Raw genomic sequence first — 57,671 nt, 5'->3', positions numbered from 1 at the left:
GCAGTACCGATTTCCTGCTTGATGCGCTCAGCGGTGGACTCACCGATCAGGCTGCCGTAGTTGCGACGCACGTAAGTGATGATGGCCTCGTCGAAACGGTCGCCGCCAACACGTACGGATTCGGCGTAAACCACACCGTTCAGGGAGATCAGGGCGATTTCAGTGGTACCACCACCGATGTCCACGACCATCGAACCACGGGCCTCTTCAACCGGCAGGCCGGCACCGATCGCAGCGGCCATTGGCTCTTCGATCAGGAACACTTCACGGGCACCGGCGCCAAGGGCCGATTCACGGATCGCACGACGTTCAACCTGGGTGGACTTGCATGGAACGCAGATCAGCACACGAGGGCTGGGCTGCAGAAAGCTGTTTTCATGAACCTTGTTGATGAAGTACTGCAGCATCTTTTCGCAGACGCTGAAGTCGGCGATCACGCCGTCCTTCATCGGACGAATGGCGGCAATGTTGCCCGGAGTACGACCGAGCATGCGCTTGGCCTCAGTACCAACCGCAACAACACTTTTCTGATTACCGTGGGTCCGAATGGCCACAACCGATGGTTCATTCAGGACAATACCGCGCTCGCGCACGTAAATAAGGGTGTTGGCAGTGCCCAGGTCAATGGAAAGATCGCTGGAAAACATGCCACGCAGTTTCTTGAACATGGGAAAGGGACCCTAGGCAACGCGTGGGTAAAAAAGTGCGGCAAACTCTAACAACGACAGGGATTTTGGGCAAGGCGCCAATATGTTAAATTGGCCGCTTTTCTGTGCACCAAACCCCACAATCGCGGCCATAAGACCGTAGAAATGCGGTAGTGTTCCGACAATCTAACACGCGGACGAAATCCGTTTTTGTTTTCCACTGGAGAATCCCATGGCGCTTGAACGCTCCGACGTGGAAAAAATCGCTCATTTGGCCAGCATCAAGCTCAATGAAGGCGATCTTCCACACATCACCTCCGCCCTTAACAGCATTCTCGGGCTGGTGGATGAAATGCAGGCAGTCGATACCGATGGTATCGAGCCCCTGGCCCACCCTCTGGAAGCCAGCCAGCGCCTGCGCGCAGACGTTGTGACCGAGTCCAATCATCGCGAGGCCTATCAGTCCATCGCACCAGCGGTCGAAAGCGGCCTGTATCTGGTTCCGAAAGTCATCGACTAAAGGGAAAGAGCCTGCAATGCACCACATGACTCTGGCCGAGATCGCCCGCGGCCTCGCCGACAAGAAGTTTTCCTCTGTAGAACTGACCCAGACCCTGCTGGCGCGCATCGCTCAGCTGGATCCGCAGATCAACAGTTTCATCAGCCTCACCCAAGACCTGGCCCTGGGCCAGGCCAAAGCCGCCGACGAACGTCGCGCCAACGGTGAGAGCGGAGCCCTGCTGGGCGCACCGATCGCCCACAAAGACCTGTTCTGCACCCAAGGCATCCGCACCAGCTGCGGTTCGAAGATGCTCGACAACTTCAAGGCGCCCTATGACGCCACCGTGGTCGCCAAGCTGGCCGCTGCCGGGGCCGTGACCCTGGGCAAGACCAACATGGACGAATTCGCCATGGGCTCGGCCAACGAGTCGAGCTGGTACGGCGCAGTGAAAAACCCGTGGAACCTGGAGCACGTGCCCGGCGGTTCGTCCGGTGGTTCAGCCGCCGCCGTAGCCGCGCGCCTGCTGCCTGCGGCCACCGCCACCGACACCGGCGGTTCGATCCGCCAGCCCGCCGCCTTCACCAACCTCACCGGCCTGAAGCCGACCTACGGTCGCGTTTCCCGCTGGGGCATGATCGCCTACGCTTCCAGCCTCGATCAGGGCGGCCCGCTGGCACGCACCGCCGAAGACTGCGCGATCCTGCTGCAAGGCATGGCCGGCTTCGACCCGAACGACTCCACCAGCATCGATGAACCGGTGCCGGACTACAGCGCCAGCCTCAGCGGCTCGCTGCAGGGCCTGCGCATCGGCGTGCCGAAGGAGTACTTCAGCGCCGGCCTCGACCCGCGCATCGCCGAACTGATCCACAACAGCATCAAGGAGCTGGAAAAGCTCGGTGCGGTGATCAAGGAAATCAGCCTGCCGAACATGCAGCACGCGATTCCCGCGTACTACGTGATCGCCCCGGCGGAAGCCTCCTCCAACCTGTCGCGTTTCGACGGCGTGCGCTTCGGCTACCGTTGCGAGAACCCGGCCAACCTTGAAGACCTGTACAAGCGCTCCCGTGGCGAAGGCTTCGGCAGCGAAGTGCAGCGCCGGATCATGGTCGGCGCCTACGCGCTGTCCGCCGGCTACTACGACGCCTACTACCTCAAGGCACAGAAAATCCGTCGCCTGGTGAAGAACGACTTCATGACCGCTTTCAACGAAGTCGACATCATCCTCGGCCCGACCACGCCCAACCCGGCCTGGAAGCTCGGCGCCAAGAGCAGCGATCCGGTCGCCGCGTACCTGGAAGACGTCTACACCATCACCGCCAACCTCGCGGGCCTGCCGGGCCTGTCGATGCCGGCCGGTTTCGTCGACGGCTTGCCGGTCGGCGTGCAACTGCTCGCCCCGTATTTCCAGGAAGGCCGCTTGCTCAACGTTGCGCACCAGTATCAGTTGAACACTGACTGGCACACCCGCACCCCAACCGGCTTCTGAGGAGACACACATGCAATGGGAAGTCGTGATCGGGCTGGAGATTCATACCCAGCTCACCACTCAATCGAAGATTTTCTCCGGTAGCTCCACCGCCTTCGGTGCCGAGCCCAACACCCAGGCCAGCCTGATCGACCTGGGCATGCCCGGCGTACTGCCAGTGCTGAACCAGGAAGCGGTGCGCATGGCGGTGATGTTCGGCCTGGCGGTAGACGCCGAGATCGGCCAGCACAACGTGTTCGCCCGCAAGAACTACTTCTACCCTGACCTGCCCAAGGGCTACCAGATCAGCCAGATGGAACTGCCAATCGTCGGCAAGGGCCACCTGGACATCCCTCTGGAAGACGGCACCATGAAACGCGTCGGCATCACCCGCGCGCACCTGGAAGAAGACGCCGGCAAGAGCCTGCACGAAGAGTTCAACGGTGCCACCGGCATCGACCTGAACCGCGCCGGCACGCCGCTGCTGGAAATCGTGTCCGAGCCGGACATGCGCAGCGCCAAGGAAGCCGTGGCCTACGTCAAGTCGATCCACGCGCTGGTTCGCTACCTGGGCATCTGCGACGGCAACATGGCCGAAGGCTCGCTGCGTTGCGACTGCAACGTCTCGGTCCGCCCCAAGGGCCAGGTCGAGTTCGGCACCCGCTGCGAGATCAAGAACGTCAACTCGTTCCGTTTCATCGAGAAGGCGATCAACAGCGAGATCCGTCGCCAGATCGATCTGATCGAAGACGGCGGCAAAGTGATCCAGCAGACCCGCCTGTACGACCCGAACAAGGACGAAACCCGTCCGATGCGCAGCAAGGAAGAAGCCAACGACTACCGTTACTTCCCCGATCCGGACCTGCTGCCCGTGGTTATCGAGGATTCCTTCCTCGACCAGGTACGCGCCACCCTGCCAGAACTGCCACCGCAGAAACGCGAGCGCTTCCAGGAGCAGTTCGGCCTGTCGGTCTACGACGCCAGCGTCCTGGCCACCAGCCGCGAGCAGGCGGACTACTTCGAGAAGGTCGCCAGCATTGCCGGTGACGCCAAGCTCGCCGCCAACTGGGTCATGGTCGAACTGGGCAGCCTGCTCAACAAGCAGGGCCTGGAAATCGACGAAGCCCCGGTCTCGGCCGAACAACTGGGCGGCATGCTGCTGCGGATCAAGGACAACACCATCTCCGGCAAGATCGCCAAGACCGTGTTCGAAGCCATGGCCAATGGCGAGGGCAGCGCCGACGAGATCATCGACAAGCGCGGCCTCAAGCAAGTCACCGACAGCGGCGCGATCTCCGCGGTGCTGGATGAAATGCTCGCGGCCAACGCCGAACAGGTCGAACAGTACCGCGCCGCCGACGAGGCCAAGCGCGGCAAGATGTTCGGCTTCTTCGTCGGTCAAGCGATGAAGGCTTCCAAGGGCAAGGCCAACCCGCAACAGGTCAACGAGCTGCTGAAAAGCAAGCTCGAAGGCTGATCGAGAAATGCAGCCTTGGCTTGTCAGTCGAAATCGCGGGGATGCAAGCCCGTCTTCGCTGGCAAGCCAGCTCCTGCGAATAATGACTCCCCGTCCCTGGTTCGTGGGCTGTGCCCTGCTCGCTCTGCTCACGGGCTGCGCCAGCAGCCATATCATCGACCCTCGAGGTTATGACCAGACCGGGACAGCCTCCTATTACGGCGCCCGCCATCATGGCAAACGCACCGCCAGCGGCGAGCCCTTCGATCAGAACGGCCTCACTGCGGCCCATCGCGAACTGCCGTTCGGCACCCGAGTGCAAGTCACCAACCAGGGCAACGGCAAAAGCGTCGTAGTCCGTATCAACGATCGTGGCCCGCACACCCGCGGCCGCCTGATCGACTTATCCCGCGCTGCCGCGCAACAGCTGGGCATGCTGCGCAGCGGCACCGCCAAAGTACGCATCCAAGCCCTCAGCGACTGACCGACGGAGCCCGAGCCATTACCGCCTTTGCCGAACTGCCCCTGCTCAGCCTGATCCAACTCATCAGCGGCCTGGTGATGCTGATCGCCGGCGCCGAGTTGCTGGTGCGTGCCGCCGTACGTTTGTCCGCGCGCCTGCATGTACGTCCGCTGATCATGGGCTTGAGCATCGTCGCCTTCGGCAGCAGCGCGCCGCAGATGGCCATCAGCCTGCAGGCGACCCTGGCCGACAACACCGATATCGCCGTGGGCAGCGTGATCGGCAGCAGCATCTTCAACATCCTGGTGACCCTGGGTCTATCGGCCCTGATCATTCCGCTGCGGGTATCGCGACAGCTGGTGCGCCTGGACATCCCGTTGATGATCGGTGCCAGCCTGCTGGTATTCATCCTGGCCTATAACGAGCGTCTCACCCCCTCCGACGGCGTCATCCTGCTGGCGGCCCTGGTGCTGTACCTGCTCCTGCTGTTGCGCCAGTCGCGGCACTCGGCACGCCATCACCTGCCCGCTCCAGCCGGCCTGCGCGGTTTCGCGCCCAGGTTCAGCAGCATGCTGATGGTGCTTATCGGCCTGGGGCTGCTGGTCTTCGCCGGACACTTGCTGCTAGGCGCCGCCGTCACCGTGGCCGACGACCTGGGCTTGTCGGAGCGGGTCATGGGACTGACGGTGATTGCCGTCAGCACCTCCCTGCCCCAGCTCGCCACTTCCCTGCTCGCGGCCCTGCGGGGCCAGCGGGATATCGCCGTGGGCAATGTCATCGGCAGCAATCTCTTCAACTTGCTGGGGGTCCTGGGGTTTACCGCCCTGGTGGCACCGACGCCGCTCTCGGTTTCGCCCAACGCCCTGGATTTCGACTTGCCGGTGATGCTCGGCGTCGCGGTGCTGTGCCTGCCGGTGTTCTATTCGGGGTATCGCGTGACCCGGGCCGAAGGCTTGCTGTTTCTCGGCCTGTACCTGGCCTATGGACTGCACGTGGTGTCCTTCACCACGGGCATGCCCCTGGCGGGCAAGCTGGAACACTTGATGCTGTTTTTCGTCCTGCCAGCGCTGGTGGCGTTTCTGCTGTTCAGTTCGCTACGGGCCTGGCGCCGCCAACACAAGAGAGAAGCGCCATGAGCGAAAACAAGAAAAGCGGACTGCAAATGCGTCGCCAAGTGATGGGCGACGCCTTCGTCGACCGAGCTCTGGGCAACGCCACCGAATTCACCCAGCCACTGCAGGAGTTCGTCAACGAACACGCTTGGGGCGGCGTGTGGAACCGTAATGGCCTGCCGTTGAAAACCCGTAGCCTGATCACCCTGGCAACGCTGACCGCGCTGAAGTGTCCCCAGGAGTTGAAGGGCCACGTGCGTGGCGCCCTGAACAACGGCTGCACCGTGGAAGAGATACGTGAAGCGCTGCTGCATTGCGCGGTGTATGCCGGAGTGCCGGCCGCCATCGATGCGTTTCGCGCAGCCCAGGAAGTGATTGACGCTTATCAGCAGCCGCAGTGAACCCGTTGTTCGCCGACAAGCCGCCTCCTAGCGCCGCCTTATAAGAGCCGGCTTGACGGTGAACAGCTTCAGATCCACCCACCCCACTGCAACACAAAGATCCCAATGTTGGTGGTCACTGCCGCCATCACGGTGGTGATGACGATAATGGCCGCCGCCAGCTCATGATTGCCATTGGCCGCCCGGGCCATGACATAGCTCGCTGCAGCAGTCGGACTGCCGAAATACAGAAACAGAATCCCCAGTTCCGCCCCGCGAAAACCGCATAACCAAGCGCCAAAGGTTGCCAGCGTCGGCAGGCTGACCATCTTCAGCAGGCTGGAGCTCATGGCCATCCGCCCACTGTTGCGCAAGGCCGCCATGGACAACGTGCCGCCGATGCAGATCAGCGCCAGAGGCAGACTCATCTGTGCCAGGTATTTTCCCGAAGTCTCCAGCCAGCCGGGAAGGCTGATCTGCCAGTAGGCAAACGGCGCAGCCACCAGCACGCTAACAATCAACGGATTGCTGAACACACTTTTGCAGATGCTCCAAGGGTCGGACTTGATCGCCGGGCTGTAGACCGCCAGGACCACCGTCGACAGGGTGTTGTAGTAAAGAATCACCAACGCGGCGAGCAGCGCCCCCAGGGAAATCCCGTAATCCCCATACATGCTGGCCGCCAGGGCCAGGCCGATGATCGCGTTATTGCCGCGAAACGCCCCCTGGGTATAGATCCCCCGATCCACCTTCGGGCAACGCCAGATGGCCCAGCCCCAGGCCAAGGCAAAACAGACCAGGGTGGCCACCGAAAAGTAGATCAGCACGCCAGGCTTCAGCGAGGCATGCAGGTCGGCATGGACAATGCCGAGAAACAGCAAGGCCGGCATGGTGACGTTGAACACCAGGGCCGACGCCGTATGGATGAAGTTGTCGTTGATCCACCCCACCCGCTTGAGTAGCAGCCCCAGAAACAGCATCGCAAACACCGGCGCAGTGATCGCCAGGGTTTCGAAAAAAATAGCCAGCATGCGCGGGGGGACCTTGAGCCTGTCGTTAGGGCGCTAATGATAATCCAATCAACCCGCCCTCACGTAACCGTCTTCTTGACGGCGTGTCATTTTCAATTATGCTCACGATAACTGTATATGCATACAGTTAAACCAAGCATAACCATGACATATCAAGGAGCTAGAAATGTCAGGACTCTCTGCACAGATGCAGCAACAGCCACAACAGGCCGGCAAGATCATTGCCGATCTGGACCGTTTGTTCACTGAACAAGGCATCGCCATTTCCGGCGATGGCGACACCCTGGTGCTGGTCGCCGACGGCCACCACACCATCAAGTACCACCGCCCGGAAGACCTGCCCCGCACCCCGCAAAAGTCCGCCAGGGGCTTGCCTCAATTGCGTTTCGAGGGCGGCGAACATACCGCCATCGGCGACAGCACCCTGCTGCGCTTCGTCAAGGATGCGCCGCCCATTCCCGCGTGGCAGGTCGAACTGCACCTGCCCAACGGCCTGGCCCTGACTTACGGCCAGGTGGTTGCGCTCGGAGGCGATTTCTACGGCATTCCCGAGCAGCCGATCTGCGAAGGCGCAACGCCGGCTGATCGAGTGCAACGCTTTACCGCGGCCTTCAACTCCCTGGCAGTACTGCCGGCGGCGAAAGACGAAGCCCGACAGATCCTCGCGGTGATGCAGAAGGAAATCGTTGCCGCCAACCAGGCGATCCGCGACGGCAAACAGCCCCACGAAGCCTATGACGCCCTGGGCGATACCCTGTCTGAAGAGTGGAACCGGATCACCGGTGGCGGCAGCGCGGTCTCCGCCCTGTTCCCTCTGGGGCGCTACCTGAAGCTGGCGGCCAACAATGCCGACCACTTTGGCGAATGGGCCCTGGCGGCTTATATCGCCGGGCACACGGCCGCACTGCAACAAGCGGTCCTGGCGGGTAAGACTGCCGACGACAAGCAACTGGAACTGGCCTATGCGATGAACGCCTTCGCCGACCACTTCCTCACCGACCTGTTTTCTGCCGGCCATGTACGAGTGCCACGCAAACAGGTGGCGGCGGTGGTCACCCCCAGCGACCTGGGCTCGCTGATTACCCGTTTCATGCACGACGAGGACAGCAAGTTCGGCCTCAATGTCAGTAACGCCCAGGGCGACCGCTGGCACGCCTACGGCGACAAGCGTTATTTCGACAGCGTCGATCATCGCAATCGCCAGCAGGTGAAACAGGCGGTGCAGCGTTCCGCAGACGAGATCTTTACCTGCTACCTCAGCGGTAACCTGCCGGCGCCCGCCAGTTACGCGGCTCTCAAGGCCTTACCGGATCTGAATGCCGCCAAGAGCGGCAATTTCTCGCCACTGTTCGTGATGAGCGGTGACAAAGTGCTGCGCCGCAGCGACGTCAACAATCTCAATGACAGCAAGACCATCGACAACTGGTGGGGCTGGAGCACCTACCTGCTGCTGAAGAACTACAGCCCGAACAAGCCGACGGGCTACCTGGAAACCCCAAGCGCGGTCCCGACAATCCTGGCCGATGGCTGGCAAAGCCACACCCCCAGCGAGCCCAACTGGCTCCCTGGCCAGGCGGTGCGCTATGCCCTCAGCGAAACCAACGGCTTGAACGAGTCATACATCGGTCCCTGGTCGGCCTACATGGAACTGAGCGACAGCTTCCAGCCGACCTTGAGCATCCCGGCCGGCACCAGCAACAGCAGCGCCACCGGACGCAATGTGTTCCGTCAGTTCCGCGGTGGCTCGCCGGAGCTGATCGGCTCCATCGACAAGAACGCCAGCCGCTTCATCGACCGTAACGCCTGATAAGGAAATCACCATGGCTATCAACCTAAAACTGCAACTGGCCTCCGGGCAATCCCTCAAGGACGCACCTCTGGAACTGCTGCTCAACGGCGCTCCCATTGCCCGCGCCTGCGTGGATGAACACGGCAACGTGGCCTTCAACGCCAAGCCGGGAACTGGCCAACTGGCCGTACGAGTTGACCGTTCGATCCTGCACAAAGCCTAACCGCGCGCTGTAGGAGCGGGCTCACCCGCGAGCAGGCCTCCTGCTCCGCTGCGCCAGCGCCGGTTCATGGCCCTGGCGCAGCCGGCGTCATTGCCCTCAATGATCGCCAACCCCTGATTTCACCGAGACGTCCTCCCGAACCTCGCACTCAAGCCAAGCGGCAAGGCTTACCTGGCCAGCGTCATACGGTCACCGTCTGTTCCAGCAAATGCCCCTGCTCAATGCGTACATGGCGGGGATGGAAGCGCTTGAGGCTGCTGCGATGGCCGACGCTGACAATGCTCAACCCCGGCAACTGATCGATCAACGCCTGGTACAGATTGGCTTCATCTTCTTCATCCATGGCCGAAGTCGCCTCATCCATGTACAGCCATTGCGGCGCATAGAGCAGCGCCCGGGCAAACGCCAGCCGCTGCTGCTCCCCCGGCGACAACATGCGCTGCCAGTGATTGCTCTCGTCCAGACGCGCCACCAGATGGGGCAGGCGGCAAGTTTCCAGGACCTGTGCATAACGCTCCTGGGGATAGCTGTCGCCCGACTGTGGATAACTCAAGGCTTCCCGCAGGCTGCCAATGGGCAGGTAGGGCTTCTGCGGCAGGAACAGGTAGCGCTGGTTCGGCAGCAAGATGCTCCCGTGCCCCGCCGGCCACAAGCGTCCCATGGCTCGCAACAGGGTGCTCTTGCCACTGCCGGAGCGACCACTGAGCATCAGTCGCTCGCCAGGATTCACGGTCATCTGGGCACCGGCCAGCAAATGACGGCCATCCGCCAGATCCAGACCCAGATCACGCACCTGCAATTGTTCGCCCTGGTGCTGCACGTCAATCGCCGGAGGACGCTCCTCGTTTTCACTCATGGCCTGGCGGAAGCTCAACAGACGGTCACAGGTGGCGCGCCAGGCAGCGAGGTCCGAATAAGCGCTGATAAACCAACTGAAGTTCTCCTGGACATTGCCGAACGCCGAGTTGATCTGCATCAGCTCTCCCAGCTCGATCTTGCCGGCGAAGTAACGCGGCGCGGCGACAATAAACGGGAAGATGATCGCGATCTGGCCATAACCGGCGGTGAAGAAGGTCAGGCGCTTGGAGACCTTCATGATGTCCCAGAAGTTGTGCCAGACCTTGCTGAAACGGCTGCTCAGACGCTGGTTCTCATTCTTCTCGCCGTCGTAAAGGGCAATGCTCTCGGCGTTCTCCCGGACTCGCACCATGGAGAAACGCAGGTCGGCTTCAAAACGTTGCTGTTGATTGTTCAGGCCGATCAAGCGACGCCCGATCAGGTGGGTCAGCCAACTGCCGACCACCGCATACACCAGGGCGCACCAGAACATATAGCCGGGAATGGTATAGCCCATGACCTCGATACTGCCGGATACACCCCAGAGGATGATGGAGAAGGACACCAGACTGACCACGTTGCGGATCAATCCCAGGCCCAGGGACAAGGTGTTGGTGGTGAAGCCGTTGAGGTCTTCGGAAATCCGCTGGTCGGGGTTGTCGGTGTAGCCGCCCTGCTCCAGCTGGTAGTAGTTCTTGTTGCCCAGCCAACGGGCAAAGTGTCTTTCGGTCAGCCAGGCGCGCCAACGGATGGTCAGCATCTGGGTCAGGTACAAGCGATACACCGCACCGAGAATGGCCACCGCGGCGATCCCGCAGAAATACAGGATCAGGCTCCAGAAAGCCGCCTCGTCCTTCTTCTGCAAGGCGTTGTAGAAGTCCTTGTACCAACTGTTGATCCATACCGAAATGGCGACACTGAACAGCGACAGGCCAATCACCGCGATCAGCAGCAGCCAGGCCTTGCCCTTCTCTTCACTACGCCAGTAAGGGGTAATCATGGCCCATACCCGGCGAAAGAATTGACCGCGCACAGCATCGTTGACCGCGGAGTACTCAGCGTTCTGATTCATCGTTGTGGCTCGATAGGGAGAAGGACAAGCGTTGAGCCGATCTTAGTAGATCGGCTCGCTTTTTCACGGTGTCCAGCGACATTCATTCAGTCGCGGTTCAGCGACGCACGGGACGCTTCTGCAATTTGCGCTGCAAGGTACGGCGATGCATGCCCAGGGCCCGGGCAGTGGCGGAGATATTACCTTCGTGCTCGGTCAGCACACGCTGGATGTGCTCCCATTGCAGACGGTCCACGGACATCGGGTTTTCCGGCACCAGGGTGTCCAGGTCCGCATGTTCGGAGAGCAGAGCGGCCAGCACATCATCGGCATCCGCGGGTTTGCACAGGTAGTTGCAGGCACCGCGCTTGATGGCTTCCACCGCCGTGGCGATGCTCGAATAACCGGTGAGGATCAGGACGCGCATTTCCGGGTCCAGCTCCAGCAGCTTGGGCAGCAGCACCAGCCCGGAGTCGCCATCCATCTTCAGGTCCAGCGCGGCGTAGTCCGGCAAATCCTGCTGGGCGATGGTCAGGCCCTCTTCCGCGGAACCTGCGGTACTGACGCGAAAGCCCCGGCGGCTCATGGCGCGTGCCATTACCCGGGTAAAGGTGGCGTCATCATCCACCAGCAACAGATGCGGCAGTTCTTCGCCTTCGACTTGGATCTCTTCACTCATGGTCGTCTCCTCGGGCGGCACGGGGCAGGCGCAGCTCGGTGAGCGTTCCGCCTTCCTCATGACTGTAGAGTTTCACTGAGCCACCGGCGCGGGTCACGCTGGCCTTGCTCAAAAACAGGCCCAGGCCGAAGCCTTTGCCCTTGGTGGTAAAAAACGGTTTGCCGATCTGCTCGGCGATGGCCAAGGGTACTCCGGCGCCGTGGTCACGAATACTGATGGTGAGGTTTTCCGCATCCCAGTCCAGGCGCACCTCCAGACCTTCGGCACAGGCATCGGCTGCATTGTTCAACAGATTGAGCAAGGCCTGGGTCAAGTCCGGCGGCGGCGCCAGGCGCGGCACTGGTCCCTCTCCCAGCAGATGAAAGCGGTAGCTGGCCTCGGGACGCATCAGGTGCCAGCGATTCAAGGCTTCGTCCAGCCACTGGGTGACGTCCTGCATCTCCACCGCCATACGGCGATTGGCCTCGGCGGCGCGCACCAGTTGCTGCAGGGTTTCCTTGCACAACTTGACCTGGTCCTGGAGCACGCTGAGGTCGTCCTGCAACAGCGGATCGGGATGGTCCTGGCGCATCTCCTTGAGCAATACGCTCATGGTCGCCAGCGGCGTGCCCAACTCATGGGCGGCACCGGCGGCCTGGGTCGCCACGGCCAGCAATTGCTGATCGCGCAGGCCTTCTTCACGGCGGATCGCCCGCAATTCTTCCTGACGGCGCAACTCTTCGGCCATGCGTGCAGCGAAGAAGGTGATCACCGCCGCCGCCAGGGCAAAACTCAGCCACATGCCATAGACCTGCAGGTTTTCCCGGGCGATGGGGAAAGTCTGCAAGGGATAGAACCGCGCCAGCAACAAGGTGTAGAGGGTCAGGGCAATACCCGACAGCACCACCGAATAGCGCCAGGGCAAGGTCACGGCGGCGATCGTCAGGGGCACCAGATAATAGGAGACGAAGGGGTTGGTAGAGCCGCCGGAGAAATACAGCAGCACACTGTGGATAAACAGGTCACAAGCCAGTTGCAGGGCATATTCCAGCTCCGTCACCGGCCACGAGGTTCGCAAGCGGATGGCGGTGAAGGCACAGAGCACCATGGAAAACATCAAGGTGACGCCCAGTTGCAACCAGGGCAGTGGCAACAGTTCCAACCAATAGGCGAGCCCCACCGAGCCGGCCTGAGCAGCCAGAACCAGGGTACGAATAAAGGTCAGGCGCCAGAGGTTCTGACGAGTGGCAGACAATAATTTTAAGGGGGCGAGCATGAGCTCTCCTGATGAGCGCTCCAGGGCAATCGGCGGGAGTATAACCAAGCAGCCCCCGCCACAGGCAAAACTGCGGCAAAGCGTCACAGAAAAACAGTGGCAAGCTGCACGCTTTGAGCTACAAGCGTATTGGCTCTCAACATGCAGCTTGCGGCTTGAAACTTGCCGCAGCCCCACACTGTCTGAATGTTTCACGCAGGCTCTGAGCTGATCCTGCGGACCGCACTCAAGGAGTTTCCATGCAGCATTTCAGTCGCAGCCTCGCCCTTCTGGCCCTCAGCGCCGGCACCCTCACCAGTCTGCCCGCCCTGGCCGCCGATGAACTGCACTACAACCAGATTTCCCTGCGGGCCGAAGTCAGCCAGGAAGTGGCACGGGACCTGATGATCGTGACCCTCTACAGCGAGTCGCAGAACAGCGACCCAGCCAAGCTTGCTGCAGAAATCACCAGCATCATGAACAAGGCCCTGGGTCAGGCCCGCCAGGTCAAGGATGTGACGCTGCGCCAGGGCAGCCGCAACAGCTACCCGATCTACGACGATAAAGGCCAGAAGATCACCGGCTGGCGTGAGCGCGCCGAACTGCGCCTGGAAAGCTCCGACTTCGCCGCCTTGTCCAAGCTCACCGGCGAACTGCTGGGCGACCTGAAAATGGCTGGCATGGACTTCGCCATCGCCGACCCGACCCGCAAGGCCAGCGAAGATGCCCTGCTCAAGGACGCGGTCAAGGCGTTCAAGGCCCGTGCTCAACTGGCCACCGAAGCCCTGGGTGGCAAGGGCTACAAAATCGTCAACCTGAACCTCAACAGCAACGGTTATCCACAGCCCTACCTGCGTGCGCCAATGATGATGAAGGCCGCCAGCATGGATTCGGCGCCCGTGACTCCGGAAGTCGAGGCTGGCACCAGCCAGGTCAGCATGACCGCCGACGGCGCCATCGAAGTGCTGATGCCGTAAACCTCTCCCAGCGTCCCCCAACGGCGGTAACCTCCAGCGCAAACCGAGGTCACCGCCGTTTTTCGTGACCAGGCATTTCAACCGGCACCCGACGAACTCGGCTCAGGGTAGGTGCGTTCGGCCACCAGGGTGATGCTAAAGTTATGCACCTCGGTACTGCGCCTGCCAGGCGTCATGGGTGTCTGCCGGGTATACTGCTTCTTTCCTATAAGAGTCTCTCTAATGACCGCAGATCGCATCGGCGAACGCCTGCGCCGCTATCGCCGCGCCGCCAAGAAAACCCTGCGCCAAATTGCCAGTGAATCCGGCCTGACCGCCAGTTTCCTCTCCCAAGCGGAACGCAATCTCACCGGTGTATCGATCTCGTCTCTGGTCAACATTGCCAAGTCGCTGAACGTTCCGCTGAACGCTCTGTTCGACCAGCCAACCCAGGCGCAACCCGACTCCCACGACGGCAAGCGCGTGCGCTACACCATCGAAGGTCAGCCACTGGCCTACGAACGGCTGTCCAGCTCCTTTCCCGGCAACCTGATCAACGCGGTGAAAATGAACATCCCGGTGGGCTATCAGTCGGAACTGATCTCCCACGATGGCTCTGAGTTTTCCTACGTTCTTTCAGGACAGATCGTCTACACCATCGAAGGTCAGCAATATCCACTTGGTGCCGGTGACTCGGTGCACTTCGACTCGACCAAGACCCACTGCCTGGCCAATGTCGGCAACGGCCCGGCGGAAGTCCTGACGGTCACGACCATGGGCCTGTTCGACGACCATTCGGCGGCGTAAGCCCCACCCGCAGTCGCCTGCCGAACCTTACAGAGGTACCTGTGCGCAAGAGAAATGTTAGTCAGGCTTAATTTTCGTTGACCACGATTTCAGCATGACTTAATTTCGGCATCGGCGAATCGACAAACAACAACACAACAAGTGATCGCCATCGCCGCACAGGGTCCATGGGGCTGCATCCACGCCCCATAGAAAGGCGAGTTACCGCGGCCCACAAGGCCAATCCTCAGATATGCCCTAGAAAAAGAAAAAATGAGGTTTGCATGCGTAAGACCTTTCCGCTCCGGGTTTGGCAGACAGCGGGGCTGATCCTCGACACGCCACTGTCACGCGCCACCAGCAACCTCCACAGTGACAACTTCACTGCGAGCCGCGACTTCAGCACCGCCGACGATGCGCTGTCCATTCGCCATCGCCTGCAAGGTCCCGGGCAACCGTCTCCAACGGCCTCCCCCACACCGTCGTTCTACGCCATCCGGTCAACCGGATGCGTCGAAGATTTGCGCCTGCCTGAAAAGGTCTGGCGGCTCAAGCACAAGCCAGTCGGCGCCCGCTCCATTGATGCACCAAGCGGGGGCGCGAACAGCCCTGTTTGCCCAATAGAAAAGCAATGCATGCACCAGAAAAGACCTGCGCAAACGGTCAAATGCGTCAACATTTATACAAATGCGTCATTCGTGTACGTTCGTTCCACTCTTTGAGACTTGTGTCGGCCCTGCATCTTGCAATGGGTATGAGGGCTGCATAAGTATCGGCGGGTCGACTCACAAGGTCGCCCTCTACTCCAAAAATGACAACAAATCATGAGGCCACCATGTTCAAAAAAGCAGTCCTTCCGTTTTTAGTCAGTGCCGGCTTGCTGGCCAGCACCCCCTTCGCCCACGCGGCGACTAACCTGGTGTTCTGCTCTGAAGGGAGCCCGGCCGGTTTCGACCCTGGCCAGTACACCACCGGAACCGACTTCGACGCCTCAGCCGAAACCCTCTACAACCGCCTCAGCCAGTTCGAACGTGGCGGCACCGCAGTCATTCCGGGCCTGGCCACCAGTTGGGACATCTCGGACGACGGTCTGACCTACACCTTCCACCTGCGCGAAGGGGTCAAGTTCCACACCACGCCGTACTTCACCCCGACCCGTACCTTCAACGCCGACGACGTGCTGTTCACCTTCAACCGCATGATCGACAAAGACATGCCGTTCCGTAAGGCATACCCGACCGAATTCCCGTATTTCACCGACATGGGGATGGACACCAACATCACCAAGGTCGAGAAAGTCGACGACAAGACCGTCAAGTTCACCCTGAAAACCGTTGATGCCGCATTCATCCAGAACCTGGCCATGAGCTTTGCCTCCATCCAGTCCGCCGAGTACGCCGACAAGCTGCTCAAGGAAGGCAAGACCAGCGATATCAACCAGAAGCCGATCGGCACAGGTCCCTTCGTTTTCAAGAGCTACCAGAAAGACTCCAACATCCGCTACACCGGCAACAAGGACTACTGGAAACCTGAAGACGTGAAGATCGACAACCTGATCTTCGCCATCACCACCGACCCATCGGTGCGCATCCAGAAGCTGAAGAAGAACGAATGCCAGATCACCCTCTTCCCGCGCCCGGCCGACCTCAAGGCGCTCAAGGAAGACAAGACCCTGAAGATGCCTGAACAGGCAGGCTTCAACCTGGGCTACATCGCCTACAACGTGATGCCGGTGCTCAAGGGCCGCACCGACGCCAACCCGCTGGCTGACCTCAAGGTTCGCCAGGCACTGGACATGGCCGTCAACAAGCCGCAGATCATCGACTCGGTCTACCAGGGCGCCGGCCAACTGGCGGTCAACGCCATGCCGCCGACCCAATGGTCCTACGACACCAGCATCAAGGACGCCAAGTACGATCCCGAGAAAGCCAAGCAGTTGCTCAAGGAAGCGGGCATCAAGGAAGGCACCCAGATCACCCTCTGGGCCATGCCGGTACAGCGTCCGTACAACCCGAACGCCAAACTGATGGCCGAGATGCTGCAGTCCGACTGGGCCAAGATCGGTCTCAAGGTCAACATCGTCAGCTACGAGTGGGGCGAGTACATCAAGCGCTCCAAAGGCGGCGAGAACCAGGCGATGATCATCGGCTGGAGCGGCGACAATGGTGACCCCGACAACTGGCTCGGCACCCTGTTCGGTTGCGATGCAATGAACGGCAACAACTTCTCGAAATGGTGCGACAAGCCTTATGACGCCCTGATCAAGCAAGCCAAGGCCACGTCGGATGTGGCCAAACGCACCGAGCTGTACAAGCAGGCGCAACACATTCTCAAAGATGCCGTTCCGATGACACCTATCGCTCACTCGACGGTGTTCCAACCCATGCGCGCCAACGTGCAGGATTTCAAGATCAGCCCCTTTGGCTTGAACTCCTTCTACGGCGTAGGCATCGGCAAATAAGGTTCTGCAACGGCGACGTCCCTGGCGTCGCCGTTGTTTTACCGCCCCCCCTGAAAGCGTCCGGCCCTGGGGTCGAGATTGCGTCCTTTTGGACGTGATCTTTCGAATTTAGAGCCGATTCCTACAAGCCTTTCAGGTACAGCGCATATACGACCCAGCCTTCGGCTCCTAACGTCGAGGCATGGCAAAACTGCGTCTATCGGTGGGCATTTGCTGCAGCCATGGTTGGGCATCAATGGCCTGTACAGGCTCCAGGAAGGAGCCAGGGTCCATTGATCATCACAACAAAAAATGGAGATGGACCGTCATGCGTCATTCGTTGATTTTCTCGGCCCTGCTGGCCACCAGTTCGATCTGCAGCGCTGCCGACCGCAGCCTGGTGTTCTGTTCCGAAGGCAGCCCCGCAGGCTTTGACACCGCGCAGTACACCACCGCCACCGACAACGATGCCGCCGAGCCGTTGTACAACCGTCTCGTGGAGTTCGAAAAAGGCGCAACCAACGTACTGCCGGCCCTGGCCAAGAGCTGGGATATTTCCGAGGACGGCCTCAAGTACAGCTTTCACCTGCGTGAAGGGGTGAAGTTCCACAGCACTCCCTACTTCAAGCCCAGCCGTGACCTCAACGCCGACGACGTGCTGTTCACCTTCAATCGCATGCTCGACGCCGAACATCCGTTCCGTAAGGCCTATCCGACGGAGTTTCCCTACTTCAACGGCATGAGCCTGAACAAGAACATCGCCAAGGTCGAAAAAACCGACCCCATGACCGTGGTCATGACCCTCAACACCGTGGACGCGGCGTTCATCCAGAACCTGGCCATGAGCTTTGCCGCGATCCTCTCCGCCGAATACGCCGAGCAACTGCTCAAGGCCGGCACGCCCAGCCAGATCAACCAGCAACCCATCGGCACCGGACCTTTCGTGTTCCAGCGCTACCAGAAAGACTCGCAGATCCGCTACGCCGCCAACCCGCATTACTGGGACCCGAGCCGGGTCAAGCTCGACAGGCTGATCTTCGCCATCAACACCGATGCCTCGGTACGCGTGCAGAAGCTGCGCGCCGGCGAATGCCAGGTGACCCTGCACCCGCGTCCCGCCGACATCGATGCCCTGAAAAACGACCCGAAACTGCAAGTCATCGAGAAGCCCGGCTTCAACCTCGGCTACATCGCCTACAACGTGCAACACAAACCCTTCGACCGCCTCGAAGTGCGCCAGGCACTGGACATGGCGGTGAACAAGCAGAGCATCCTCAATGCCGTGTACCAGGGCGCCGGCCAGTTGGCGGTGAACGCCATGCCGCCCACCCAGTGGTCCTACGACGAGACGATCAAGGACGCTGCCTACAACCCGGAAAAGGCACGCGAGTTGCTCAAGGCTGCCGGGGTCAAGGAAGGCACGGAAATCACCCTCTGGGCCATGCCCGTGCAACGCCCCTACAACCCCAACGCCAAGCTGATGGCCGAAATGCTCCAGTCCGACTGGGCGAAGATCGGCCTCAAGGTGAAGATCGTCAGCTACGAATGGGGCGAATACATCAAGCGCACCAAAAACGGCGAACACGACATCAGTCTGATCGGCTGGACCGGAGACAACGGTGACCCGGACAACTGGCTCGGCACCCTGTACAGCTGTGACGCCATCGGCGGCAACAACTACTCCATGTGGTGCGACCCGCAATACGACCAGTTGATCAAGCAAGCCAAGGTCGTCACCGACCGTGAACAGCGCACCGAGCTCTATAAGCAGGCCCAGCAGTTGCTCAAGCAGCAAGTGCCGATCACGCCTGTGGCCCACTCGACGATCAACCAGCCGTTGAGTGCGAAAGTCGAGGGCTTCAAGGTCAGTCCCTTCGGCCGCAACTCCTTCTCAGGTGTCAGCCTGACCCCATAACCGATGAGCCAGAACCCTGAGGGCGACTCTCGCCCTCACGCAGGCGCTTTGCCTGAATTCGGCGATTGAGCCGCGTGCAAACGTTTGCGACGCCATGAATGAGTTCCAAAAACCAGCCGGCCCAAAAAAACCGGCATCTAAAAAAGAAAACAAAGGAGCTTCACCCATGAAACTGAGCAGCAGCGCATTGTTAGCCTTGGCTATCAGTAGCATCACCGCCACGGCCTATGCGGAGAACGTCAGCCAGGACTTCGTCCCGACTGTACAGAACAGCACCAATGCCCAGGCGGAGGCCAAAGGCTTCATCGAAGGGCAAAGCCTGTCGGGTACCACCCGCAACTGGTACGCCAACGAACTGAAACGTCGCAATGACCGTTTTTCGTACCAACACAATGGTGTAGATACCTCGACCCCACGCCGCATCAACTGGGTCCAGGGCACCATTCTCAACTACAGCTCCGGCTTCACCGAAGGCACCGTGGGCGTCAGCACCGAAGTCGCGGCCTACAACGCCATTGCCCTGGATCGTGACCGCAAGCACATCGCCGGCAAGAACAACCGCACCCTGACCCATTCCGACGGCGATGCCGTGGGCCAGTGGAGCAAGCTGGGCCTGGCCAACGTCAAGTTCCGCGTGTCCAACACCACCCTGACCGCCGGCCGGCAGAACTTCAGCACGCCAATCGTCGATGTCATCGGCAACCGTGCACTGCCTTCGAGCTTTGAAGGGGTGAGCATCCACAGCGAAGAGTTCAACAACCTGTCGTTCGATGCCGGTACCTTCGACCGGGTATCGCCACGGACCGAACAGAGCCTGTCGAAATTCCGCTCCGAGTACACCAGCAACACCGCCGAGACCGACCGCGTGAGCATCGTCGGCCTCAACTACCAGCCGCTGAAAAGCCTGAAGACCAGCCTCTACGCCTCCAAGGTGGAAGACTTCTGGAACCAGTACTACTTCGGCGCCACCCACGAGCTGGGCGACAGCTCGGTGCTGAGCCTGACCACCGGCCTGAACTACTACAAGACCGTCGACACCGGCAAGAAAGACATGGGCAATATCGACAACGATACCTACTCCCTGTCTCTCGGCCTGACCCACCAGGCCCACAGCCTGACCTTCTCGTACCAGGAAGTCAGCGGCAACGAATACTTCGACTACCTGCACGAAACCAACGGCATCTACCTGGCCAACTCCCTGCTCTCGGACTTCAACGGCCCGAACGAGAAATCCTTCCAGATCGCCTACGGTCTGAACATGGCCGAATACGGCGTACCCGGCCTGAAGTTCAACATCTACCAGGCCCGTGGCTGGGGCATCGACGGCACCCACTACAACGGCAGTGCCTACGGCGGCATCAACTCGGAAGGCAAGCTCTATGGCGTACGCACCATGGACGGCGAACACCACTACGAATACGGCATCGGTGCTTCCTACGCCGTGCAGAGCGGCCCGCTGAAAGCCACGGCGATCCGCGCCACCTACACCACTCACCGCGCGAGCGAGAACCAGGCCGACGGCAACATCAATGAATTCCGTCTGGTCACCACCATCCCGTTCAATATTCTCTAACCCACCAGTTGAAGGGCGGACTCATGACGAATCCGCCATTCAAGCTAATCTGGTTCAATTGATTGCAGAGGGTTCTTGATGAAAATGCTTCCCCTGAGAGCGGCCATGGGCGCCGCACTGCTGAGCGTCGCCATGGGCGTCGCAGCCAAACCCTTGGTGGTCTGTACCGAAGCCAGCCCGGAAGGCTTCGATATGGTCCAGTACACGACTGCAGTCACTGCCGATGCGGTGGCGGAAACCATCTTCAACCGCCTGGTGGACTTCAAGCCCGGCACCACGGACATCCAGCCCGCCCTGGCGGAGTCCTGGGAGATCAGCCCGGACGGCCTGCAATACACTTTCCACCTGCGCAAAGGCGTCAAGTTCCACACCACCGACTACTTCACCCCAACCCGCGACATGAACGCCGACGACGTGCTCTGGAGCTTCCAGCGTCAACTGGACCCGAAGCATCCCTGGCACGACAAATCCAGCGTCGGCTTCCCCTATTTCGAAAGCATGGGCTTCAAGGAACTGCTCAAAAGTGTCGAGAAGACTGACGACCACACCGTGGTCTTCACCCTGACCCGCCGCGAGGCACCGTTCCTGGCCGACATCGCCATGGCCTTCTCTTCCATTTTCCCGGCGGAATACGCCGACAAGCTGCTCAAGGAAGGCAAGACAGCCGACCTCAACAGCAAGCCCATCGGCACCGGCCCGTTCATTTTCACGCGTTACGCCAAGGACGCCCAGGTCCGCTTCAAGGCCAACCCGGACTACTTCCGGGGCAAGGCACCGGCGGACCCGCTGGTGCTGGCAATTACCACCGATAACAACGTGCGCCTGCAGAAGCTCAAGGCCAACGAATGCCAGATCGCCCTGTACCCCAAGCCCGATGACATCCCCAGCATCAAGGCCGACGCCAACCTCAAGGTCGACGAGCTGGCCGCCATGACCACCGGCTACATCGCCATGAACACCACGCGCAAATACATGAGCGACGTGCGGGTACGCAAAGCCATCGACATCGCCTTCGACAAGGAAGCCTACGTCAACAGTCTCTATGGCAAAGGCAACGCCCTGGTGGGTACCGGTCCTTATCCTCCGACCTTGCTGGGCTTCAACACCAGCCTGCAGAACCCGGCCCGGGACCTGGACAAGGCCCGTGCCCTGCTCAAGGAAGCCGGCGTGCCGGATGGCACGGTCATCACCCTGTTCACCCGCAATGGCGGTGGCCCAACCAACCCCAACCCTTTGCTGGGGGCCCAGATGATGCAGGCTGACCTGGCCAAGATCGGCCTCAAGCTCGAGATCCGCGTCATGGAGTGGGGCGAGATGCTCAAGCGTGCGAAAAACGGCGAACACGATATGGTGTCGGCCGGCTGGGCAGGTGACAACGGCGATCCGGACAACTTCCTGACCCCGAACCTGAGTTGTGACGCCGCCAAGAACGGCGAAAACTACGCCCGCTGGTGCAACAAGGAGTTCCAGGACCTGATCGACCAGGCCCGTTCCGACGCTGAACCTGCCAAACGCGCAGAGCTCTATGAAAAGGCGTTGCTGATTTTCCAACAGGATCAACCGTGGATTCCCATGGCCTATCCGAAGATGTTCACCGCCATGCGCAAGAACGTCGAGGGTTACCACCAGAGCCCCCTGACCACCAACAACTTCGCGACCACCCAAGTGAAGTGATAAGAAACGCCCGCCGCCCTTGACCCCAAGGGTGGCGGGAACGCCTAACCGGCTGATTGAGGTACTTCAGAAGATGTTTAGTTTTATTGCCCGCCGTGTGGGGTTGTTGATCCCCACATTCTTCGGCATCACCTTGCTGACCTTCGCCTTGATACGCATGATTCCCGGCGACCCCGTGGAAGTCATGATGGGCGAACGTCGGGTCGACCCCGAGATGCATGCCCAGGCAATGGAACGCCTTGGATTGAACAAACCGCTGTATGCCCAATACCTGGACTACATCGGCAAGCTCGCCCACGGTGACCTGGGCGAATCCCTGCGCACCCGCACCAGTGTGTGGAGCGAATTCACTTCGCTGTTCCCCGCGACCCTGGAACTGTCCATGGCCGCCCTGCTCTTCGCCGGCATCCTCGGGCTGCTGGCCGGGGTGATCGCCGCCCTCAAGCGAGGCTCCCTGTTCGACCATGGGGTCATGGGCATCTCGCTGGCGGGTTACTCGATGCCGATCTTCTGGTGGGGCCTGATCCTGATCATGTTCTTCTCGGTGAGCCTGGGCTGGACCCCGGTGTCCGGACGCATCGACCTGCTCTACGACATCGAGCCGAAAACCGGCTTCATGCTCATCGACACCCTGCTGGCCAAAGACACCGACGCCTTCTTCGACGCCCTGCATCACCTGATCCTGCCGGCCATCGTGCTGGGCACTATTCCCCTGGCGGTGATCGCGCGGATGACCCGTTCCTCGATGCTCGAAGTGCTGCGCGAGGACTACATCCGCACCGCCAAGGCCAAGGGCCTGTCGCCTTCGCGGGTGGTATTCGTCCACGGCTTGCGTAACGCACTGATTCCGGTGCTCACGGTGGTTGGCCTGCAAGTCGGCACCCTGCTGGCCGGCGCCGTGCTGACCGAAACCATCTTCTCCTGGCCGGGAATCGGCAAGTGGCTGATCGAAGCCATCGGCGCCCGGGACTATCCCGTGGTGCAGAACGGCATCCTGCTGATCGCCTGCCTGGTGATCATGGTCAACTTCGTGGTGGACATCCTCTACGGCTTTGCCAACCCACGCATCCGTCACCAGCGCTGAGATCAAGACTAATGAGCACTCCAACTTCCTCAGTAGCAGTCGATCAAAGCCTGCTCTATCCGTCCGTTTACAAAGAATTCTGGCAGCACTTTTCGCGCAACAAAGGCGCGGTGGCCGGCCTGCTGTTCATGCTGCTGATCGTGTTCTGCGCGCTGTTCGCCCCTTGGGTGGCGCCGCACAACCCCAGCGAGCAGTACCGCGACTTCCTGCTGACGCCGCCGGCCTGGCTCGAAGGCGGGCAGATGCAGTTCCTGCTGGGCACCGATGAGCTGGGTCGCGACCTGCTGTCGCGCCTGATCCAGGGTTCGCGGCTGTCGTTGCTGATCGGTTTGTCATCGGTGGTGATGTCGCTGATCCCGGGCATCCTCCTGGGGCTGTTCGCCGGTTTCTTCCCGCGCTTGCTGGGCCCGACCATCATGCGCCTGATGGACATCATGCTGGCCCTGCCTTCGCTGCTGCTGGCCGTGGCCATCGTCGCCATCCTCGGCCCAGGCCTGATCAACACCGTGATCGCCATTGCCGTGGTGTCCCTGCCGTCCTATGTGCGCCTGACCCGTGCCGCGGTGATGGGCGAACTGAACCGCGACTACGTGACCGCCGCGCGCCTGGCCGGTGCCGGCCTGCCGCGCCTGATGTTCATCACCGTGCTGCCCAATTGCATGGCGCCACTGATCGTCCAGGCCACCTTGAGCTTCTCCTCGGCGATCCTCGACGCCGCCGCCCTGGGCTTCCTCGGCCTGGGCGTGCAACCGCCGACTCCAGAGTGGGGCACCATGCTGGCCTCGGCCCGGGACTACATCGAACGCGCCTGGTGGGTCGTGAGCCTGCCGGGTCTGACCATTTTGCTCAGCGTGCTGGCAATCAACCTGATGGGCGACGGCCTGCGCGATGCGCTGGACCCGAAACTCAAGAACGCCGCCTGAGGAGATTCCCATGTCATTGCTAGAAATCAAGAATCTCAACGTACGCTTCGGCGATGCCACGGCGGTGCCGGTGGTGGACGGTCTCGACCTCAAGGTCGACAAGGGCGAAGTGCTGGCCATCGTCGGCGAGTCCGGCTCCGGCAAATCGGTGACCATGATGGCGCTGATGGGGCTGATCGAGCACCCGGGCATCGTCACCGCCGATGCCTTGAGCTTCGACGGCCGCGACATGCTCAAGCTCAGCGCCCGTCAGCGCCGGCAAATCGTCGGCAAGGACCTGGCCATGGTCTTCCAGGACCCGATGACCGCGCTCAACCCCAGCTACACCGTGGGCTTCCAGATCGAGGAAGTGCTGCGCCTGCACCTGAAGATGTCCGCCAAGGCCGCGCGCAAGCGCGCCATCGAGCTGCTGGAAAAGGTCGAGATTCCCGGCGCTGCCAGCCGCATGGACGCCTACCCGCACCAGCTGTCCGGCGGCATGAGCCAGCGGGTGGCGATCGCCATGGCGATTGCCGGCGAACCCAAGCTGCTGATCGCCGACGAACCCACCACCGCTCTGGACGTGACCATCCAGGCGCAGATCATGGACCTGCTGCTCAACCTGCAGAAAGAGCAGAACATGGGCCTGGTGCTGATCACCCACGACCTGGCCGTGGTGGCCGAAACCGCCCAGCGCGTCTGCGTGATGTACGCCGGGCAAGCCGTGGAAGTCGGCCAGGTGCCGCAGCTGTTCGACATCCCCGCGCACCCTTACAGCGAAGCGCTGCTGGCGGCAATTCCCGAGCACAGCCTGGGCGCCACCCGCCTCTCGACCCTGCCGGGTATCGTCCCCGGGCGTTATGACCGCCCACAAGGCTGCCTGCTGTCGCCACGCTGTCCCTATGCTCAGGACAACTGCCGTCAGCAACGCCCCAGCCTCGACCCGAAAGCCGCCAGCCTGGTGCGCTGCTTCTACCCGCTCAATCAGGAGGTGGCGTAATGGCCGTCGTTCTTACCGCCCGCGACCTGACCCGTCACTACGAAGTGTCCCGTGGCCTGTTCAAGGGCCATGCCACCGTGCGTGCCCTCAACGGCGTGTCCTTTGAACTGGAAGCCGGCAAGACCCTGGCCGTGGTCGGCGAGTCCGGCTGCGGCAAGTCCACCCTGGCCCGGGCCCTGACCCTGATCGAGGAACCCTCTTCCGGCTCGCTGAAAATCGCCGGCCAGGAAGTGGCCGGCGCCGACAAGGCCCAGCGCAAGCAACTGCGCAAAGACGTGCAGATGGTGTTCCAGAGCCCTTATGCCTCGCTCAACCCACGGCAGAAGATTGGCGATCAACTGGCCGAGCCGCTCTTGATCAACACCAAGCTGTCCGCCGCCGAACGCCGGGAAAAAGTCCAGGCGATGATGAAGCAGGTGGGCCTGCGCCCCGAGCATTACCAGCGCTACCCGCATATGTTCTCCGGCGGCCAGCGCCAGCGCATTGCCCTGGCCCGGGCGATGATGCTGCAACCCAAGGTGTTGGTGGCGGATGAGCCAACCTCGGCCCTGGACGTGTCGATCCAGGCCCAGGTGCTGAACCTGTTCATGGACCTGCAGCAGGAATTCAACACCGCCTACGTGTTCATCTCCCACAACCTGGCGGTGGTGCGTCACGTCGCCGACCAGGTGCTGGTGATGTACCTCGGCCGGCCGGTGGAAATGGGCCCCAAGGAGGACATCTACACCCGCCCCCTGCATCCCTACACCCAGGCGCTGCTGTCGGCGACCCCAACCATCCATCCGGACCCGGACAAGCCGAAGATCAAGATCGTCGGCGAATTGCCCAACCCGCTGAACCCGCCACCCGGCTGTGCCTTCCACAAGCGCTGCCCCTACGCCACCGAGCGTTGCAGCACGCAAGAGCCGGCCCTGCGCCAGCTCGACAGCCGCCAGGTGGCTTGCCACTACGCCGAGCAGTTTGTGGTTTAAGCGGACATGAAAAAGGCGCTCCCGAAACACTCCGGGAGCGCCTGTACAGTGTTCCACTCGCCCCTGGCAATGGATTGCGCATCAGTCCGTGGCCAGGGGTTTTCTTTTAGCTCTGGCTGTCACCCTCGTCGTCATCGTCGGTGGTCTGATCGTCATCGCCCGAACTGCCCCCCTGCCCTTCATCCCCCGGTTCCGACTCGGACTGGGCGAGCATCTGTTCCGGTTCGCCTATGGTCGACGAAAAGCCCGGCTCCTTGACCTCCAGCAGATTGTGAGCCCAGGCCGCCGAGGTTCCGAGCGACAGCATCACCAGCACTTTGATCAGCAACAGCGTGCGTTGAAAAATATTCATAGCCGATTCCATCCTTCACAGGTGAATCATCAAAGGCTGCGCCCAACCTTGCGCAGGTCACAGCACTGTCTGAAACCTAGTCCCGATATCCCGGCTTTTCCAGATAGAAGGCTATCGACAGCCAAACCTGCCAGGCCCTTCCGACTAACGGCGCTCCCTGAAATACAGCACAACCCGTAGGAGCCGGCTTGCCGGCGAAGAGGCCCGCAAACCATGCACCGCCGCGTCCGCCGCCTTCGCTGGCAAGCCAGCTCCTACGGGGCGGCAGGCCTATCCTGCGCGCAACAAAAAGCCCCGCTGTCTGCACAGCGGGGCTTGGGGTGTTACAGGCGAACTTAGTGATGTTCGCGGGTAGCGCGGAATTTCACATCCGGCCAGCGCTCTTCCATCAGCGCCAGGTTGACCCGGGTCGGCGCCAGGTAGGTCAGGTGACCACCGCCGTCCAACGCCAGGTTTTCCACCGCCTTGTTGGAAAATTCTTCCAGCTTCTTCTTGTCGCTGCACTCAATCCAGCGGGCGGACCATACGGTGATCGGCTCATAGGAGCACTCCACCTTGTATTCCTCCTTCAGGCGGCTGGCCACCACATCGAACTGCAGCACACCCACGGCGCCGAGGATGATGTCGTTGCTGCGCTCCGGGAAGAACACCTGGGTCGCGCCTTCTTCGGCCAGCTGTTGCAGGCCCTGGCGCAGTTGCTTGGACTTGAGCGGGTCCTTCAGGCGCACGCGGCGGAAGAGTTCCGGGGCGAAGTGCGGGATACCGGTGAAGCCCAGGGCCTCGCCTTCGGTGAAGGTGTCGCCGATCTGGATGGTGCCGTGGTTGTGCAGGCCGATGATGTCGCCAGCGTAGGCTTCTTCCAGCTGTTCACGCTCGGAGGAGAAAAAGGTCAGGGCGTCGCCGATGCGCACGTCCTTGCCGGTGCGCACGTGGCGCATCTTCATACCCTTCTCGTACTTGCCCGAGCAGATGCGCATGAAGGCGATACGGTCGCGGTGCTTGGGGTCCATGTTCGCCTGGATCTTGAACACGAAACCGCTGAATTTCTCTTCCTGGGGCGCGACGCTGCGCTCGTTGGCAACACGAGCCAGCGGCAGCGGCGCCCAGTCCACCACGGCATCGAGTACGTGATCGACACCGAAGTTGCCCAGGGCGGTACCGAAGAACACCGGGGTCAACTGGCCGTCGAGGAACTCCTGCTGGTTGAACTCGTGGCAGGCACCCTGCACCAGTTCCAACTGCTCGATGAAACGCTCGTACTCGTCACCCAGGTGGGCACGGGCTTCGTCGGAGTCGAGTTTCTCGATGATCTTGGTTTCGGTACGTTCGTGGCCGTGGCCCGGGGTGTAGACGATGATGTAGTCGCCCGCCAGGTGGTACACACCCTTGAAGTCGCGGTAGCAACCGATCGGCCAGGTGATAGGCGCGGCCTTGATCTTCAGCACCGCTTCGATTTCGTCCAGCAGCTCGATCGGGTCGCGAATATCGCGGTCGAGTTTGTTGATGAAGCTGACGATGGGCGTATCCCGCAGGCGGCAGACGTCCATCAGGGCGATGGTCCGTGGCTCAACGCCCTTACCGCCGTCGAGCACCATCAGCGCCGAGTCCACGGCAGTCAGGGTGCGATAGGTATCTTCCGAGAAGTCTTCGTGGCCCGGGGTGTCCAGCAGGTTGATCATGTGTTCGCGATAGGGGAACTGCATGACCGACGTGGTAATGGAAATACCCCGCTGCTTCTCCATCTCCATCCAGTCGGAAGTGGCATGGCGATCGGACTTACGCGATTTGACCGTACCCGCCACCGCAATCGCCTTGCCCATCAGCAAGAGCTTTTCGGTGATGGTGGTCTTACCCGCATCCGGGTGGGAAATAATGGCGAAAGTGCGGCGTTTCGCGACTTCGGCGGCCTGGTTGGTCATGGGAAATCGCCTGGTGGTGATCAAAAAAGGGCGCAGATTATAGCCCACACAAAGCCTTGCGGGCCACCGCTGCCCCCGTCGCCCAGGCCACCGCGCGGCAGATAAACGGTGGCTAAATGCTGCCAAGTATGGAACCTTTTAAAACGTGGAGACGTCCACTCCCCTGTCACGCGCTGTCGTCAGGGGCTGAAATATCAGCACGTTAGCTTGACGAAGCTGCGCTCATGGCTCGTTCACCCGCCGCTTTGCCGGCACTCGACGAGCTGCTTTTCGCGCGTACTTTCGCGGCAGCCAGGAATGGCCTTGCCACACGGGAAAGTGCCCGCCGACTGAAAAAAGGAGTCCGCCTGTGGCTATTCGCTATGGCAAAGGGCTGATAGGAGGCGCTGCGGTCATCGCCCTCCTGGCCCTGCTGGTCCACTGGATCGGCATCACGACGATCGAACACTACCGCGACGATCTGTTGTTCTACCTGCAAGCTCATCTGTTCCTGGTCCTGGCGTCCATGCTCGCCGCACTGCTCGTGGGCATCCCCGCCGGCATCTTCCTCAGCCGCCCGAGCATGGTCGGACGCGCCGAACGCTTCATGCAAGTGTTCAACATCGGTAACACCGTCCCCCCTCTGGCCGTCCTGGCCATCGCCCTGGGGATTCTCGGCATCGGCAGTGGCCCGGCCATCTTCGCGTTGTTCCTCGCCTCCTTGCTGCCCATCGTGCGTAACACCTACGAAGGCCTGAAAAACGTCCAGGGTTCCCTCAAGGAAGCCGCCGTCGGCATCGGCATGACCCCGCGCCAGGTGCTGTGGAAAGTCGAATTGCCCAACGCCGTGCCGATCATCATCGGTGGCGTGCGGGTAGCCCTGGCGATCAACGTCGGCACCGCGCCCCTGGCCTTCCTGATCGGCGCCAACAGCCTGGGCAGCCTGATCTTCCCCGGCATCGCCCTGAACAATCAGCCGCAATTGCTGCTCGGCGCCGCCTGCACTGCGCTGCTGGCCTTGCTCCTCGACGGTCTGGTCACCCTGGCCAGCCGCCTCTGGCTGGAACGTGGTCTGCGCCCGTCCTAAGTCCGTAAGCGCCAAGGAATGAACATGAAAAAAACAAGCCTGATACTCGGCTGCATCCTGCTTTTCGCTGGATGGGTGCAAGCCGCGGAAAAACCACTGATCCGCATTGGTGCCCGGGTCTTCACCGAACAGACCCTGCTGGCGGAAATCACCTCCCAGTACCTGCGCAGCAAGGGTTACGACACCCGCGTCACCGGCGGCCTGGGCAGCAACCTGGCGCGCAGCGCCCAGGAAAGCGGCCAGCTGGACCTGATCTGGGAATACACCGGGGTCTCGCTGGTGGCCTACAACCACATCGACGAGAAACTCGACAGCCAGCAGTCCTACGCCCGAGTCAAAGAACTCGACGCGAAAAAAGGCCTGGTCTGGTTGGCGCCGTCCAAGTTCAGCAATACCTACGCCCTGGCCCTGCCGGAGAACGTGGCCAAGGAACATCCGCAGATCAACAGCATCAGCGACCTGACCCGAGCCCTGGCCGAAAACCCCAAGGAAAACCGCCTGGTGGCCCTGGACACCGAGTTCGCCAACCGCTCCGACGGCCTGGCCGGCATGGTCAAGCTGTACGACATGAACCTGACCCGCAAGAACACCCGGCAAATGGACGCCGGCCTGGTCTACACCGCCTTGCGCAATGGCCAGGTATTTGCCGGTTTGGTCTACACCACCGACGGTCGGCTCAACGCCTTCAAGCTCAAGCTGCTGCAAGACGACAAGCATTACTTCCCGGACTACACCGCAGCCCCCGTGGTGCGTCAGGCGTATCTCGACGCCCACCCGCAATTGGCGGCGGACCTCACGCCGCTGGCGGCGCTGTTCGACGACGAAACCATGCGCCAGCTGAACGCGCGGGTCGACGTCGACCATGAAAGCCCATCCGCCGTGGCCGCCGATTTCCTGCGCCAACATCCGATCAACCACTAATAGAGAGGAGAAGACATGGAATTCTTGAACGCCTTTTCCCATCTCGATTGGGCCCAGGTCCTGCACCTGACCTGGCAGCACATCACCCTGGTGGGCATCGCCGTGACCCTGGCGATTGTCTTCGGTGTGCCCCTGGGCATCCTGATGACCCGCTTCCCGACCCTGGCCGGCCCGTTGCAGGCCAGCGCCACCGTGCTGCTGACCATCCCTTCCATCGCCCTGTTCGGCCTGCTGCTGCCGTTCTACTCCAAGTTCGGCCAGGGCCTGGGGCCGCTGCCGGCCATCACGGCGGTGTTCCTCTATTCCCTGCTGCCGATCATGCGCAACACCTACCTGGCGCTGACCGGCGTCGAGCCGGGCATCCGCGAAGCCGCCCGCGGCATCGGCATGACCTTCGGCCAGCGCCTGCGCATGGTCGAACTGCCGATCGCGGTGCCGGTGATCCTCGCCGGGGTGCGCACCGCCGTGGTGATGAACATCGGCGTCATGACCATCGCCGCCACCATTGGCGCCGGCGGCCTGGGCGTACTCATTCTTGCTTCCATCAGCCGCAGCGACATGTCGATGCTGATCGTCGGCGCGCTACTGGTCAGTCTCCTGGCCATCTTCGCCGACCTGCTTCTGCAATGGCTGCAACGCTCGCTGACACCAAAAGGACTGCTCAAATGATCGAACTTCAAAAGCTGACCAAGACCTTCCAAAGCAACGGCAAGACCATCACCGCCGTTGACTCCGTAAGCCTGACCGTCAATGAAGGCGAAATTTGCGTATTCCTCGGCCCTTCGGGCTGCGGCAAAAGCACCACGCTGAAGATGATCAACCGCCTGATCAAGCCCACCTCGGGCAAGATCCTGATCAACGGCGAAGACACCACCGACCTCGACGAAGTCACCCTGCGCCGCAACATCGGCTATGTGATCCAGCAGATCGGCCTGTTCCCCAACATGACCATCGAGGAAAACATCGTGGTGGTGCCCAAGCTGCTGGGCTGGGACAAGCAGAAATGCCACGATCGCGCCCGTGAGCTGATGAGCATGATCAAGCTCGAACCCAAGCAGTACCTGCATCGGTATCCACGTGAGCTGTCCGGTGGCCAGCAACAGCGCATCGGGGTGATCCGCGCCCTGGCGGCGGATGCGCCGCTGCTGCTGATGGACGAACCCTTCGGCGCGGTGGACCCGATCAACCGCGAGATGATCCAGAACGAGTTCTTCGAGATGCAGCGAGCGCTGAACAAGACCGTGATCATGGTCAGCCACGACATCGACGAAGCCATCAAGCTGGGTGACAAGATCGCCATCTTCCGCGCCGGCAAGCTGCTGCAGATCGATCACCCGGACACCTTGCTCGCCCACCCGGCGGACGACTTCGTCAGCAACTTCGTCGGCCAGGACAGCACCTTGAAACGCCTGCTGCTGGTGAAGGCCGAAGACGCCGCGGACAACGCACCGTCGGTGAGCCCGGAAACCCCGGTAGCCGAGGCCCTGGACCTGATGGACGAACACGACCGCCGCTACGTGGTGGTGACCTGCGCCGAGAACAAGGCCCTGGGTTATGTACGCCGTCGCGACCTGCACCGTCAGACCGGCACCTGTGCCCAGTTCCTGCGGGAGTTCAACGCCACCGCCGCCTACGACGAACACCTGCGGATTCTTCTGTCGCGCATGTACGAGTTCAACCGTTCGTGGCTGCCGGTGCTGGATGCCGAGCGGGTATTTCTCGGTGAGGTGACCCAGGAATCCATTGCGGCCTACCTGAGCTCCGGGCGTTCGCGGGGGATGAAGACCAACATCGTCTCGCCGGCTGAGGCAGTGGTCGCCTGATCAATAAATAGCCAACAACGAACCTGTGGCGAGGGCGCTTGCTGCACCTGGGCCGTGAAGCGGCCCCTCTTTGCCAAAAAGAGTGGAACTGCTGCGCAGTTCACCGGGAGCAAGCGCCCTCGCCGCTGGTTTTTCGGCCCACTGACATGGCGGAAAAAAATATCAACAGCCGCCCCCGCGAACGCCGTCCGGCAGCACCTTCCGAAACAGCCAAGATCCCCCTCTGATCAGCCTCTCGTCGCTAACGTCGCCGATGTTGACGCCTTCATACTTTCCAGACACTTGGCGCGCAAAAGCGTCGAACGTGCAGGTATTTTTAACACCTGGAAAATCTTCGGGAACATCTGTCCGTCATCTGTGTCGGCTACAAAGAGAGGTGTCGTTTACGCACGTCAGACAAGTGCAAAAACGCGACATTTTTTGTTGATCTCAGGCCCCTCACCACCTAAAGTTCGCGCCGAACGTCCATGCTGGAAACGATCCATCCGGCTCAAGTACTGACGACGAGACAGCAAGGCCAAGGGAAACTTTCCCATGGCCTTTTTGCTTTCGGCGACATGCCTTGGGAAGTAGGCGAACCAAAGTGGGGATACGGAGGACGTTCTGATTTGCACCCATTGATTTCTAACGTTTGCCAGTAGGAGCTCCCAACGCATGTCGATTAACGTCGAAGACTATTTCGCGCGCGAAACCTTTCAAAAAATGAAGGCCTTCGCCGACCAGCAAGAAACCCCGTTCGTGGTCATCGACACCCAGATGATCGCCCAGGCCTATGACGACCTGCGCGCCGGTTTCGAATTCGCCAAGGTCTACTACGCGGTCAAGGCCAACCCGGCCGCCGAGATCATCGACCTGCTGCACGAAAAAGGCTCCAGCTTCGACATCGCCTCGATCTACGAGCTGGACAAAGTGCTGGGCCGCGGCGTCAACCCGGCCAACATCAGCTACGGCAACACCATCAAGAAATCCAAGGACATCCGCTACTTCTATGAGAAGGGCGTGCGTCTGTATGCCACCGACTCCGAAGCCGACCTGCGCAACATCGCCAAGGCCGCCCCGGGTTCGAAAGTCTATGTGCGCATCCTCACCGAAGGCTCCACCACCGCCGACTGGCCACTGTCGCGCAAATTCGGCTGCCAGACCGACATGGCCATGGACCTGCTGATCCTCGCCCGCGACCTGGGCCTGGTGCCTTACGGCGTGTCGTTCCACGTGGGTTCGCAACAGCGCGACATCAGCGTCTGGGACGCGGCGATCGCCAAGGTCAAAGTGATCTTCGAACGCCTGAAGGAAGAAGACGGCATCGAGCTCAAACTGATCAACATGGGCGGTGGCTTCCCGGCCAACTACATCACCCGTACCAACAGCCTGGAAACCTACGCCGAGGAAATCATCCGCTTCCTCAAGGAAGACTTCGGCGACGAGCTGCCGGAAATCATCCTCGAGCCTGGCCGTTCGCTGATTGCCAACGCCGGCATCCTGGTCAGCGAAGTGGTGCTGGTGGCGCGTAAATCCCGCACCGCCGTGGAGCGCTGGGTCTACACCGACGTGGGCAAATTCTCCGGCCTGATCGAAACCATGGACGAGTCCATCAAGTTCCCGATCTGGACCGAGAAGAAAGGTGAAGTGGAAGAAGTGGTGATCGCCGGCCCGACCTGCGACAGCGCCGACATCATGTACGAGAACTACAAGTACGGCCTGCCGCTGAACCTGGCCATCGGCGACCGCCTGTACTGGCTGTCCACCGGCGCCTACACCACCAGCTACAGCGCGGTGGAATTCAACGGCTTTCCGCCGCTGAAGGCGTTTTACCTATAAGGACAGTGGCTAGCTGCTAGCGACAAGCTGCAAGAAAAAGCCCATGACCTGTCATGGGCTTTTGGCTTTTTGTGGCGGCGGCTTTGGCAAAGGACAAGGCTGACTCAAGCTCGCAGCCCACGCCACGACTTGCTGATGGTCGATCACTCTTGCGCAATCGACATCGGCCATTGCTTCCAGTGTCCTGCGAGTGGCGACATTGAAAGACGGCAGGCCAAAAGAGACCTGGGAATCACTCATGAGACTTTTCCTTGCGTCATCCCCACTCAGGCCAAGTCTGCAAGCTGCTCGCCATCCCGTTCATCCGCCAATTGCGCTGCGCGCCGCTGATAGGCCTGGGCCAGTTCGCGAATCTTTGGATGCGTGGCATTGAGCAACGCAGCGCAAGCCACCCGCAGGAAATTCAGGTTGCCGCCCGCCAGGGCCTGCTGCAGCCAATCCACGGCTTCGTCGATACGACCGGCATCGGCCAGCACCGCCGCATAGCTGAACTGTCCACGGAAATCCCCGCCTTCGGCCGAGCGTCGATACCATTCGTGGGCCGCTTGCGGGTCGGCCGGACACACCAGCCCTTCCTCCAGGTAACGCCCCAGCAGGTTCATCGATTTGGCATGCCCCAGCTCCGCCGCGCGGCGGTAGCAAGCCAGTGCCAGAGCGTGGTTCTGCGCCACGCCACGACCGGTGGCCAAGAGGTTGGCGTAGTTGTACAGCCCCCAATCCAGCCCCGCTTCGGCGGCCAATCGGTAGTGTCCAGCAGCGCGGGCGGCATTCGCCGGGCAACCCCAGCCATGTTCATGGCAGCGGCCGAGCATGTTGCGCGCCATCAGGTGCCCACGTCGCGCGGCGATTTCGAACCAGCGCAAGGCCAGGGGTTGATCCTGCTGGATGCCGTGGCCGTCGAGGAGGATCTGTCCCAGCAGCGCCTGGGCCTCCACCAGACCCTCTCGGGCCGCCACCAATATCGCCTGGGCCGCACGGGCCGGACTCTGTTGGAGCATGGCGCTCAGTTGCGCGCCGTCGAGGACTTCCTCGCGGCGAAGTTGAACAGTCACCGCCTACACCTCGACCCAGCGCCGCAGCAGGTTGTGATAAGTGCCGGTCAGGCGGATCAGCGAAGGATGCTCGGGCACATCCCGGGTCAGTTCCTGGATCGCTCCGTCCATCTCGAACAGCAAGGCGCGCTGACTGTCTTCGCGCACCAGGCTCTGGGTCCAGAAGAAGGAGGCATAGCGAGCGCCGCGGGTCACCGGGTTGACCTTGTGCAGGCTGGTGCCGGGGTACAGCACCATGTCCCCCGCCGGCAGCTTGACCCGCTGCAGGCCGTAGGTGTCCTGGATCTCCAGCTCGCCGCCGTCGTAATCCTCGGGGTCGCTGAAGAACAGGGTCGATGACAGATCGGTACGCACCCGCTCCGCGCTGCCCTTGGGCTGGCGTACAGCGTTGTCGATATGGAAGTCGAAACTGCCGCCGGCGGTGTAGCAGTTGATCAGCGGCGGGAACACCTTGTGCGGCAAGGCGGCGGACATGAACAGCGGGTTCTGCCACAGGCGATCGAGCATTGCCGCGCCGATCTCCTGGGCCAGCGGATGCCCTTCGGGCAACTGCAGGTTGTGCTTGGCCTTGGCCGACTGGTAACCGGCGGTGATCTTGCCATCCGCCCAGTCCGCCTGCTCCAGGGCTTCGCGGATGCGCCCCACTTCATCACGGGTGAACACGCCGGGGATGTGCAGCAACATGGGCAGGTACCTGAGCAGCGAAAGGCCGTCAATGATATTGATTCTTATTGACTGTGTAAAACCCGGTAACGAATGAGCGCGCAAAAACCGTAAGGATAAATTGTAAAGATTGTAAATTCAGTGCGAATAGTAACGTTTCGCAATTGATAACGATTGTTTCTTTCCCCTATATTCCGCGACCTCAAATCCTTGGGGAGGGGAACCACCATGTCACGCCAACAACCACCATCTGCTGTCAGTTCACCACGCCTGCTGGCCTCCGCCATTGGCGTGGCGATTACCGCCGGCTCCGCGGGCCATATGGTCCAGGCCGCGCAAGACACCCAGCAAAAGACAGCGGGCAAGGCCATTGCCCTGGATGCCACCAGCATTACTGGTGAGGCCCAGGAGCAGACGTCTTACAAGGTCGACTCCTCCTCCTCGAAAAAATACACAGCACCATTGCGGGAAACGCCGAAAAGCGTGACGGTGATTCCCCAGCAAGTGATGCGCGACACTGCTGCCACCAGCCTGGTGGATGCCCTGCGCACCACACCCGGGATTACCTTTGGTGCCGGTGAGGGCGGCAACCCGGCCGGTGACCGCCCGATCATTCGCGGCTTCAACGCCGAAAGCGACGTGTTCATCGACGGCATGCGTGATCCTGCCTCGCAAAGCCGGGAGATCTTCAACGTCGAGTCCATCGAAGTCAGCAAGGGCCCTGGCTCGGCCTTTACCGGTGCCGGTTCCACCGGCGGCAGCCTGAACCTGGTGTCCAAGACCGCCAAGCTGGGCAACTCCTACAACGGTGGTTTCACCTGGGGCTCGGACCAGACCAAACGCACCACCCTGGACCTCAACCAGCAGATGACCGACAGTTCGGCCTTTCGCCTGAACCTGATGAAGCACGAGGCCAACGTGGCCGGTCGCGACGCCGTGGAAGTCAGCCGCTGGGGCGTGGCGCCCTCCTTCGCGTTCGGCCTGGGTACCGACACCCGGGTCACCGTGGGCTACTACCACCTCAACACTGACGACATCCCGGACTACGGCATCCCGTTGACCAACAGCGGCACTCGCCGCAGCAAGTACAACGTCGACAAACCGGTCAGCGTCAATCGTGACAACTTCTACGGTCTCACCGGCCGCGACTACCGCAAGACCAGCGAAGACAGCGGCACGATCAAGATCGAACACGATCTGAACGACAACCTGACCCTGTCCAACAGCTTCCGCCTGTCGCGCTCGACCCTGGACTACATCGTCACCAACCCGGATGACAGCCGTGGCAACGTGGCCAATGGCACCGTCTACCGCAGCCCGAAAAGCCGCAACTCGACCTCCAAGGGCTGGACCAACCAGACCGACCTGAGCGCCAAGTTCGACACCGGTTTCATCGAGCACAGCCTGGTGACCGGTATCGAGTTCTCCTACGTGGATACCCACAACCGTGCCTACGACGTGACCTCGGCGGTCAACGGCAGCACCTGTAACGCGGCCCTGATCGCCAACGGCGACTGCACCAGCCTCAACAACCCGACGCCGGGCGCCGGCTGGAACGGCACCATCAAGGACAGCGCGGCCTACACCGACACCGACACCAAGACCGCTGCGGCCTATGTGTTCGACACCCTGAAGTTCAACGAACAATGGTCGCTGAACCTGGGCCTGCGTTTCGACGACTACCAGACTCGTTCCAGCGGCTTCGCCACTCGGGCCCCGGCGGGTGAGTTTGCCCGCGAGAACAACTCGCAGCTGTGGAACTACCAGGTTGGCGTGGTCTACAAACCACTGCCCAACGGCAGCGTCTACGCCGCCTACTCCACCTCCAGCAACCCGGCGGGCGAGACCAGCGGCAACGGCGGCCTGGACTTGGCCGCGAACAACAGCAGCCTGGACCCGGAAAAGAACCGCAACTACGAAGTGGGCACCAAGTGGGACTTCTTCGATGACGATCTGTCGTTGACCGCGGCCCTGTTCCGCACCGAGAAGACCAACGCGCGGATCAACGACCCGGATGGCGGCGCCACCCAGGTGCTGGACGGTGAACAACGGGTCAACGGCCTGGAACTGACCTACAGCGGCAAGCTGACCCGCAACTGGAAGGTCTACGGCGGCTACACCTACATGGAAAGCGAAGTGGTGAAAACCACCCTGGCGGTGGACGAGGGCAACCACACCCCGAGCACACCACGGAACAACTTCACCCTGTGGTCGACCTATGACCTGATCCCGGAACGCCTCACTGTCGGCGCCGGCGCCACCTTCGTCGATTCGCAGTTCGGCAACATCGCCAACTCGGTGGAGATCCCGTCCTACTGGCGCTACGACGCCATGGCCAGCTACAAGCTGACCAAGAACGTCGACCTGCAGCTCAACGTGCAGAACCTGACCGACAAGCGTTACTTCGACCAGGTGTTCCAGACCCACTACGCCCACGTAGCCGCCGGCCGTACCGCCCTGATGAGCGCCAACTTCCACTTCTGACCCAGCAGCCGACCGCCTGTGGCCCCCGCCACAGGCCGCCAAGCCCCACGCATTGCAATGCCTGGGGCTTTTGCGTGTAAAAAAGAATGCTTCTCGACAACCCACGGCATACTGCGCGCCGTGTTTTCTCTCTCTGGACGAACAAGGCGAGTGACGTGTTGAAGAAAACCCTGTTCCAGCTGCACTGGTTCTTCGGCATCAGCGCGGGGCTGATCCTGGCCCTGATGGGCATCACCGGGGCGACGGTGTCGTTCCAGGACGAGATCCTGCGCGCCCTCAACCCATCGGTGCTGCAAGTCGACAAGCTCCCCGCCGGGGTGCTGCCCCCCGCCGAACTGGTGGACAAAATCCAGGCCGCCGAAGGCAAGACCGTGTCCATGCTCTGGGTGGAAACCGACAGCGGCAACGCCGCGCGGGTGTTCTTCACCCCGCCGCCAGGGGAGCGCCGTGGCCAGATGCGCTACTTCGATCCCTACACCGGCGAGTTCCTGGGCGACGCGGTCGGCCAGGACTTCTTCGGCTTGATGCTGCAGCTGCACCGTTTCCTGGCCATCGGCGACACCGGCCGGCAGATCACCGGCGCCTGCACCCTGATCCTGATCTTCTTCTGCCTGTCCGGGCTGTACCTGCGCTGGCCGCGTCAGGTCGGCAACTGGCGCGTATGGCTGACCCTGGACTGGGCCAAGAAAGGCCGCGGCTTCAACTGGGACCTGCACGCGGTGTTCGGCACCTGGTGCCTGCTGTTCTACCTGCTGTTCGCCCTCACCGGCCTGTACTGGTCCTACGACTGGTACCGGGAGGGCCTGACCAAACTGCTCTCCGACTCGCCACACAGTGAGCGCCAGCGCGGTGGTCGCGGCGGCCCACCGCCCAAGGGCCCCGCTCCCGTGGCGGACTACAACGCCCTGTGGAGCAGCATCTACAGCGCCGCGGGCAAGGACCTCAGCGGCTACAACATCCGCATGCCCGCCGTGGCCGGCCAGCCGGCGACGGTGTTCTACCTGCTCAAGGATTCGCCCCACGATCGAGCGCTGAACCAACTGACCCTGGACCCCGCCACCGGGGTCATCAGCCGTCATGAGCGCTACGCCGACAAGAGCCTCAAGGCGCAGTTGCTCACCAGCGTCTACGCCCTGCACGTGGGCAGCTACTTCGGCCTGATCGGACGCATCGTCCTGACCCTGGCCTCACTGAGCATGCCGTTGTTCTTCGTCACCGGCTGGCTGCTGTACCTGGATCGCCGGCGCAAAAAGCGCCAGATCAAGAACGCACGCCAAGGCCTGGAAAGCAGCGCCGACGATGGCTCGGCGTGGCTGATCGGCTTCGCCAGCCAGAGCGGCTTTGCCGAACAATTGGCCTGGCAGACTGCCGGGCAATTGCAAGCTGCCGGGGTCAGCGCCAAGGTCCAGTCGCTGGCCAGCCTCAGTGAACAGGATCTGCGCAGCGCCCAACGCGCGCTATTCATAGTCAGCACCTTCGGCGACGGTGAAGCCCCGGACAGCGCCCGCGGCTTCGAACGCAAACTGCTGGGCCGCGAGCTGCCGCTTGCGGGCTTGCAATACGCCGTGCTCGGCCTCGGCGACCGCCAGTATCAGCACTTCTGCGGCTTTGCCCGGCGCCTGCATGACTGGTTGTCGAGCCAGGGCGGCAACACCCTGTTCGCCCCCATCGAAGTGGACAGCGGCGACAGCTACGCCCTGCGCCACTGGCAACAGCAACTGGGCCAACTGACCGGACAGGCTCCCGTGGACCTGTGGCAGCCCCCGGCCTTCGACAACTGGACCTTGAACACCCGTACCCTGCTCAACCCTGAAAGCAGCGGTTCCGGGGTCTACCTGCTGCAGTTGCTGGCCCCCAGTACCAGTAGCTGGCTGGCCGGGGATCTGGTGGAAGTCATGCCGCGCAACAGCCGCGGCGCGGTGGTGGATTTCCTCGCCGGCCTGGGCCTCTCCGGCAACACCCCGGTGCAACTGGATGGCCTGCAAGAAAGCCTGGAACAGGCCCTGGGCAGCCGCCAGCTTCCAGACAACCGCAGCCATCTGGTGGGGCTGCATGCCCAGGCCCTGGTGGACGCCCTGGTGCCCCTGAGCATGCGCGAATACTCCATCGCCTCGATTGCCGCCGACGGCTGCCTGGAACTTCTGGTGCGTCAGGAATGCCACCCCGATGGCAGCCTGGGGATTGGTTCCGGCTGGCTCACCGAGCATGCCGCGGTGGGTTCCAGCATCAGCCTGCGGGTGCGCCGCAACAGTGGCTTCCACCTGCCGGCCGAACCTTGCCCGCTGATTCTGCTGGGCAACGGCACCGGGTTGGCGGGCCTGCGCAGTTTGCTCAAGGCACGGATCGCCGAGGGCCAGCCACGCAACTGGCTGATCTTTGGCGAGCGCAACGCCGAGCATGATTTCTACTGCAAGGATGAACTGCAGGAATGGCGCACCCGGGGCGACCTGAGCCGCCTGGACCTGGCGTTCTCCCGGGACCAGGCCGAGAAGATCTACGTCCAGGACCGCCTGCGCCAAGCGGCCGACGAGCTGAAAAAATGGCTGGCCGACGGCGCCGCGATCTACATCTGCGGCAGCTTGCAGGGCATGGCTTCAGGGGTGGATCAGGTGCTCAACGAGGTGCTGGGCGCAGACCAGGTCGAACGCCTGATCGAACAGGGGCGCTACCGCCGCGACGTTTACTGAGGCGTCAGGCGCTTCGCCGGCAACCCGGCTCTACACCACTCCTACGGCCCCCTCCTGCGTAGGAGCTGGCTTGCCAGCGAAAGCGCCCGTCAGATCAGCGCAAGGCTCAAGGCCCTCTTCGCCGGCAAGCCGGCTCCTACATCGATCCTGCTGCCCACTCCTCCTACGGAACGGGATGCTGGCGAGGAGGGTTACACCGGTTGCAGGTTGTGCTCGTACACCGCCACGCCATCCAGGTCCCGCAGGATCACCTTCAGCTCTGCCGTCTGCCCATCGATCTGCACTTCGCCAAAGAACTGGAAACCGGCAAAGGGCGAAGTGTTCTGCGCAGGCGGCGCCTTCTGGAACACCACTTCCGGGCCGAAGGTTTTATCCAGCACATTGGGCCCGAAACTCCCGGCATTCAGCGGGCCCGCAACAAACTCCCAGAACGGCTCGAAATCCTGGAACGCCGCGCGATCCGGGTGGTAATGGTGAACGGCGCAATAATGCACGTCCGCCGTCAGCCACACATGGTTGCGCACCTGATGCTTGCGTAGATGCGCCAGCAATTCGGCAATCTCCAGCTCACGCCCCTGAGCCGGTCCCGGGTCGCCGTTGGCAATCGCTTCCCAGCGCGCCACTCCCGGGCTGACCTCGCCATCCGGCACACCCAGGCCAATCGGCATGTCCGCCGCCACCACTTTCCATTGGGCCTGTGAATCCTTGAGTTCACGCTTGAGCCAATCCAGCTGCTCACGCCCCAGGAAGGGTTTCTCGCCACCGAGGTTGTCATCGTTGGCCCCGCGATAACTGCGCATATCCAGCACGAACACATCCAGCAGCGGCCCATAGCTGAGCTTGCGGTAAATCCGCCCGCCGCCATCGGCGCTCTGCCGGCGCATCGGCGCATACTCCAGCCACGCCTGGCGCGCGCGGCCCACCAGGGTCTGGATGTCCTTGACCGCATAGCGCTCGTCCAACTGCTTGCCGGGCGACCAGTTGTTGACCACCTCGTGGTCGTCCCACTGCCAGATCTGCGGCACCTCGGCGTTGAAGCGACGCAGGTTCTCGTCCATCAGGTTGTAGCGGTAATTGCCCCGGTACTCGTCGAGGGTTTCAGCCACCTTGCTCTTGGCCTCGGTGGTGATATTGCGCCAGACGCGCCCGTCCTCCACGGTCAACTGCGCCGGCACCGGGCCGTCGGCGTAAATGGTGTCGCCGCTGTGGATAAAGAAGTCCGGCAAACGCAGGCGCATGGCCTCATAAATGCGCATGCCACCGATGTCCGGGTTGATGCCAAAGCCCTGGCCCACCGTGTCGCCGCTCCAGACGAAACGGATATCCCGGCGTTGCGTCGGCGCACTGCGCAAATGGCCGAACCAGGGCTCACTGGCCACACCGCTCTGGGCATCCTCGAACCTCACCCGATAAAAGATCGCCTGATCGGCCGGCAACCCGGTCAACTCCACCCGCGCGGTAAAATCCGTGCGCGCATCGGCCAGCGGCGAGATGAACCGCCGAGGGTTGCCGAACAGGCTTCGCGTATCCCACTCAACCACCATCCGCGCCGGGCGATCCGTGCGACTCCAGATCATCGCCTTATCCCCCAGCAGATCCCCGGACTGCACTCCATCGGTGAGCTGCGGCCGATCCTTGACCGAAGCAATCACCGCCGGCGCCAGGCTCGGCAGCAACAGCCCCGCCCCGGCGATTTGCATGATCCGACGACGGCCGAGGTTGAACTCGCTCATGGTGACTCCCTGACAATGGTCAAAAGGCAACCTTAGTCAGCGGGGATGAAGGGGGTGTGACAAGAGGCTTGGAACGAGCCGCCTTTTAACTGCAACCAAGCCTTACGCCACAACAAGAACAATCATTAGCAGCATCTGAAAAATCAGTTCTACATCAAGTTTGATCCCACCTACCCGAAACAACCGACACGCTAAGCTCGCCCTTTCCGATACAACCAACCGAGTCGAACATGAATAATAAAAAAAGAATTTTGGTAACCGGTGGCGGAAAAGGAATAGGCGAAAAAGTCATTCGCCTGTTGGTAAGCAAGGGCTACGAAATGCACTTCACCTACTGCCGATCAAAAAAAAGCGCTGATAAACTATGCAGTGAGTTTCCCAACAAGGTGTTCGCCCACTATTTGAATATGGCGGACCCTGACTCCATCAACACTGGCGGCTTTAGTGAAATATCAGATTGGTACGGCATTATTTTCAATGCGGGTGTGGGTTCCGCCAGCGTAAACAACTATGCCAATAGCCCTGATACTTCTGAAGATCAGTTAGATGAGGCCATGTTGAAAATCAATGCCTTGGGGCCGCTATCCCTGTATCGGCGGCTCAAGCCGAACCTGATCAAAAACAACCACGCAAAGATAATCTTTATTTCATCGGTGGGAGGAGGCATCGCCGCGTTTCCCGGCTTTCGCTACAGCGACGGAATGAGCAAGGCGGCCCTGAGCTACCTGGCCAGACAGATAGCCACAGAGAACACGGACTCTGGCATCGATGTGTTCACCCTCTGCCCTGGAGCGACCGAAACATCAATGTTTGAGGCCAGTACCCTGAATAAACTGAGCCCGTCAGAGCGTGCACACTTTGTCCAAAAACTCCCGAAAGGGCGTCTTATCCAGCCTGAAGAAATAGCTCACTGGATCGCCAAACTATTAGAACCTGAATCCACTGTATTACATGGTTGCATCATTGATGCCTCTGCCGGACTGGGCATACGCCCCAGTCACATGGACTGACCCCAGCAATCGTAATACCGGCCAACTTAATAACAGCCAAAGACTGGAGATTAACGTGGAAGCTGAAACATGGATCACTTACTTAATAGCCTGCATCTTCATCTGTATCTCTCCAGGCAGCGGCGCTGTTCTGGCGATGAGTCATGGCACTCTTCTTGGCTGGCGCCGGACCCTCTTCACCATTGCCGGCCTGGAAGCCGGTGGCGCGCTCATACTCTTGTTGGCAGGATTGGGAGTGGGCTCTGTGTTACTGGCCTCCGGATTCTGGTTCGGAGTGATCAAAGTCATTGGCGCCCTCTACTTGATCTGGCTCGGACTCGCTCAATGGCGCAGCGCCGGGACTCAAAGCCAGGCTCAAGCTGGACACTCCAGCGTCCCGACCACTCGACTCTTCCTCACCGGATTTGCAACTAACGTCTCCAATCCAAAGGGCATTATTTTCATGGTGGCCATCCTGCCCCAGTTCATAAACCAGGCACTTCCATTAGTCCCTCAACTTGCACTCATGACCATGACCATGACCCTGGTGGATACGCTGGTGATGACAACCTACGCCTACAGCGCCAACCGACTGCAACAGTATCTGCGCAGCCCATCGGCCCTGAGCGTTCAGAGCCGATTCTTTGGCGGGGTACTGATGGCCATGGGTGCAGCCTTGCTCATGGTGAAGAACCAGACCGCCGATTGAACGACAACCCGTCTGGACGTAATGGCAAGGGCGCCGAAGCCCCTTGCCAAAAGAGCGGAAACCTCGACTACGGAACCGAGCGATTGCCATCAAGCAAGGCATCCACCACGCCGCGGGCCATTTCCACCGAATGCACCAGGGACCAGATCAGGCCACGCTCGACGCCGCTGGCCTGCTCGGTGATCTCGTCGGACACCTCTTCGGCGGCTTTGAGCAGCATGGAAACGTGGAGCAAAGCTTCCTCGGCGCTGATGCCGGGGCGGACGGTGAAAGGCGAGTCGGTGCCCGCAGGACCCGCGGCGGTGGGGTGGAGAGCCGCAATCAACGAGCCGTTTACGCGGGTGTTGGCCAGAGCATGGCGAATGACTTCATTGGCCAGATCGTGGTCGGGATTACGACGGGAAGAAGGATGGAAAACAGGCGGATCGGGGACGATCTTTTTCATGGTGTAGCTCCTTGGGATGGAGCCACCACCTGACGCTGCTAAACGTAAGGTGGCAGCTGTACGCGGGTTAGCAGACCGGTCCAAGGAATCCGGCGCACCCAAGGGCGCCCCACGCACAGCCGCCATAACAGAACTCGGCAGGCCAAAAGCCAACCGGGACAGGGGCAATACTTGCGTGTCTTGGAATCAGGCTGCTAAACCCGATCACTGAACATTCAGTGACGAACCGAGCCTAGTGAGCCGAGTACCCAGCCGCAAGCGCCAAGGAGTGTCTCGGAAACGCCTTACAAAAGAAAGAGACTTGGCCGACCGTTACCACCACCAAAGGCTGAGATCGACCAAGATTCGGACGCAGGATTTCCAGCGCCCTTGAAATCGCCGCGTCTCCTGCGACGGAGTGCCGCCCAGAGCGTTCGCAGCCTGCGGCAGCGGCTACACCAAGCCGTGCCCTGTAGCCGCTGCTGAGCCTGCGAAGCTGCGAAAAGGACCGCAGGGCCTTGCTTGGCGATTTACCGACGAACCTCGGGCGTCTTCAAGATCGCCGCGTCTCCTGCGACGGAGTGCCGCCCAGAGCGTTCGCAGCCTGCGGCAACGGCCACACGAAACCGTGCCCTGTAGCCGCTGCTGAGCCTGCGAAGCTGCGAAAAGGACCGCAGGGCCTTGCTTGGCGATTTACCGATGAACCTCTGGCGTCTTCAAGATCACCGCGTCTCCTACGACGGAGTGCCGCCCAGAGCGTTCGCAGCCTGCGGCAGCGGCTACAGCGGGTGCCGTTGCGGGATTGCGCCGCAACGGATGTGCCGTGGAGGTCAGGCCGCCTTGGCCGGTTCCAGGGCCAGTTCGACGGTCTCTGGTCGTTTCACTAGCGCATAGACAACCGCTGTCAGCAGGCTGCCCGCGACAATCGCCAGCAGGTACAGCAGCGCATGGTTGATGGCGTTCGGGATCAGCATGACAAACAGGCCGCCGTGGGGCGCCATCAGCTTGCAGCCGAAATACATCGACAAGGCCCCAGTCAGAGCACCACCGGCAATGCTCGCCGGAATCACCCGCAGTGGATCTTTGGCGGCAAACGGAATCGCCCCTTCGGAGATAAAGCACAACCCCAACACCAGCGCCGCCTTGCCGGCTTCACGTTCGGTCTGGGCAAATTTGCGCCGGGCAATGAAGGTGGCAATCCCTAAGCCAATCGGCGGCACCATGCCCGCAGCCATGGTCGCGGCCATCGGTGCATAACTCTGGGAGGCCAGCAGCCCCACCGAAAACGCATAGGCCGCCTTGTTGATCGGCCCGCCCAGGTCGACGCACATCATCGCGCCCAGCAGTACCCCCAGCAGAATGGCGTTGGTGGTGCCCATGCTGTCGAGGAAGTGGGTCAGCGCCGCGAGCATGCCCGCCACCGGTTTGCCCACCACGTAGATCATCACCAGCCCGGTAAACAGACTGGCCAGCAGCGGGATGATCAGGATCGGTTTCAACGCCTCCAGGCTTTGCGGCAGTCGCACATATTGGCTGATCGCCTTGGCCGCATAACCGGCCAGAAACCCGGCGACGATGCCGCCGATAAAACCCGCGCCCAGGGTGCTGGCGAGCAGGCCGCCGATCATCCCCGGCGCCAGACCCGGCCGGTCGGCGATGGAGTAGGCGATGTAACCGGCCAGCAGCGGCACCATCAACTTGAAGGCGGTCTCGCCGCCGATCTGCATCAAGGCCGCGGCCAGGGTGCCCTCTTCTTTGAAGGCGGTAATGCCGAAGACGAAGGACAGGGCAATCATCAAGCCGCCCGCTACCACCATCGGCAGCATGAACGACACGCCAGTCAGCAGGTGTTTGTAGACCCCGGTCTTTTCCTGCTTGGCCGGTGCCTGGGCGCCGGCAGCCGTGGACTCCAACTGGCCCTCGGCCAAGGCCTTGTTCAGGGTCGCCTCGGACTGTTTCAAAGCCACGCCGGTGCCGCAGCGGTAGATGCGCTTGCCGGCAAAACGCTCGGTGGCCACTTCGATGTCCGCCGCCAGCAGCACCACGTCGGCGGCGGCGATGGCTTCGGCGCTCAGCGGGTTACGGGCGCCCACCGAGCCCTGGGTTTCCACTTGCAGGTCGTAGCCCAGGCGCTTGGCGGTCTGCTGCAAGGCCTCGGCGGCCATGAAGGTGTGGGCCACGCCGGTCGGGCAGGCGGTGATCGCCACCAATCGCGGCGCGCGTTTGCCCGCCTCGATCACCGGCTCGGCACTGGCCTCGGTGGCGACATGGACCTGGGCCTCTTCGGCGCCGCGACGCAGCACTGCATCGACATCCTGCAAGGCCTGGGACGGGCTGCTGCGAAACACCCGCTTGCCGACAAAGCGCGACATATCCACAGGCCCGGTGCTGACGACCAGCACCCACTCGGCGGCCTCAATGGTGGCCGCTGACAGTTGGCGCTCGGGGTGTGCGTCATCGTGCACTTCAACGCTGGTACTCCAGCCCTGGCGCTGGGCCGCAGCGTCCAGCAGGCGGGCACAGAGCACGCTGGTGACCATGCCGTTGGGGCAGGCGGTAATAATGGCTAACTTCATACGCAACCCTCTTATTGTTCTAGGAGGGGATGCACGCGCACCCCCTGCTCCAGCCGGGCCAGTTGGGCCCTGTCGCTGATGCCGAAACCGATCTGGGTCACGGCCATGGCGGCAATCGCCGTGGCGGTGCGCAGGGTCTGTTCGAACGGCTGGGCGCTGAGCAGGCCGTGGAGCATGCCCGCCAGCAGCGAGTCGCCAGCGCCCACGGTGCTGACCACGCTGACCTTGGGCGGCTGGGCCTGCAAGGACAGTCCGGCGCTAAACCAGTTCACCCCTTCGGCGCCGTGAGAAATCACCACGTGCTCGACGCCCTGGGCCTGCAGAAGACGCGCCGCCTCGGCCTGCACCGCCACGCCAAGCACCGGGCTGCCCAGGGCATCTGCCAGTTCTTCAGTGTTGGGCTTGATCAACCAGGGGCCCGTCGTCAGGCCGGCGCGCAAGGCGGCGCCGCTGGTGTCGAGGGCGACCTTCAGGCCCAGGCTTTTCAGGCGCAGCAACAGCGCCTGGAACCATTCGGGGCTGACGCCTCGCGGCAAGCTGCCGGCGACCACCACCGCGTCATGCCCGGGGGCGATCTGCTCCAGACGCTCAAGCAAGGCCTGTTGCGCCGCCTCGCTGACCTCGGGCCCAAGGCCGTTGATATCGGTAATGCGCCCGTCGCTTTCGGCCAGCTTGATGTTGCTGCGGGTGTCGCCGGGCACGCGGATAAAGGCATCGACAAACCCGCGCTGGGCGAACAACGCGTCAAACGCCTGTGGATTGTTTTCCCCGAGAAAGCCGCTGACGGTCAGCTGATGCCCGAGGTCGGCCAGCACCTGGGCCACGTTCAGGCCCTTGCCTGCGGCATGGGTGTGCATGGCCTCGCTGCGGTTGACCTGCCCCGCCTCCAGGTGCGCCATCTGGACGGTGAGGTCCAGCGCCGGATTGAGGGTCAGGGTGAGAATCTTCGCCATTACATGGCCTCCACTAGGGCACGCACTTCGTGGGCGCTGCCGACGGCCAAAGCCTGTTGAGCAAGGGTTTGCGCCTGGGTCAGGCTGAGTTCGCGAATCCGCGCCTTGACCTCGGCGATGCTGCGCCCGGAGACGCTCAGTTCATCCACCCCCAGACCCACCAGCACCGGCACCGCCAGCGGGTCGGCCGCCAGTTCGCCGCAGACCCCGACCCATTTGCCGTGGGCATGGGCAGCACGCACGGTGATGTCGATCAGTTGCAGCACCGCCGGGTGCAGGCCGTCGGCCTGGGCAGAGAGCGTCGGGTGGCCACGGTCGATGGCCAGGGTGTATTGGGTCAGGTCGTTGGTGCCGACGCTGAAGAAGTCCACTTCCTTGGCCAGCACCGGCGCCAGCAGGGCGGCGGACGGCACTTCGATCATGATCCCCAGTTGCAGGTCGGCCACGGGAATTTCCTGGCGCAGGCGCTCGGTCATGTCCCGGGCCTGGCGCCATTCTTCGACGCTGCCGACCATGGGGAACATGATCCGCAGCGGGCGGTTGTCCGCCGAGCGCAGCAGGGCGCGCAATTGCGCTTCCATGATGAGCGGCCGCTGCAGAGTCAGGCGGATGCCGCGCACGCCGAGGAAGGGGTTTTCTTCCTTGGCGATCGGCCAGTAAGGCAGCGGTTTGTCACCGCCCACATCCAGGGTGCGCACCACCAGCGGACGCCCGGCAAGGCCGTCGAGTACGCGGCGGTATTCGGCTTCCTGGGTGGCTTCGTCCGGGGCCTGGGGATGGGCCATGAAGATCAGTTCGGTGCGCAGCAGGCCGATGCCTTCGGCGCCGTTTTCCACAGCGGCGGCGACACCGGCGCTTTCACCGATATTGGCGAACACCTCGACGGCGTGACCGTCCGTGGTATGGGCCTGTTGATGGCGTTGCTCGGCGGCGGCCTTGAGGCGTTGCTCGCGAGTGTCACGCTCCTCGGCGGCCCGCTGCAGGGTGTGGCTATCAGCGTCGACATGCAGGCGACCGCGCTGGCCGTCCAGCAGCAAGGGCGTGCCGGACTTGATCAGCAGCACGCTGGCGCCCGCGCCCACCAGGGCCGGAATGCCCAGGGCCCGGGCGACGATGGCGCTGTGGGCGGTGGCGCCGCCGCGGGCGGTGAGAATGCCGGCGACCCGGGCCGGATCGAGGCGCGCGACGTCCGAGGGTCCGACTTCGTCCATCACTAGGATGTAGGGCTGGTCCGGCTCGGCCGGGGTTTCGATGCCGCACAGTTGCGCCAGCACCCGACGGCCAATGTCCCGCAAGTCGGCGGCACGCTCGGCGAGCAAGGCGTCCTGCAGGGCTTCCTGCTGTTTGGCGGCGGTTTCGATCACGGTCATCCAAGCCGCTTCCGCGCTTTCGCCCTGCTTGAGGCGTGTGTCCACCTCGTCGGTCAGCTCGGGGTCGTCGAGCATTTCCTGGTGGGTGATGAAGATCTCGCGAATGGCCTTGGACTTGCTGCGCTGGACCAGCCCATCGATGTCCTGGCGCACGTCGGCCAGGGCTTGCTGCAGGCGCTGGCGCTCGATGGCGGTGGACTCGCCCCGCAGCGGGTAGTCGATGGCTTGCTGAACCTGGATGTGGGCCGGGCCGATGGCGATGCCGGGAGCGGCGGCGATGGCCTGGATCAGGCTGCCGGAGGCCGGAGCGCTGAGCGGCACCACGACTTCCTGCGGTTCTTCCCGGAGGGCGCTGGCCGCCGGCAGGGGCTCAACGGTTTCCCCGAGGCCGGCTTCGATGGCCGCCAGCAGGGCCGGCAAGGCATCAGCGGCAATGCTCGGTTCAGCGATCAGCTCCAGCACCTGGCCGCGTCGAGCACCGAGGCTCAGCAGCTTGCTCAGGCTTTTCACCGAGACCGCCGAAGCTGCGCCATCGGCGATACGGATGCGGATCTCGCCCTCGAAATTCTTCGCCAACTGCGCCAATTCCTTGGCCGGGCGCGCATGCAGGCCGTGGGCATTGGCCAGGGCGATGCGGGCGCTGGGCCAGTCTGCCGGCAACTCACCGCCGAGCACTTCCAGCACCGCGCGACGGCTGGTGGCGCGGCCCAGTTCCTGGCCCCGGCCTTCGATCAACAGCGCGCACAAACGCTCCAGCAAGGCTTGATGAGCTTCTCCCAGGCTGGCCAGGCAGAACAGGCCGCTCAGGGGCTGGCCCAGGTAACGAATGGGTTTGTCCGGGGTGACAAACGCCAGCCCCGGGCGCAGCACGGTCTGCTCGCTGTGCAACCACCACAGGCCGTCGCCCAGGGGCAGTGCATCCACCTGTTGCAGCACCGCGGCAAAGCCGTTGCTCACGCACTCGGCCTGGCGCAGCAGGCGGGCGCCGCGCCAGACCAGCTCTTCGAAGTCTTCCGCCGCAACCCCGAGGCCGATCATCTGCGCGTCCAGCGCCAGTTCCTGGGGCGCGCCCTGCAACAGCTTGAGCAGGGCCTCCGGGGAACTGGCACGACGCAGGGCCTGGCCCAGGTCGGTTTCCCCCAGGGCCCGGGTCAGCAGTTGCAGCAGGCGCAAATGCTCGTCGGATTTGGCCGCGATGCCGATGGCCAGGTAGACGATCTGCCCGTCGCCCCAGTCCACGCCGTCGGGAAACTGCAGCAGGCGCACGCCGGTGGCAAACACCTGATCGCGGGTTTCCGGGGTGCCGTGGGGAATGGCGATGCCTTGACCGAGAAAGGTCGAGCCCTGGGCTTCGCGGGCCTTGAGGCCGGCCAGATAACCTTCGGCCACCAGGCCGTCAGCCACCAGTTTGTCGGCCAGCAAATGCAGCGCTGCGGACTTATCCACAGCCGTTTGGCCCATGGATATCTGCTCTACAGTGAGCTCGAGCATGGCTTCTCCTATTTAGCGCGGCAGGGGGCGGCGCTAGGTATTGTTTTAAGTAAGCAGCGTAGGCGTGTTTAGGGCCACAAACGGGACTTGTTACCGGGCAGGGGCAGTTTTCCGTTTATGGTCTAGCCTAGAAAATACGCCTGCTGAAACGTTTAATCTAGCAAGTTTGCTAAGTTACTCGATAATCTCGGCGCCTTGAAGTCCTTCTGCTCGATGGCCGGTTCCGACGTTGGTCGCCTGCCCAGATCAGGTAGGATTGGCGAAAATGTCGGGGCAAGCACCAAAAACAAGGAAATCCCGGGTTGAAACTCAGTGATATCGCTCGCCTGGCCGGTGTGTCCGTCACCACCGCCAGTTACGTCATCAACGGCAAGGCCGAACAACAACGCATCAGCAACGCCACCGTGGAACGGGTGCGCGCGGTGGTGGAGGAACACGGCTTCACCCCCAACCCCCAGGCCGCCGGCTTGCGCAGCCGCCACACCCGGACCTTGGGGTTCATTCTTCCGGACCTGGAAAACCCCAGCTACGCACGCATCGCCAAGCTGCTGGAGCAAGGTGCTCGGGCCCGGGGTTATCAGTTGCTGATCGCCAGCTCCGACGATGCGCCGGACAGCGAGCGGCAATTGCTCCAACTGTTTCGCGCGCGGCGTTGCGATGCGCTATTCGTCGCCAGCTGCCTGCCGCCGGAAGACGACAGCTATGAGCAATTGCAGGCCCAGGGCTTGCCGATCATCGCCATCGACCGGGTGATGCCGTCCGAGCTGTTCTGCTCGGTGATCAGCGACGACCTGCACGCCAGCCTGCAGCTGACCCAGAGCCTGCTTGAGCCCGAGCCCAAGCAGATCGTGCTGATCGGCGCGCGCCCGGAACTGAGCATCAGCCAGGAGCGCGCCGCCGGGTTCCGCCAGGCCCTGCAAGGCTTCGGCGGTGAGGTGCTGATCGAGCACGGCGAAGCCTTCAGTCGTGATTGCGGCCGGCAGTTGATGGAAGAGTTGCTACAGCGCCTGGGGCACCTGCCGGATGCCCTGGTGACCACCTCCTATGTGCTGCTGCAGGGGGTGTTCGACGCTTTGCACGACTTCCCGCTCAAATCCCGGCCACTGCGCCTGGGCACCTTCGGTGATACCCAGTTACTGGACTTCTTGCCGTTGCCGGTCAATGCCATGGCCCAGCAGCATCAACTGATCGCCGAAAAAGCCCTGCAACTGGCCCTGGCCGCCATCGAAGAAGGGCAGTACCAGCCCGGCGTCCAGGCCATCGCCCGGACCTTCAAACAGCGCATCCGGCAGGCTTGAACCGTGGAACTGATCGACACCCACACCCATCTGGATTTTCCGGATTTCGACGACGACCGTGAGGCGCTGCTGGCCGACAGCCGCGCCCGGGGCGTCTCGCGAATGGTGGTGCTGGGGGTCTATCAGGCCAATTGGCAGCGCGTCTGGGATCTGGTGCAACGCGACCCACAGTTGCACGCCGCCTTTGGCCTGCACCCGGTCTATCTGGACGCTCATCAACCCGCCGACCTCCAGCAACTGGGGGACTGGCTGACGCGATTGGCAGGGCATCCCCAGCTGTGCGCGGTGGGCGAGATCGGCCTGGATTACTTTCTTGCGCAATTGGACCGCGAGCGCCAGCAATCGCTGTTCGAGGCCCAGTTGCAGCTGGCGGTGGACTTTCATTTGCCCGCCCTGCTGCACGTGCGGCGCAGTCACGCGGCGGTGATCGCCACCTTGAAGCGTTTCAAGCTCAAGCGCGGCGGCATCATCCACGCCTTTGCCGGCAGCCGCGAGGAAGCCCGGGAATACATCAAGCTGGGGTTCAAGCTGGGCCTGGGCGGCGCCGCTACCTGGCCTCAGGCATTGCGCCTGCGCAAGGTCCTGGCCGACCTGCCCCTGGACTCTGTGGTGCTGGAGACCGACTCGCCGGACATGGCGCCCGCCATGTTTCCCGGCCAGCGCAACAGCCCGCAGCATCTACCGGCGATCTGCAGCGCCCTGGCAGACATCATCGGCATCGCTCCCGAGCAACTGGCCAGGGCCAGCACCGGTAATGCCTGCGAGCTGTTCGGCTGGCCCTCAGGCACGCCGTAACGATCGCCTCCTCCCAGGTCAGACGCGGAAAGCCCCAATCAGCTGTTTCAACTGCACCACCTGGGCCGACAGCTGGCGGCTGGCATCCTCGGTCTGGTGCGCGCCTTCGGCAGTGCGTTCACCGGCGCGATTGATCTCGACAATGTTCTGGTCAATGTCGTGGGCCACTGCCGTCTGCTGCTCTACGGCAGCGGCGATTTGCTGGTTCTGGTCGACGATCATGCCTACAGCACCCAGGATGTTTTCCAGGGCCTGCTGAACCTTTTCCGACTGGTCGACCGTGCCATTGGCCATGGCGTGACTGCTGCCCATGGCCTTGACCGCCGCGCCGACGCCGCCGTGGAGCTTGCCGATCATTTCCTCGATTTCTTCGGTGGATTGCTGAGTGCGTTTGGCCAGGGTCCGTACTTCATCGGCCACCACGGCAAAGCCCCTGCCTTGCTCGCCGGCGCGGGCGGCCTCGATGGCGGCATTCAGGGCCAGCAGGTTGGTCTGTTCGGCAATGCTCTTGATCACTTCCAGCACCCGACTGATGGACTGGCTGTCGCTGGCCAACTGGTTGATCACCCGCACCGACTGATCGATCTCGCTGGCCAGGCGAGCAATGCTGTCCTGCTGGGACTCCACCAGCCCACGGCCGCTGATGGTTTCGTCGTTGACGCTGTGGGCACTGCTGACTGCCGCCGCCGCGCTGCGGGCCACTTCCTGGGAGGTGGCGGACATCTGGTTCATGGCCGTGGCCACTTGTTCGATCTGGCTGCGCTGGCCGGCCACGGCCTGGTTGCTCTGGGCCGAGACGCTTTCCACCTGTCCGGCCTGGCGCTCCACTTCGCTGACGGTATGGCCGACCCGTTCGATCAGGTCGTGGATCTTGCGCACCGTGCCGTTGAACACACTGCCCAGTTCGCCCAGCTCATCACGGCTGTGGGCGGTGAAGGTGACGGTCATGTCCCCCGCCGCCACCTTGTCCATCATCGCCCCCAGTTGGCGCAGGGTGGTGCGGGTGGAGGCATAGAAGCCGCCGTACAGATAAACGATGGAGAGAAACACCAGGGCCAGGGCCGCTACCAGCAGCACCATGTGGCTGCGGTTCTGCTCCAGGCGTTTTTGCAGCTCGACATCAAGGAACTTCAAGGTGCCTTCGTTGAGTTGATAGGTCTGCGCCATCAGGCTGCTGACCTGGTCGTAGAACCCCTGCCAGGGCGCGTCCAGGGTATCGGCCATCACCACCTGTTCTTCGAACAGTTCGCTGGCCTGCTTGAGGCTGCCTTTGCTGGCACTGGCCAGGCTGTCCAAAGCGTCGTGGGCGGCGCGGCTGGAGCCCAGGGCATCCTGCAGCTTGAGTCCGTACTCGGCCTGAAGCTTTTCGATCTGCACCAGCAGCTCGTCGAAGCGGGTGCTGGATGAAGAGTTGAGAAAACCCTGGCCCAGGGAATAGGCGCCCATGGCCCGACCTTCTCCCAGGGTCTGGGTGACTTGCGGGGTGACGCTGGTGATCAGCTCGCTGAGCTGGCGGATATCGCCCTGAGCATCGCGGCTCAGGCCCGACTGGCTGGCGATGATCTGGCTGAACAGTTGCGCGCTGCCCAGCAGCTTGCCGATCAGCCCGCTCTTGTTCAGCAGCGAGCTTTCCACCTGCTGGGCCTTGAAGGCCGCCACCAGCTCGTCGCGCTTGGCGTTGAACACCTCGACCTGCTGGGGATCGACAGTGACGGCCTCAAGAGCCTGCATGCGCTCGAGCACGGACTTTTCCAGGGCGACTATCTTGCCCTCCAGATCCCCTGCCTTGCCGGACTGACCAAGGCTGGCGTTGATCTGCACCAGGTTGTTGAGGGTCTCCAGGTCCCGGCGCAGGGCCAGGCTGCTGCCCAACAGGTCGAGACTTTGCAGTTCGACCCGGGTGCCCTGGAACTCCCGGTAGGAGTCGCGTACCAGATAGAAGTTGGTCACCAGCATGGGCACAAAGAACAGCACGCTGATCAGGCTGAACTTCATGCCGAAGCTCAGGCGGTTCATCAGCGCGACAGCGGGATAGAGCAAGCTCTTCACAAGGAAGTCTCCCTTTTCTTTTATTGTTATGGGCCGGCAGGCGAAGGCAGCAGAAAGCCACTATTCGGCGCTCCGTCTGTATAGCTCAATTTCGGGGGAGGTTTTGTAACTTAAAGTTAACCGCGCATGGGCGGTGGATCGAGCCCGTGGCCCGGGCTGGCGCAGCGAGCCAGACTGGCTCGCTGCGCCAGGGGCACAGATTCAGGCGAGAACGGTCCACAGGGCAAAACCGGCGTACCAGAGCACGGCCGCCCGCAGCTGCAGCTCCCAGATGCGGTCCAGGCTATTGATGCCTTCGGGCCCGGCCAAAGGGGGAGGAATCTCGGCGGCCACCAGGCCGACCTTCTCTACCAGTTGCGCGGCGCTGATATGCCAGTTGAGCAACTCGTGGAGCATCACCCGGCTCACGGCCACGAAGTTGCCCACCAGGGCGAAGCTCGCCGCCAGCAGGCGCACCGGCAACCAGTCGAAGGCATGGCGCAACTGCGCCGCACGCTCCACCAGAGCGGGATTCTTGCCGTGCTCGGCAGCCAGCGCCAGCAGGCGATAGCTCAAGGCCGCCACCGGGCCCAGCAGGAAGTACCAGAAGATCACCACGAAGAAGCTCTGGAAGGCCTGCCACAGCAGATAGCCCTGGACCCGTTCCAGCAGTTGCTCGCCATTCTCGGCGTCAATGTTCAGGTCACGCTTGGCCACATGCACCGCTGCTTGCAGGTCTTCACGGCGCCAGGCATCGCGAAACGGCCCGAGGCCACCGAGCAGATCGCCCCGACCCAGAGCGTAGATCACCACCAGCAGATGCACCGGCAGGGCCAACAGTCCATAGGTGACCGGCTCCAGCACCAGCAGCAAGAGACCGAGCAAGGCCACCGGCAGCAACACCAGCACCAGCAACAGGCACCATGGATGCCCCGCCAGACGCGGGCTGGCCTCCAACCGCGCCAACTCCTTCAGCCACCAACCGTCGCGCTGCACCCGCTGGCGCAAGGCCGAGAATTTCTCGATCCACACCGCCAGCAGCAACACCAGAAAACTCATTGTCCTTCTCCCTTCTCCAAGGCGGCACGATAACGTGCCCAGTCAAAAGCCTGGCCCGGGTCGGTCTTGCGCCCGGGAGCGATGTCGCTATGACCACAAATCCGTTGTGGCGTGATGGCGCAGAAAGCCGCCTGTAATTGTTTGGTCAGGGCACTCAGGGAACGGTACTGGGCGTCGGTGAAGGGCAATTCGTCAGTGCCCTCCAGTTCGATGCCCAGGGAAAAATCGTTGCAGGTGTCCCGCCCCTCGAAGCTCGACACTCCGGCATGCCAGGCCCGATCCAGACAAGAGACAAACTGAGTGACCGCGCCGTCACGTTCGATCAGAAAATGCGCAGACACGCGCAAGTCGGCGATCCCGGCAAAATAGGGATGCTCTGTGACATCAAGGCGATTCTGGAAGAATTCCTGCACCTTGCCGGTGCCGAACTGCCCCGGCGGCAGACTGATGTTATGAATCACCAACAGGGAGATCTCGCCTGCCGGGCGTTCATTGAAATTGACTGACGGGCAGTGCCGTACGCCGTGACACCAACCCGTGGCAGGGTCCAGCCGCATACCGATTCCTTCAACTAAAGCCTTGAGTGGCCCAGTATGCCGCGTTACCCCCTCGGGTTGCGATCACTTGCCGTGATTGAGTCGCTGCAGATTGCCGATCACCGATTCCAGGGCCCGATCGAACAGCAAGGTATCGTCCAGCGCCCGCACCGCGCCGCGATGAAACTCCAGGGCCAGGCCCATGCGCGTGCGCTCCAGGACTTTCATTCCGGTGCGGTTGACGAATACGTACTTGGCCACGGGATGGGGAACAATCGCCGCCAGTTTGCAACGCAAGGTATTGTCCTCGTCCTCCTGAAACTCGACCCAGGCCCCCAAGCGCAGTTGCTCCACTTGCAACACACCGGGGTCATTGGCCGGCAGAGCCAGCGGAGCGGCCTCCAGGGGGCCTTCTTCGGCGCTGGGCAGGACGATCTCCTGGGCCACCACGATCAGATCGCTAGGCTCGGCCCCCAGGGGCACCACTCGCTGTTGCGGTGCCTGGGCTTCACGCTCGAATGCCTGCAGGTGCAGAAGCTCCAGCTGACTGAAGAATTCGCTAGTGGCAAAAGGATCGAAAGCTGCGCTGCTCAAACCGTCTCGCAGGCCCTTGAGCAGTCCCGGCACCAGGGCCAGCAGGCGCATTGCGGTGTCCGGCTGCTCGTGGCGTTGCACACTCCAGATCAGCTCGCGCATGACGCCCTCAGCAGTGCGCCATTCGGCAGAGTCATCACCGTGCTTCAGGCAACTGAGCA

The 57,671-nt window shown here is 62.0% G+C and carries 49 protein-coding genes (2 of these 49 cut by a window edge); 30 read left to right on the top strand and 19 right to left on the bottom strand.

Annotated elements, in window-relative coordinates; all coding sequences use genetic code 11:
* Positions 1–668, bottom strand: the 5' portion of a protein-coding gene (gene mreB / locus PFZ56_RS10335; RefSeq protein WP_002555108.1) for a rod shape-determining protein MreB. 370 nt of this gene lie to the left of the window's left edge; only the first 668 of its 1,038 coding nucleotides appear in the window; the start codon lies at positions 666–668; its stop codon lies beyond the left edge, outside the window.
* 211 nt (positions 669–879) lie between these two features.
* Here mreB and gatC point away from each other — a divergent pair, with 211 nt between their 5' ends.
* From gatC to PFZ56_RS10305, 6 genes are all read left to right on the top strand, one after another.
* Positions 880–1,167, top strand: coding sequence for an Asp-tRNA(Asn)/Glu-tRNA(Gln) amidotransferase subunit GatC (gatC, locus tag PFZ56_RS10330; protein WP_011059250.1), 288 nt, complete (start codon positions 880–882; stop codon positions 1,165–1,167).
* 16 nt (positions 1,168–1,183) lie between these two features.
* A complete protein-coding gene (gene gatA, locus PFZ56_RS10325; RefSeq protein ID WP_102878367.1) occupies positions 1,184–2,635 on the top strand; it encodes an Asp-tRNA(Asn)/Glu-tRNA(Gln) amidotransferase subunit GatA in 1,452 nt (483 codons plus the stop codon).
* A gap of 10 nt (positions 2,636–2,645) precedes the next feature.
* Positions 2,646–4,091, top strand: coding sequence for an Asp-tRNA(Asn)/Glu-tRNA(Gln) amidotransferase subunit GatB (gatB, locus tag PFZ56_RS10320; RefSeq protein ID WP_102861135.1), 1,446 nt, complete (start codon positions 2,646–2,648; stop codon positions 4,089–4,091).
* Positions 4,092–4,173: 82 nt separating this feature from the next.
* A complete protein-coding gene (locus PFZ56_RS10315) occupies positions 4,174–4,554 on the top strand; it encodes a septal ring lytic transglycosylase RlpA family protein (protein WP_102878365.1) in 381 nt (126 codons plus the stop codon).
* 77 nt (positions 4,555–4,631) lie between these two features.
* Positions 4,632–5,669, top strand: coding sequence for a calcium/sodium antiporter (locus PFZ56_RS10310; RefSeq protein WP_394304651.1), 1,038 nt, complete (start codon positions 4,632–4,634; stop codon positions 5,667–5,669).
* A complete protein-coding gene (locus tag PFZ56_RS10305) occupies positions 5,666–6,046 on the top strand; it encodes a carboxymuconolactone decarboxylase family protein (protein WP_170001152.1) in 381 nt (126 codons plus the stop codon). Before PFZ56_RS10310 ends, PFZ56_RS10305 begins: the two co-directional genes overlap by 4 nt.
* A gap of 68 nt (positions 6,047–6,114) precedes the next feature.
* Here PFZ56_RS10305 and PFZ56_RS10300 read toward each other — a convergent pair whose 3' ends face one another.
* Positions 6,115–7,056, bottom strand: coding sequence for an AEC family transporter (locus PFZ56_RS10300; protein WP_102878363.1), 942 nt, complete (start codon positions 7,054–7,056; stop codon positions 6,115–6,117).
* 166 nt (positions 7,057–7,222) lie between these two features.
* Here PFZ56_RS10300 and PFZ56_RS10295 point away from each other — a divergent pair, with 166 nt between their 5' ends.
* Complete coding sequence (locus PFZ56_RS10295; protein ID WP_170001153.1) at positions 7,223–8,863, top strand: phospholipase; 1,641 nt, start codon at positions 7,223–7,225, stop codon at positions 8,861–8,863.
* A gap of 13 nt (positions 8,864–8,876) precedes the next feature.
* Entirely contained in the window at positions 8,877–9,068 is a 192-nt protein-coding gene (locus tag PFZ56_RS10290; RefSeq protein WP_123393756.1) for a hypothetical protein, read from the top strand.
* 181 nt (positions 9,069–9,249) lie between these two features.
* On the opposite strand, the gene PFZ56_RS10285 is transcribed toward PFZ56_RS10290, so the two are convergent.
* The 3 genes from PFZ56_RS10285 to PFZ56_RS10275 all read right to left on the bottom strand — a co-directional run bounded on the left by PFZ56_RS10285 (position 9,250) and on the right by PFZ56_RS10275 (position 12,890).
* On the bottom strand, positions 9,250–10,977 hold the full coding sequence (locus tag PFZ56_RS10285) for an ABC transporter ATP-binding protein/permease (protein ID WP_110653057.1): 1,728 nt from the start codon (positions 10,975–10,977) through the stop codon (positions 9,250–9,252).
* Positions 10,978–11,074: 97 nt separating this feature from the next.
* Positions 11,075–11,635, bottom strand: a complete 561-nt coding sequence (locus tag PFZ56_RS10280) for a response regulator transcription factor (protein WP_025132017.1) — start codon at positions 11,633–11,635, stop codon at positions 11,075–11,077.
* Positions 11,628–12,890 carry an ATP-binding protein gene (locus PFZ56_RS10275; protein WP_110596011.1) on the bottom strand — a complete coding sequence of 421 codons (1,263 nt, stop codon included), beginning with the start codon at positions 12,888–12,890 and terminating at the stop codon, positions 11,628–11,630. The genes PFZ56_RS10280 and PFZ56_RS10275 overlap by 8 nt, the downstream gene beginning before the upstream one ends.
* Positions 12,891–13,129: 239 nt before the next feature.
* Between PFZ56_RS10275 and PFZ56_RS10270 the strand changes: the two genes are divergently transcribed.
* The 11 genes from PFZ56_RS10270 to PFZ56_RS10220 all read left to right on the top strand — a co-directional run bounded on the left by PFZ56_RS10270 (position 13,130) and on the right by PFZ56_RS10220 (position 26,170).
* A complete protein-coding gene (locus PFZ56_RS10270; RefSeq protein ID WP_170001154.1) occupies positions 13,130–13,846 on the top strand; it encodes an SIMPL domain-containing protein in 717 nt (238 codons plus the stop codon).
* Positions 13,847–14,068: 222 nt separating this feature from the next.
* Complete coding sequence (locus PFZ56_RS10265) at positions 14,069–14,632, top strand: helix-turn-helix domain-containing protein (RefSeq protein WP_102878358.1); 564 nt, start codon at positions 14,069–14,071, stop codon at positions 14,630–14,632.
* A 263-nt stretch (positions 14,633–14,895) separates the two neighbouring features.
* Entirely contained in the window at positions 14,896–15,333 is a 438-nt protein-coding gene (locus tag PFZ56_RS10260) for a hypothetical protein (protein ID WP_170001155.1), read from the top strand.
* A 113-nt stretch (positions 15,334–15,446) separates the two neighbouring features.
* Positions 15,447–17,072 (top strand): ABC transporter substrate-binding protein, encoded by a 1,626-nt coding sequence (locus PFZ56_RS10255; RefSeq protein WP_102878356.1) that lies wholly within the window; start codon positions 15,447–15,449, stop codon positions 17,070–17,072.
* A 307-nt stretch (positions 17,073–17,379) separates the two neighbouring features.
* Positions 17,380–18,966 carry an ABC transporter substrate-binding protein gene (locus PFZ56_RS10250; protein ID WP_102861122.1) on the top strand — a complete coding sequence of 529 codons (1,587 nt, stop codon included), beginning with the start codon at positions 17,380–17,382 and terminating at the stop codon, positions 18,964–18,966.
* Positions 18,967–19,132: 166 nt separating this feature from the next.
* The gene (locus PFZ56_RS10245; protein ID WP_110596009.1) at positions 19,133–20,539 is read left to right on the top strand and encodes an OprD family porin; all 1,407 of its coding nucleotides are present in this window, start codon (positions 19,133–19,135) and stop codon (positions 20,537–20,539) included.
* 78 nt (positions 20,540–20,617) lie between these two features.
* A complete protein-coding gene (locus PFZ56_RS10240; RefSeq protein WP_110596008.1) occupies positions 20,618–22,213 on the top strand; it encodes an ABC transporter substrate-binding protein in 1,596 nt (531 codons plus the stop codon).
* A 73-nt stretch (positions 22,214–22,286) separates the two neighbouring features.
* Positions 22,287–23,297, top strand: coding sequence for an ABC transporter permease subunit (locus PFZ56_RS10235; protein WP_170001156.1), 1,011 nt, complete (start codon positions 22,287–22,289; stop codon positions 23,295–23,297).
* Between the two features lie 11 nt (positions 23,298–23,308).
* Positions 23,309–24,220: an ABC transporter permease subunit gene (locus PFZ56_RS10230; protein ID WP_011059232.1), complete on the top strand. Its 912-nt coding sequence runs from the start codon at positions 23,309–23,311 to the stop codon at positions 24,218–24,220.
* Positions 24,221–24,230: 10 nt separating this feature from the next.
* Complete coding sequence (locus PFZ56_RS10225; RefSeq protein WP_102861118.1) at positions 24,231–25,199, top strand: ABC transporter ATP-binding protein; 969 nt, start codon at positions 24,231–24,233, stop codon at positions 25,197–25,199.
* Positions 25,199–26,170, top strand: coding sequence for a peptide ABC transporter ATP-binding protein (locus PFZ56_RS10220; protein WP_102861117.1), 972 nt, complete (start codon positions 25,199–25,201; stop codon positions 26,168–26,170). The genes PFZ56_RS10225 and PFZ56_RS10220 overlap by 1 nt, the downstream gene beginning before the upstream one ends.
* A gap of 106 nt (positions 26,171–26,276) precedes the next feature.
* On the opposite strand, the gene PFZ56_RS10215 is transcribed toward PFZ56_RS10220, so the two are convergent.
* Positions 26,277–26,522, bottom strand: a complete 246-nt coding sequence (locus PFZ56_RS10215; protein ID WP_170001157.1) for a hypothetical protein — start codon at positions 26,520–26,522, stop codon at positions 26,277–26,279.
* Between the two features lie 335 nt (positions 26,523–26,857).
* Positions 26,858–28,441 (bottom strand): peptide chain release factor 3, encoded by a 1,584-nt coding sequence (locus tag PFZ56_RS10210; RefSeq protein ID WP_102878351.1) that lies wholly within the window; start codon positions 28,439–28,441, stop codon positions 26,858–26,860.
* A gap of 349 nt (positions 28,442–28,790) precedes the next feature.
* Here PFZ56_RS10210 and PFZ56_RS10205 point away from each other — a divergent pair, with 349 nt between their 5' ends.
* The 5 genes from PFZ56_RS10205 to PFZ56_RS10185 all read left to right on the top strand — a co-directional run bounded on the left by PFZ56_RS10205 (position 28,791) and on the right by PFZ56_RS10185 (position 34,069).
* Positions 28,791–29,507 carry an ABC transporter permease gene (locus PFZ56_RS10205; RefSeq protein WP_102878350.1) on the top strand — a complete coding sequence of 239 codons (717 nt, stop codon included), beginning with the start codon at positions 28,791–28,793 and terminating at the stop codon, positions 29,505–29,507.
* Between the two features lie 24 nt (positions 29,508–29,531).
* A complete protein-coding gene (locus tag PFZ56_RS10200) occupies positions 29,532–30,428 on the top strand; it encodes a glycine betaine ABC transporter substrate-binding protein (protein WP_110653061.1) in 897 nt (298 codons plus the stop codon).
* Between the two features lie 15 nt (positions 30,429–30,443).
* On the top strand, positions 30,444–31,097 hold the full coding sequence (locus PFZ56_RS10195) for an ABC transporter permease (RefSeq protein WP_102861112.1): 654 nt from the start codon (positions 30,444–30,446) through the stop codon (positions 31,095–31,097).
* Positions 31,094–32,251, top strand: a complete 1,158-nt coding sequence (locus PFZ56_RS10190) for a betaine/proline/choline family ABC transporter ATP-binding protein (RefSeq protein ID WP_102861111.1) — start codon at positions 31,094–31,096, stop codon at positions 32,249–32,251. Before PFZ56_RS10195 ends, PFZ56_RS10190 begins: the two co-directional genes overlap by 4 nt.
* A gap of 654 nt (positions 32,252–32,905) precedes the next feature.
* On the top strand, positions 32,906–34,069 hold the full coding sequence (locus tag PFZ56_RS10185; protein WP_102861110.1) for a type III PLP-dependent enzyme: 1,164 nt from the start codon (positions 32,906–32,908) through the stop codon (positions 34,067–34,069).
* Between the two features lie 51 nt (positions 34,070–34,120).
* Here the strand turns inward: PFZ56_RS10185 and PFZ56_RS10180 are convergent, their stop codons facing one another.
* The 3 genes from PFZ56_RS10180 to PFZ56_RS10170 are packed head-to-tail and all read right to left on the bottom strand — an operon-like array spanning position 34,121 to position 35,805.
* Positions 34,121–34,309, bottom strand: a complete 189-nt coding sequence (locus PFZ56_RS10180; RefSeq protein ID WP_102878347.1) for a hypothetical protein — start codon at positions 34,307–34,309, stop codon at positions 34,121–34,123.
* A 26-nt stretch (positions 34,310–34,335) separates the two neighbouring features.
* Positions 34,336–35,121, bottom strand: coding sequence for a tetratricopeptide repeat protein (locus PFZ56_RS10175; protein WP_170001158.1), 786 nt, complete (start codon positions 35,119–35,121; stop codon positions 34,336–34,338).
* A 3-nt stretch (positions 35,122–35,124) separates the two neighbouring features.
* Positions 35,125–35,805: a Fe2+-dependent dioxygenase gene (locus PFZ56_RS10170; protein ID WP_060842472.1), complete on the bottom strand. Its 681-nt coding sequence runs from the start codon at positions 35,803–35,805 to the stop codon at positions 35,125–35,127.
* Between the two features lie 207 nt (positions 35,806–36,012).
* On the opposite strand from PFZ56_RS10170, the gene PFZ56_RS10165 reads away from it, so the two are divergent.
* Positions 36,013–38,268 (top strand): TonB-dependent siderophore receptor, encoded by a 2,256-nt coding sequence (locus tag PFZ56_RS10165; RefSeq protein WP_170001159.1) that lies wholly within the window; start codon positions 36,013–36,015, stop codon positions 38,266–38,268.
* A 155-nt stretch (positions 38,269–38,423) separates the two neighbouring features.
* Positions 38,424–40,955, top strand: a complete 2,532-nt coding sequence (locus tag PFZ56_RS10160; protein WP_170001160.1) for a sulfite reductase flavoprotein subunit alpha — start codon at positions 38,424–38,426, stop codon at positions 40,953–40,955.
* Positions 40,956–41,146: 191 nt separating this feature from the next.
* Here the strand turns inward: PFZ56_RS10160 and PFZ56_RS10155 are convergent, their stop codons facing one another.
* A complete protein-coding gene (locus PFZ56_RS10155; RefSeq protein WP_170001161.1) occupies positions 41,147–42,688 on the bottom strand; it encodes an alkaline phosphatase in 1,542 nt (513 codons plus the stop codon).
* A gap of 230 nt (positions 42,689–42,918) precedes the next feature.
* Here PFZ56_RS10155 and PFZ56_RS10150 point away from each other — a divergent pair, with 230 nt between their 5' ends.
* Together PFZ56_RS10150 and PFZ56_RS10145 are read left to right on the top strand one after the other, a co-directional pair.
* On the top strand, positions 42,919–43,698 hold the full coding sequence (locus PFZ56_RS10150; RefSeq protein ID WP_110595998.1) for an SDR family NAD(P)-dependent oxidoreductase: 780 nt from the start codon (positions 42,919–42,921) through the stop codon (positions 43,696–43,698).
* A 55-nt stretch (positions 43,699–43,753) separates the two neighbouring features.
* The gene (locus PFZ56_RS10145; protein ID WP_110595997.1) at positions 43,754–44,386 is read left to right on the top strand and encodes a LysE family transporter; all 633 of its coding nucleotides are present in this window, start codon (positions 43,754–43,756) and stop codon (positions 44,384–44,386) included.
* A 67-nt stretch (positions 44,387–44,453) separates the two neighbouring features.
* Here PFZ56_RS10145 and PFZ56_RS10140 read toward each other — a convergent pair whose 3' ends face one another.
* From PFZ56_RS10140 to ptsP, 4 genes are all read right to left on the bottom strand, one after another.
* On the bottom strand, positions 44,454–44,831 hold the full coding sequence (locus PFZ56_RS10140) for a DUF6124 family protein (protein WP_170001162.1): 378 nt from the start codon (positions 44,829–44,831) through the stop codon (positions 44,454–44,456).
* Between the two features lie 809 nt (positions 44,832–45,640).
* Entirely contained in the window at positions 45,641–47,386 is a 1,746-nt protein-coding gene (locus PFZ56_RS10135; RefSeq protein WP_394304633.1) for a PTS fructose-like transporter subunit IIB, read from the bottom strand.
* Positions 47,387–47,397: 11 nt separating this feature from the next.
* Positions 47,398–48,339 (bottom strand): 1-phosphofructokinase, encoded by a 942-nt coding sequence (pfkB, locus tag PFZ56_RS10130; protein ID WP_170001164.1) that lies wholly within the window; start codon positions 48,337–48,339, stop codon positions 47,398–47,400.
* Positions 48,339–51,200, bottom strand: a complete 2,862-nt coding sequence (gene ptsP / locus PFZ56_RS10125; protein WP_170001165.1) for a phosphoenolpyruvate--protein phosphotransferase — start codon at positions 51,198–51,200, stop codon at positions 48,339–48,341. The genes pfkB and ptsP overlap by 1 nt, the downstream gene beginning before the upstream one ends.
* 302 nt (positions 51,201–51,502) lie before the next feature.
* Here ptsP and cra point away from each other — a divergent pair, with 302 nt between their 5' ends.
* Together cra and PFZ56_RS10115 are read left to right on the top strand one after the other, a co-directional pair.
* On the top strand, positions 51,503–52,498 hold the full coding sequence (cra, locus tag PFZ56_RS10120; RefSeq protein WP_102861097.1) for a catabolite repressor/activator: 996 nt from the start codon (positions 51,503–51,505) through the stop codon (positions 52,496–52,498).
* A gap of 3 nt (positions 52,499–52,501) precedes the next feature.
* Positions 52,502–53,293 (top strand): TatD family hydrolase, encoded by a 792-nt coding sequence (locus PFZ56_RS10115; protein WP_170001166.1) that lies wholly within the window; start codon positions 52,502–52,504, stop codon positions 53,291–53,293.
* 18 nt (positions 53,294–53,311) lie between these two features.
* Here PFZ56_RS10115 and PFZ56_RS10110 read toward each other — a convergent pair whose 3' ends face one another.
* The 4 genes from PFZ56_RS10110 to PFZ56_RS10095 all read right to left on the bottom strand — a co-directional run.
* Positions 53,312–54,016, bottom strand: a complete 705-nt coding sequence (locus tag PFZ56_RS10110; RefSeq protein WP_372342434.1) for a methyl-accepting chemotaxis protein — start codon at positions 54,014–54,016, stop codon at positions 53,312–53,314.
* Between the two features lie 1,527 nt (positions 54,017–55,543).
* Positions 55,544–56,380 carry a regulatory signaling modulator protein AmpE gene (ampE, locus tag PFZ56_RS10105; protein ID WP_170001167.1) on the bottom strand — a complete coding sequence of 279 codons (837 nt, stop codon included), beginning with the start codon at positions 56,378–56,380 and terminating at the stop codon, positions 55,544–55,546.
* The gene (gene ampD, locus PFZ56_RS10100; protein ID WP_102861093.1) at positions 56,377–56,937 is read right to left on the bottom strand and encodes a 1,6-anhydro-N-acetylmuramyl-L-alanine amidase AmpD; all 561 of its coding nucleotides are present in this window, start codon (positions 56,935–56,937) and stop codon (positions 56,377–56,379) included. The genes ampE and ampD overlap by 4 nt, the downstream gene beginning before the upstream one ends.
* Before the next feature lie 63 nt (positions 56,938–57,000).
* On the bottom strand, positions 57,001–57,671 hold the end of the coding sequence (locus PFZ56_RS10095; protein WP_110595990.1) for a DUF1631 domain-containing protein. Its footprint extends 1,558 nt past the window's final position; the window shows 671 of its 2,229 coding nt (coding positions 1,559–2,229); its start codon lies beyond the right edge, outside the window; it ends in the stop codon at positions 57,001–57,003.

This window comes from Pseudomonas danubii (genome assembly GCF_042980055.1).
GTDB classification, from domain to species: Bacteria; Pseudomonadota; Gammaproteobacteria; order Pseudomonadales; family Pseudomonadaceae; genus Aquipseudomonas; species Aquipseudomonas danubii.
Note: the sequence above shows the minus strand (reverse complement) of the source record. Positions and strands in the feature narration are given on the sequence as shown.

What these genes read in the sequence shown, in the direction of transcription:
- gatC (WP_011059250.1), top strand. Translation starts at nt 880, where the DNA reads ATGGCGCTTGAACGCTCCGACGTGGAAAAAATCGCTCATTTGGCCAGC.
- gatA (WP_102878367.1), top strand. Translation starts at nt 1,184, where the DNA reads ATGCACCACATGACTCTGGCCGAGATCGCCCGCGGCCTCGCCGACAAG.
- gatB (WP_102861135.1), top strand. Translation starts at nt 2,646, where the DNA reads ATGCAATGGGAAGTCGTGATCGGGCTGGAGATTCATACCCAGCTCACC.
- PFZ56_RS10315 (WP_102878365.1), top strand. Translation starts at nt 4,174, where the DNA reads ATGACTCCCCGTCCCTGGTTCGTGGGCTGTGCCCTGCTCGCTCTGCTC.
- PFZ56_RS10310 (WP_394304651.1), top strand. Translation starts at nt 4,632, where the DNA reads ATGCTGATCGCCGGCGCCGAGTTGCTGGTGCGTGCCGCCGTACGTTTG.
- PFZ56_RS10305 (WP_170001152.1), top strand. Translation starts at nt 5,666, where the DNA reads ATGAGCGAAAACAAGAAAAGCGGACTGCAAATGCGTCGCCAAGTGATG.
- PFZ56_RS10300 (WP_102878363.1), bottom strand. Translation starts at nt 7,056, where the DNA reads ATGCTGGCTATTTTTTTCGAAACCCTGGCGATCACTGCGCCGGTGTTT.
- PFZ56_RS10295 (WP_170001153.1), top strand. Translation starts at nt 7,223, where the DNA reads ATGTCAGGACTCTCTGCACAGATGCAGCAACAGCCACAACAGGCCGGC.
- PFZ56_RS10290 (WP_123393756.1), top strand. Translation starts at nt 8,877, where the DNA reads ATGGCTATCAACCTAAAACTGCAACTGGCCTCCGGGCAATCCCTCAAG.
- PFZ56_RS10285 (WP_110653057.1), bottom strand. Translation starts at nt 10,977, where the DNA reads ATGAATCAGAACGCTGAGTACTCCGCGGTCAACGATGCTGTGCGCGGT.
- PFZ56_RS10280 (WP_025132017.1), bottom strand. Translation starts at nt 11,635, where the DNA reads ATGAGTGAAGAGATCCAAGTCGAAGGCGAAGAACTGCCGCATCTGTTG.
- PFZ56_RS10275 (WP_110596011.1), bottom strand. Translation starts at nt 12,890, where the DNA reads ATGCTCGCCCCCTTAAAATTATTGTCTGCCACTCGTCAGAACCTCTGG.
- PFZ56_RS10270 (WP_170001154.1), top strand. Translation starts at nt 13,130, where the DNA reads ATGCAGCATTTCAGTCGCAGCCTCGCCCTTCTGGCCCTCAGCGCCGGC.
- PFZ56_RS10265 (WP_102878358.1), top strand. Translation starts at nt 14,069, where the DNA reads ATGACCGCAGATCGCATCGGCGAACGCCTGCGCCGCTATCGCCGCGCC.
- PFZ56_RS10260 (WP_170001155.1), top strand. Translation starts at nt 14,896, where the DNA reads ATGCGTAAGACCTTTCCGCTCCGGGTTTGGCAGACAGCGGGGCTGATC.
- PFZ56_RS10255 (WP_102878356.1), top strand. Translation starts at nt 15,447, where the DNA reads ATGTTCAAAAAAGCAGTCCTTCCGTTTTTAGTCAGTGCCGGCTTGCTG.
- PFZ56_RS10250 (WP_102861122.1), top strand. Translation starts at nt 17,380, where the DNA reads ATGCGTCATTCGTTGATTTTCTCGGCCCTGCTGGCCACCAGTTCGATC.
- PFZ56_RS10245 (WP_110596009.1), top strand. Translation starts at nt 19,133, where the DNA reads ATGAAACTGAGCAGCAGCGCATTGTTAGCCTTGGCTATCAGTAGCATC.
- PFZ56_RS10240 (WP_110596008.1), top strand. Translation starts at nt 20,618, where the DNA reads ATGAAAATGCTTCCCCTGAGAGCGGCCATGGGCGCCGCACTGCTGAGC.
- PFZ56_RS10235 (WP_170001156.1), top strand. Translation starts at nt 22,287, where the DNA reads ATGTTTAGTTTTATTGCCCGCCGTGTGGGGTTGTTGATCCCCACATTC.
- PFZ56_RS10230 (WP_011059232.1), top strand. Translation starts at nt 23,309, where the DNA reads ATGAGCACTCCAACTTCCTCAGTAGCAGTCGATCAAAGCCTGCTCTAT.
- PFZ56_RS10225 (WP_102861118.1), top strand. Translation starts at nt 24,231, where the DNA reads ATGTCATTGCTAGAAATCAAGAATCTCAACGTACGCTTCGGCGATGCC.
- PFZ56_RS10220 (WP_102861117.1), top strand. Translation starts at nt 25,199, where the DNA reads ATGGCCGTCGTTCTTACCGCCCGCGACCTGACCCGTCACTACGAAGTG.
- PFZ56_RS10215 (WP_170001157.1), bottom strand. Translation starts at nt 26,522, where the DNA reads ATGAATATTTTTCAACGCACGCTGTTGCTGATCAAAGTGCTGGTGATG.
- PFZ56_RS10210 (WP_102878351.1), bottom strand. Translation starts at nt 28,441, where the DNA reads ATGACCAACCAGGCCGCCGAAGTCGCGAAACGCCGCACTTTCGCCATT.
- PFZ56_RS10200 (WP_110653061.1), top strand. Translation starts at nt 29,532, where the DNA reads ATGAAAAAAACAAGCCTGATACTCGGCTGCATCCTGCTTTTCGCTGGA.
- PFZ56_RS10195 (WP_102861112.1), top strand. Translation starts at nt 30,444, where the DNA reads ATGGAATTCTTGAACGCCTTTTCCCATCTCGATTGGGCCCAGGTCCTG.
- PFZ56_RS10190 (WP_102861111.1), top strand. Translation starts at nt 31,094, where the DNA reads ATGATCGAACTTCAAAAGCTGACCAAGACCTTCCAAAGCAACGGCAAG.
- PFZ56_RS10185 (WP_102861110.1), top strand. Translation starts at nt 32,906, where the DNA reads ATGTCGATTAACGTCGAAGACTATTTCGCGCGCGAAACCTTTCAAAAA.
- PFZ56_RS10180 (WP_102878347.1), bottom strand. Translation starts at nt 34,309, where the DNA reads ATGAGTGATTCCCAGGTCTCTTTTGGCCTGCCGTCTTTCAATGTCGCC.
- PFZ56_RS10170 (WP_060842472.1), bottom strand. Translation starts at nt 35,805, where the DNA reads ATGTTGCTGCACATCCCCGGCGTGTTCACCCGTGATGAAGTGGGGCGC.
- PFZ56_RS10165 (WP_170001159.1), top strand. Translation starts at nt 36,013, where the DNA reads ATGTCACGCCAACAACCACCATCTGCTGTCAGTTCACCACGCCTGCTG.
- PFZ56_RS10155 (WP_170001161.1), bottom strand. Translation starts at nt 42,688, where the DNA reads ATGAGCGAGTTCAACCTCGGCCGTCGTCGGATCATGCAAATCGCCGGG.
- PFZ56_RS10150 (WP_110595998.1), top strand. Translation starts at nt 42,919, where the DNA reads ATGAATAATAAAAAAAGAATTTTGGTAACCGGTGGCGGAAAAGGAATA.
- PFZ56_RS10140 (WP_170001162.1), bottom strand. Translation starts at nt 44,831, where the DNA reads ATGAAAAAGATCGTCCCCGATCCGCCTGTTTTCCATCCTTCTTCCCGT.
- PFZ56_RS10135 (WP_394304633.1), bottom strand. Translation starts at nt 47,386, where the DNA reads ATGAAGTTAGCCATTATTACCGCCTGCCCCAACGGCATGGTCACCAGC.
- pfkB (WP_170001164.1), bottom strand. Translation starts at nt 48,339, where the DNA reads ATGGCGAAGATTCTCACCCTGACCCTCAATCCGGCGCTGGACCTCACC.
- ptsP (WP_170001165.1), bottom strand. Translation starts at nt 51,200, where the DNA reads ATGCTCGAGCTCACTGTAGAGCAGATATCCATGGGCCAAACGGCTGTG.
- PFZ56_RS10110 (WP_372342434.1), bottom strand. Translation starts at nt 54,016, where the DNA reads ATGTCCGCCACCTCCCAGGAAGTGGCCCGCAGCGCGGCGGCGGCAGTC.
- ampE (WP_170001167.1), bottom strand. Translation starts at nt 56,380, where the DNA reads ATGAGTTTTCTGGTGTTGCTGCTGGCGGTGTGGATCGAGAAATTCTCG.
- ampD (WP_102861093.1), bottom strand. Translation starts at nt 56,937, where the DNA reads ATGCGGCTGGACCCTGCCACGGGTTGGTGTCACGGCGTACGGCACTGC.